Raw genomic sequence first — 57,671 nt, 5'->3', positions numbered from 1 at the left:
CGGCGAGGGCCTGGCGCTCCTGTTCGAAGCGCGCGACGACCTCGCGCGAATCCATGCCCGGCTTGATGACCTTGATCGCGACGCGCTGCACGATCGGTTCGCGGCGCTCGGCGAGCCAGACGACCCCGAAGCCGCCTTCGCCAAGCACGCTGATCAATTTGAACGGGCCGACCGAGTCGCCGGGCTTCTCGCCGATCTCGAGCGTGCGGGTCGCGGGCTGCGCGAGAGTATCTCCCGCCCCAAACGAGGCGGTCCTGGTTTCGGGATCAGTCGGTCTCTCGGTCATTGAGAACCCCTGCGCTCTCGCAGCGCCCTGCCAACAGAATAGAGCGTCGACCGGGTCGAGATCGCGCGGATTTTCCGTGCGGGCGGGGTTCGCATCGACTTCTCTCGCATGGCGAGCCGATACCGTTCAAAGTGACGATCGATGCCGCAAGGTCGGATTTACAGCTCACAAACTCGCGCTTGCGCGAGCTCGGCGTGGCGCACGCATTCTCGACGCGGCGGGGCGGAATTTCAACCGGCATTTTCGATTCGCTGAATTTCGGGAACCCGTCGGACTTGCCGCGCGAGCGGCGCGACCCGCCCGCGAACATCGAACGCAATCTCGAGATCCTGCTCGAGTTGGCGGGCGTGACGGAAGTCTTTGAGAAGGAAATCGTGCAGGTGTATCAGGTGCACGGAGGGAAGACGCATGTCGTGCGTCCGGGGCTTGCGGCGCATACCGGATCGCCCGATCCCGTCACAGGTGAGACGCGCGACACCAAGGCCGATGCGCTCGTGACGGATGACCCGGCGCGCGTGCTCTGTGTGCGCACTGCGGACTGCACACCGATCCTACTTGCGAGCGGGGACGGACGGATTGTCGGCGCGGTGCACGCGGGATGGCGCGGCGTGATCGCGGGGGTTGCGGCGAGTGCGGTGGGTGCGATGCGCGCGCTCGGAGCGCGCGGGATCCTCGCCGCGATCGGGCCGTGTATCTCGCAGAAACACTTTGAGGTCGGTCCGGAGGTTGTGCGCGAATTCGCGCGGGTGTTCGGACAGCGATCGCCCTGCCGCGTTGTGGAAGCTGCGAATCCGGAATCGAAGGGATATGTCGATCTTCAGGCGGCGCTGGCGATGCAGCTTTCGGCGGCGGGCGTTGAACAGATCGAAACGATCGCGCTCTGCACGTTCGGCCGGAAGGACCTGTTCTTCAGCCACCGGCGCGACAACGGCCACACCGGACGCATGGCGGCGGTCATCGCACCGCGTGCATGATCGGCGTCGGCAACGAGAAACTCGGGTGTGCGAGCCCGTCCGCGCTCAACCGAGACGGATGACGTGCAGCAACCGGAAGATGCCCTGGAAGACGTAATCGATCGCGAAGATCAGCGCCGCGATCAGGAAGAAGGCGACGATGACCACCTGCGTCTGCATGGTGATCTCGCGCCGGGTCGACCAGTTCACCTTCTTCATTTCCGCATCGGTCGCGATGAGGAAATCCACGGTGCGGTGCTTGAGACCGACGATCCAGAAAATGAGAATGGCGCCGCCGATCAGGAACAAGCCGGCGCCGCCCGCCTGGAGGTAGACGCGCTGGAAGATCGGGATGCCGCCGGCTCTTCCTTCGAGCAGCAGGACGCGCTCGGGCTTCGCGGTGTTGCGGATTCCCTGCGTGTCGGACGGGGATTGAGTCCCGTCCATCGTGATGTCGCCGGCGACGAGCTGATGCTGAGACTTGGTCAGAGTCTCCCAAGTCTTGGCGGTGGCGGAACCGATTTTGATGTAGTCGCCTTCGTGAGCGCCCTTGGTCAATAGTTCGATCTGCTGCCCGGGTTGGATTTCCAATCCGGCGTCGCGGACGGTCATCCGCCAAGTGGGCGTGGGCAGGCTGACGATCGCGAGCTGCTGCCAGAGCCAGCCGGCGCCCGCGGCGACGAGCAAACCGGAGAGGGCGGCGGTCATCCAGCGCACCCAGAAGCCCTGCCCGGACTTATAAAACGCTGAAGAACCGGCTTCGGATTCCATAACACGGCGGGAGGGACTTGAACCCGCAACCTGCGGATTTGGAATCCGCTGCTCTACCAGTTGAGCTACCGCCGTACTGCCCGAGACATCGCCGTTGCGTTGCGCGCCCGGTGTCCCGTTCTGATTGTTCGCGTTCGTTGCCACAAGCTTCCTGAGATGAGCGATCAAGAATTGAACGAGGAACGGGTCGCACCCGCTCGGCGCGGCCGGTTGGCGGTCGCCAAACGACTTACTTCCTCTTGACCTTGTGCATCGTGTGCTTGCGCAGACGGGGCGAGTACTTCATGAGGCCTTCCTTGAGGCCTTCGGGCATGCCGCCCTTGGTGTTCACGCTGGTGCGGTAGTTGAGGTCGCCCGTCTCCTTGCACTGAAGCCAAAGGAACTCGCGGGCCATCGATTTCTTCTTCGCCATGACAACTTCTGCCTTTCTTTTCCGATCAAGCCGCGGCAGAGGTTTTCGCCTCTGCCGCAGGGGGTTACTTTAGGTTCGCATCAGCCTGCTTTTTGGCTGACGGCTGCTTACTCGATGATCTCGGTGACGACGCCGGAGCCGATCGTCTTGCCGCCTTCACGAACGGCGAAGCGAACGCCTTTTTCCATGGCGACGGGCTTGCCCATCAGGTCGATTTCCATGGTGATGTTGTCGCCGGGCATGCACATTTCGGCGCCGCCGAGCAGCTTGGTCGTGCCGGTGACGTCGGTCGTGCGGAAGTAGAACTGCGGGCGGTAGCCGCTGAAGAACGGGGTGTGGCGTCCGCCCTCTTCCTTGGTGAGGACGTAAACCTCGCCCTTGAACTTGGTGTGGGGCTTGATCGAGCCGGGCTTGCAGAGCACCTGGCCGCGCTCGATGTCGTTCTTTTCGACGCCGCGGAGCAGGGCGCCGACGTTGTCGCCGGCCTGGCCGCTGTCGAGGGTCTTGTTGAACATTTCGACGCCGGTGACGACGGTGCTCTTGGTCTCGGGGCGGAGACCGACGATCTCGCAGGTGTCGCCGACCTTGACGATGCCGCGCTCGATACGACCGGTGGCGACGGTGCCGCGGCCCTTGATCGAGAAGACGTCTTCGACGCTCATGAGGAAGGGCTTGTCGACTTCGCGCTGCGGCTCGGGGATGAAGCTGTCGATCGCATCGAAGAGATCATCGATGGGCTTGCAGGCCTTGTCGTCCTTGGGGTTCTCGACGGCGAGCTTCGACTGGCCGCGGATCACCGGGGTGGTGTCGCCGGGGAATCCGTACTTTTTCAGGAGTTCGCGCACTTCGAGCTCGACGAGGTCGAGGAGTTCGGCATCGTCAACGAGATCGACCTTGTTGAGGAAGACGACGATGTGCGGCACGCCGACCTGACGCGCGAGCAGAACGTGCTCGCGGGTCTGCGGCATCGGGCCGTCGGCGGCGGAGACGACGAGGATCGCGCCGTCCATCTGGGCGGCGCCGGTGATCATGTTCTTGACGAAGTCGGCGTGGCCCGGGCAGTCGACGTGGGCGTAGTGCCGCTTGTTGGTCTCGTACTCGGTGTGAGACGAGGCGATGGTGACGGTCTTGTTCGCGTCGCGAACGGTGCCGCCCTTGGTGATGTCGGCGTACGACTTGATTTCGCCGCCGAACTTGGCCGCGGAGCGGGCCGAGAGGGCAGCGGTGAGAGTCGACTTTCCGTGGTCGATGTGACCGATGGTGCCGACGTTCACGTGGGGTTTGGTACGAGTAAAGACGCCCTTTGCCATGACAGAACTCCACCCACGGGCTGCACGTTTGCGCGTGTTCCGTGGACAATTCGCGAGCGTGCTCACGCCGCCGTTGTCGAACACTCTCCAGCCAGGGCCCTGAGCCGAGGCGAGCGTCAGACGGCGCACAACACACAGGCGATCTCACCGTCCCGCGCCGACCGGTCTCTTTCGAGAACCGATCTCCCAATGACGCGCTCCGGCACGAATCCAGTCGAGTCACCCTTTCGAGCGACCGCCGCTTTTCACTAGGGCCCAGTGCCTAGTGCCTGCTTCCAAAGCCACCAATGGGACTTGAACCCATGACCTCTCCCTTACCAAGGGAGTGCTCTACCACTGAGCTACGGTGGCGCACCAGCCGCCGACGCCCGTACACCCTGGAAGGATGGATGAGCCACCGACGCCTTCACCCGGTGTGGCCGGAATGAAGGGGGGAATGATAGCCGCGACCGGCGGGCGCGCGGGGGTTCGCAAACACCCGGGTAGGTCCGAGCCGACTCACAGTATACCAAACAGACATCTAAAATTCAAGCGCTATCCGAGCGCGCTCCCAAGTCCAATCTCCCGGCGGAGATAGGCGATTTGTCCGTTGTGGATTCCGACGTGATAAATCGCCCGTGCCGCCAGGAGATAAGGCGGGGTCATCTTTCCGCCGAACATCGGCACAGGCGCGACCAATTCGGCGTCGCTCAATTGCTCGACCCCTGCGGCCAGCCGTTCGGTCGCGGCTTCGAAGATCTGCACGCACCTCGCGAACGTTGGAAAAACGACTCCCGGCGAATTCGGATCGCTCCCGAAGCAAATGCTCTCGGTGCCGAATCGATTCTCATCGCCGGACTTGGCATCGACGATGAAATCTGAAACCGGCAACGCGCCGCCATTCTGATTTCCGCGCGGCAGCCACTCCGCAAACCGCGAAGCCGTCAGAGCGAGATGTCCAAGGCACCACGCCAAATGATTCGGACAGCCTGGCGCCGTCCGCGTGTGATTCGAGTCGTCGAATTTGACGAGGTAACGCTTGAGCAGGTCTTTGGAGTGGCGTACCGACGACGCCACAAATTCTTGGGAGCGCATCACGACAATTTAGCATGCGGATACCGAACGATCGGAGTCGCCGAAGGAAGCCCCGTTCCAAACCAAGCCGAGCGACTGTCCCAAGAACTCGATCACTCGCACACCATCTGGCTGTAACCCTGGACAAACACCTGGAAATCGAGATCATCGACAACGCCGTCGCGGTTGAAGTCGGCGAAGCAGGGCGGCTGGATTTCAGCGCAGAGCATTGCGTTGTATGACGAGGCGAACATCGCGAGATCGCCGTCGTCCACGAAGCCATCGCTCGTCAGGTCTGCGGGGCAGCAATTCGGCGTGACCTCGGCGACGTCGCTGATGATCGACCCGCACGAGTTTGTAACCTCGACGTCGTACGAACCGGCATCGGCTGCACCGATGTCTTCGATCGTGAGCGACGGGGTGCCCGTTCCGACAAGATTCGAACCCGTTCCGGTCGGACCGTCGAAGATCGGCGTGCTGCCGCGGCGCCAGCGATAGGAAGGCGTGTTATCGCCGACGTTGTCCACAATCACCGACATGCTCGCCGGCGCACCGCAGTACGCGAGCGGATCCTGCGGCTGAGTGGGGAGCACGGGAGAACCGCTCACGTAGCGCGGGAGCACATGCGGCCGGATCAATTGGCCGCCGACAAGATTCGCGGCGGCGATCTCTCCTCCCATCACGCCGATCGCGGTCCCCGCCGGATCAAACGGAAAATCTTCCCATCCGCTCCCGTTCCATTTCTTGAGCAGAGATTGGCCGCTCACCTGCGCCAACAAGTCGCCTTGGTAGACGATCAGTTTCGAGACCGTCGAACTTTGATTCATGGGAGTCCACGTCGTGCCTGTTCCGTCCCATGCCGCGGCGTTGACGACCGGTGTATCGCCAGCGAACGTGAACTGGCCGCCGACGATTAGCTTTCCATTCCAAACAACCATGGAATTCACGAAACCAACGACGCCGCCACCCGCGTGCGACCATGTTGATCCGTCCCACGCCGCCATGTTGTTAACAGGCACGCCGCCTGCCACCGTGAACTTGCCCGCGACGATGAGCCGGCTTGAAAACGACTGGGCAGCGCGAATGTAGTCGGAGGTCCCGACCGAGACTCCAGAGCCTAGCCCGCTCCATGCAGACCCATTCCAAGCAGTAACGCCTTGAGAAACGCCGCCGGCGCCGATCAGTTGACCGTTGTATTCGGTGAATACCTGCGGAGTGCCCGCGCTGAATTTTCCGACCGATTGCCATGAGTTGCCGTTCCAGGCTGAGACAGATCCGGAATTGGCGGGCAACTCGCGCGGCACGCCGCCGCTGACGACCAATTGACCGTTGTACTCGGTTGCGGCGGACACCGAGCCCCGAAGTCCCGCACCAAGTCCTTCCCATCCGGCGCCGGTCCACGACATAATGTAGTTTGTGCGCTCGCCGCCGATGCGAATGAAATCGCCCGCAGCTACGAAACGACCGTTGTAACCCATGATCGTGCGGACGTTGCCAAAAAGAGCGTCCGAGACCGGAACCCATTCCGATCCTGTGAATCGTGTGATGTGCCCTGCATACGACGGGACGAAGAGTCCGCCAGCAACAATCTGTCCGTCGAGTTCGCTCAGACAGGAAGCTCCGTATGCGGCGGAACCGTCGTCGCCGAGACCGGTTTCTCCGCCGCCGACAGGCGACCATCCGACGCCGTCCCACACGACAACTCCGTCCACCGGTTCCGTGGAGTGGTACAGCGAAAGACGACTTCCCCCCGCATAGAGCAGCCCGCCCATCACGTGCAGCGCGTTCACCTGACCTGTCAGGAACGAACTTTCCGGAATCATCCAAGAGGTTCCGTCCCACATTCGCACTGCCGGTGCAGGCCCTCCACCGGACAAGCCGCCCACGACGAGCTTTCCAGCAAATTCGCCGAGCGCCCGCACGTCACCAGACACTCCGGCGCCGAGGGGCTTCCAGCTCGTTCCGTCAAATGCCGCGACATTTCGGGCACTCACGCCATCGATCGACGTGAAACTTCCGCCGGCGATGAGCAGCTGGCCGAAAGGACGCAAGCTGTTGATGATTGCCGAGCCGGTGTTCGGTGCGAGCGAGCGCCACTCGCTTCCGTTCCATGCCGCAACTCGCCTCACGGCCATCGAGCCGGAATTGGCAAAAGCGCCCGCGGCCACAAGTTCGCCCCGAAATTCTGTCAAGGCATAGACGTTCCCGTCGAACCCCGCTCCAATCCCGACCCACGCCGCGCCATCCCAGCGCGCGATACGCAAAATATCCTGGCCGCCCACTTTGGTGAAAGAGCCCGCCGCGTAGAGCGAGCCATTGATCTCCGAAAGCGCAAAGACGCTTCCATTAAAGCTCTGGCCGATGGTTTCCCATCGCTGCCCGTTCCACCGGAATACTCCCTTGTCTCCGGTGTAGCCAAAGCTTGCCGCGACACAGAGCTGTGCGGGCAGAGGACCGGCGCCATCCGAGTCCCAATACGCGAAGGCATAAGGGGAAACAGGTTCCGGAGAAGCTTCGCCCGCGACAACCTGGGAACATTGGCCCGCCGCAAAGTGAGAGACTGCACCGAAGCAAACCCCGAACACGGCAAGGCGCACGCAAACCATCAGCTCCATAGAGCCCCCTTCGCCGCTTTCTCGCCGTGTCACGTTCTCCCGCACCCGCAAGAGATCCATCGACGGCCGCCCCTCCGGTCGCGACGGAGATTATTCGCCGATTCGCGCTCGGGGTTCCTGCCGACATTCGAAATTGCGTGGTTCGGTTATCAGCGGGCTACTCGCAGACGAGCTGGTCGTATGCAACGACGAATATCTGGAAATCAAGATCGTCCACGAGGTCGTCGCCGTTGAGGTCCGCCGGGCACCACTCTGGCATCGCCTGGTCTTCGCAGACAAGCAGGTTGTACGCGCCGGCGAAGAGCGAGAAGTCTTCGTCATTCACAAAGCCATCGGCGTTGAGATCGCCCGGACAGCTATTAACCGAGATGTCCGCCGCGGCACTCGTTGCCGAGTTGCAGGTGTTGTCGAACTCGACTGTGTAGCTGCCCGAATCCGAAGCCTGCACGTTCGTGATCGTGAGCGTGACGTTTGAACCGTTGCTCGGAGAAACGAGCGACCCCGATGCACCGCTGACCGCGCCGCCGCCGGACGATGCGCCGCCGGAGCCGTCAGCGATGTCCGCGCCGTTGCGCTGCCACTTGTAGGTGACGCTCGAGTACCCGCTCGCCGCGGCTGCTTTGAGAGTCACTGTCAGACCCTGATTCACCGGGCGCGATTGCGGATCGACCGCGACCCACGGCGTCGGGTTGTCGGTCCAGCGCGCGAAGTAAGCGGAGGGCCGGCCATCGGCGCGGACAAACGTTCCGATGGCAACAAGTTCATCTTGAAACTCTTGAACGTCGACAACGGGACCGCCGCTCAGCCCGGTGCCCATCGATCGCCACTCAACGCCATTCCATCGAGCGATGTTGCTCACCACAACGCTTCCGGCAAGATTGAACGTGCCGGCAATAACTAGATCTCCCTTGTAGTGTTTCAGCACACGAACGCCTGCGTTGCTCAAACCGACGCCCGAGACACCGCCTCCGACGCTTGCCCAGTGGTCACCTTCCCACTGCGCGAGTGCGCCGTAGCTCACACCATCGATGCTCCGAACATTGCTTGAGCCGACCATGAGCTTTCCGTTGTAAACGGCCAGATAGCCGGTGAAGGAAAGACTGACCGGCCAAGCATGCCAGGCACTGCCGTCGTATCGAAAGATGCCGCGGGCTGTGGGATCAGAACTCAGTCTCATGAAGTTCGACTCAGTCACTACCAGATCGCCCTCGTACTGGACTGCGGACAAAGCTTCCCCAGTCAAATCGGTCCCGAAAGTTTTCCACTGAGATCCGGTCCAGGCGGCAACGGGACCACCCGATCCTCCCGAAAGTTGCACCCGTCCGACCGCCAGCAGTTCTTCCTGATACTCCGACAGCCTGAGCACCGCGCCCAGGCTGTTCGCCAATCCCGAAACCGAAGCCCACGCGCTACCGTTCCACGCAGCAATTCCGCTAAATGGGCCGCTCGTGTAGAGGCTTCCGTTCACCGTTCGCATGCTTTGAACGGCGTAGGGTGCGTTCGATCCCACCGTCGTCCAAGCGGCCCCATCCCATTGTCCAAACCCGCGAATGACTGACCCGGCAACCTGATCAAACTGCCCCGCGAGCATCAGCTTGTCGTCGAATGACGCGATCGCACTCAAGCTGTCGTCGAACCCGATCGCGATCGCGCTCCACGCGCCATCGTCGTACCGGATGATTCCGCGCCCAAGTTCGGTTCGATAGCTTCCGTCGGTTCCCCCAAATAGCGAGCCGTTGAACGGTTGAAGGCAGAACACGACGCCTTCGGTCCACTGACCAAGCGTGCCCCAAGAAGCACCATCCCAGGCGTTGATGCGAGAATTAAGAGTATCTCCGCCCACGATCAGTTTGCCTTCAAACACTGCGAACGCATTCACACCAAGGGAGTTTCCGCCCACTGTGCTCACCGGCATTCCGGTGGCTTCCCAATGCGTTCCGTCCCACACTCCGAGAAACCTCGCGTCGGTACCGCCGAGGGCAGTGAAGTTTCCGCCGGCATAGAGCTCGGCGCCATAGACGACGAGCGCCCGAACCGCTTTTGTCGCGTTCACGCCGCTGCCGAGTGCGGTCCACGCACCGTCCCACGAAGCAATCCCACCTGCGGGGTTGCCTCCGGCAGTCGTGAATGAACCGCCTGCGATCAGCTTTCCTTCAAAGACGGTCAGCACGTTGATTCCGCTCCCGATGGCCGAATTCGCGCCAAGAAAACTCCAAGACGCACCATTCCACTTTGCGATCGGCGTTCCCGCGCCCGACAGCACGAATCCGCCTGCGGCAACAAGCTCGCCTTGAAATACCTGCAGCGCGTTGATCGTGGTCGTGGGTTCCGTTCCGCCTCCGGTCCATGTCGCGCCATCCCAGGCCGCGAGCCGACCCGTGGCGACCCCGCCCGCTGTCGTGAAGCTCCCGCCGACACACAGCTTGCCCTGATAGACGGCGAGCGCTTTTACCGTGCTTCCAACTCCGCCGCCGATCTCGGACCAGTGCTGGCCATCCCACATTGCGAGGTTTTTGGCGCTCGTGGCGCCGACCATTGAGAAACTGCCGCCAATGACGAGCACCTCGGGCAGCGGCCCAGCGCCATCCGGATCCCAAAGCGTCATTGCGTTGACTGAGCCATTGACACCCGCCACGCCGTATCCGGGAAGCCACTGTCCGCCGCAATCCGCGGCGAGGGCTTGTCCGCACATGCCGAACGCGAAAACGAGCACCGACCCCAATGTGCGCATTTGCATGAAACTACTCCGCTGTCCCCTTCGAGCAAAGCGCCCGGATGCCGCGAGGCGTCCGACGCACCGGTTTGGCTTTGTTGCCCGGCCCCGCTTTGCCGGGTCTTTGCGCTCCGCTCACACCCTTTTCCCAATGGCGAGCGCCCCAAGTCATCCGCACGATTGCGGACGAGAGTTCCCAAAATCTGCCGTGGGGTTCGCATGCGAAGGCCGCGGCAGCGGACGCCGCCGCGTTTTATTGGCTCCTGCGACCGTTGTGCGGATGTTCGAGAGCGGGTAGCATCAACGAAGATGGCGTACAAATCTTCACTCCGGTACGACTCCTCCCGCATACATGCCGCGGCGATGTACTGCTCCGACGGCCGCCTCGGCGAGCACTTCGACGACTTCTTGCAGAACGGGCTGAGCCTCCCGCGCTACGACCGCCTGTGTCTGCCCGGCGGTGCGGCGTGCATCGCGGGGCACCGGCAGGCGACCTTGGAAGAGCAGGGCGTTGTCGATGAGCTCCAGTTTCTGGTGCAGGTGCACAAGCTCAAGCGGATCGTGCTGATCGCGCACCAGGGGTGCGCGTTCTATGTGAACCGGCTCGAGTTGAAAGAGCCCCGGCTCGAGCTGGTGCAGAAGGCCGATCTGGTGCGTGCCGCGGCGTTTGTGCACCGGGTGACTTCGCTCGCCAACATCGAGGCGTACTTCGCGCGGTTCGATGGCGCGGATATTCATTTCGAGCCGGTGCAGGTGTGAGAGTCCGCGCGAGTGGGAGTGCTCCGGTGCCTTACGGGCAGAGCAGCGCGTTGTATGCGCCGACAAAGACAGTGAAATCGGTGTCGTCCACCAAGCCGTCGTGATTGAAGTCGGCCGGGCAGCCCGCGGGCATCGACGGATCGGCGCAGTCGAGAATGTTGTACGCGCCGACAAAGAGCGTGAAATCCGAATCTTCGACCAGCCCATCGCCGTTGAGGTCGCACGGGCAGGCGGCGCCGAGCGTGAACGAGAGATCGTCGGCGTAGCCGTCGTTGTATGTGCCCGCGGTGCGCGTCATGCGAACCTGAATCAGGACCTGGCGCGTCCCGATGGGAATCACGCCGCTGCTTGTGCGGAAGAGCATGCCCGTCTGCCCCGAACGCTGCGCCGCTAGCACGCCGCCGATCGACTGTTGTCCGAGAAGATCGCCGTGTTCGCTGTAGAACGTCGCGAACACATCGCAATGGTCGTCCTGCGATGAGAATCCACCAAGCCAGCCGGAGAGCGTGCAGCTCTGTGTTCCGGTGTCGATGGCAGGAGCAAATGCCGAAAGTACGATCGTCTGATACGCGCTGGCCTCCGGACTCGAAACCCCTCCGGCAAAGAACTTGCTGGCGCGGGTGGGCGAACCCGGATCGTTGATGGTGGGAAAACCGCCTCCTGCGCTGTATGAAACAACCTCGAATGTTCCGGTCGTGTTCCAGCCGGGAATCACCGTGCCGATTGATCCCGCTTCGGCGCCCGGGTTGTTGATGAGATTGGGATCGGCGCTCGCTTGCGACGCGACACCCGCGCTCGCCGCGGCAATCAACCCCGCCAACCGAAGTCCAGAAGCGCGCATAACAACCTCCGCAAAGTCGAATCCTGCTCGTTTACTTTACACCACAATCCGCCCGATGCACACGGATCGAGCCACGATCGGCTCGGCCGACAGCCGAGTCCGAGAATCTCGGTCAAAGTTCACCCGCCGATGCGATCTCGAAGAACTCGCGCCGATCTGATGCCTTCGTGAGCCGGCCTTTGCACGCGCGCTCGCTACCCCGCTCCCAGAAAAGAAACTGTCCCACCGTCCGCGGCAGGACATCTTAAAGCCCAGTTTCGGCCGGCTCAGGAGCAGAGCAGCGTGTCGTAGGCGTTGCTGAACGCGGTGAAGTCCGCGTCGTCCACGAGCGAATCGGCATTGAGATCGCCGAGCACGTTCGCCTGCGGCACAACAAGTTCGTTGTACGCGCCGGCGAAGAGCACGAAGTCGGAATCGTCGACGAACCCGTCTCCGTTGAAGTCCGACATCGAGCAGACGCTCGGGCAGCCCGCGCTGCCGCAGAAGATCGGGATGCGGATCACAGTCGAGAGCGCCTGTCCGCCAATTGCCGCGGCATCATCCACAAACCACTGCGCGAACAGCACCTGCCCCGCGCTCACTTTTCCGGCGAGCAATGGCCAGAACTGCGTCGCCACGCCCGATGTGGCGCCGCTCGCGCCCACCATGATGTCAGCAAAGAACGACTGCGGCGTGATGCGGCCGTTTTGTGGCCCGATGGTGGAGACTCCGAGGCGGGCCGTGGCGCCCGTCTTCGCGCCGTCGAGCCCCACTTTGAAATCGCGATTGCCGACCATCGGTGCTGCCTGCACAACGATGCGCGGCACGCCGTTCGTTCCGGCAACGCCCGTCCCCGGCTGCACTGTCGCCTGATTCGCGGCGCGTCCCGGGCTCGTGAAGATCGCCGGGCGATCGAACGGGAACGCCTGATCGCGCACGCGCGGATCGAGCAGGCCGTTTGCGATGAAATCAACGATCTGCGCCTGAACCGGCGCCGGGGGCGGCGGCAGGTTGATCTGGTTCAGCACCGGATCGCGGTTGTCGGGGTTCGGATTGACGATGCGGGCGCCGGCGTAGAAGCCCAGAACCTGATTCAGATTCGTGAACTGCCCGTTGTGCATGAAGGTCCGCTTCAGGCCGACGTTGCGCAGGCCGGGCACTTTGAACTTGCCGCGGTCGTTCACGTCGCCGGTCACGGACTGGCGGCCGTTGTCCTCGGCGATAGGGCGCAGGCCGAGGTTGCGGAAGGTGTTATTCGTGAACATCGGGGGCACGTGGCAAGCCGTGCAGTTGGTGCCGTTTGGACCGACACTCAAGAAGGCCTGAAGACCCTGCTGTTGATTGGGCGTGAGCGCATTGAGACTGCCCGCCTGAAAAGCATCCCACGGAGTCTGATCGGAAATGAGCGTGCGCTGATAGGTCGCGAGCGCGAACGCGATGCGCTTCGAGCTGATCGCTTCGTCGCCGTAAGCGCGCCGGAACAGCTCGCGATAGGAGCGCGTTGTATTCAGCACGGCCTGAACATCGGCCGGGATGTTTGTCGAGAGATCGAGCGCTTTCACGCGTTGCAGGCGCTTTTCGATTCCCGACCAGTCCATTGCGGAGTGCGCCATCTCGACGCTGCTCACCGGCGGATTCACGCACTGGCTTTCGAGCGCGCCGTTGGCCGCGATCGCGATTTGACCGGTCTCCGGATCGGTAAACGTCGTGCTGGCTCGCCCATCCCAAAAAAGATCCGGCGCGTAGACCGCGTTGATGTTGGAGTTCGCGGCGCGATTGGTCACTTGAGCGCGCAGAGCAAAGAGCGCATCCAACTCGAAGCTGTTGAAATCGTCGGCCTTGATGACGCCCGGTGAACCCTGGATGTCGTCGGGAGTCCCGATGATACCGTCGAGCCCCGGGTGTGCCGCGACGCGCGGGTCCGCTCCGCCGCTTGATGGCACATGGCAGGATGCGCACGAAACGACGGTGCTGGTCGAGATCTGTTCTTCAAAGAAGAGGATCTTGCCGAGGACGCGCTTGTTCTCGGTGATCGGGTTTTCGGGCGGAACGAGAACCGGCGGGAGCGCGGCCTGTGCGGCCGCCGCGAGCAGTCCGAGCGCGGCGAGTGTCGCGAAGCTGTTCGTGCGAACAAGTGAGATCGACGAGAATGCCCGCGCCCGATAGAAAGCTGTTCCGCCCATGCGTTTTCTCCGCGGTAATTGAGAGATTCACGCCGGCGGGGGACGTCGATTGCAGCAAAAGAACGAAATCTGTTCGGAAAGACGGTCAGCCGGCCGCCGCGACCCCGACCCTGCCCCGCCAAGCCCGGCGGTTTGTGCGGGCCAAGTACAGGCTGTACCACTGGATGACGGTCATAAAGACGACGCCGACCGGATGAAGCACGACTGCGGCGACGCCCTGCCGGAATCGAACGGACAGAATGAGTCTTTGCAACAGGTTCAATCCAACGCACACGGTCGCCAACGCTCCCGCGGCGCGCCAATCGGGTGTCAACGAGCCCGACAACCAGCGGTCGATCGCGACGAGACCGATGAACCAGGGCAGCACGTGCGCGACCAGGTGAACGATCGTGAAAAAGAGCAGAAGCCCGATTGACCCGATGCCCTCGTAAGCGTTCTTCGTAAAGCCTCGCCAAGTCTGACTCAGGCCGCGATACATCCTGACACTGACGAGTTCGGTTCCGTCGAACAGATCGGTGTGGAATCCGGCCTTGCGCACTTCACGCGGCATTTTGACGCCGTCGTGCATGGAGTCCTTGAACGCAGAGTGACCGCCGGACTTTTCGTACGCGTCGCGCCTGACCATCAGGAACTGGCCGCAACCGGCGGATGCCGCGGGCGAATTTCCCATTCGCATCATGGGCATCGGAAGGTACGAAAAAAGCATGAAGAAGATCATCGGGACGGCGAGATCTTCGGAAAGAGAGCCGGTGATCTGGCGCGGGAATGTCGAAAGGAGGGCGGCCTTTCTCTGGTTCGCGGAAGCGAGCGCGCGGCCGATGCACGAGGGCTCGAAGCGCACGTCGGCGTCGGTGAAGATCATCCACTCGCCGCGTGCCTGTTGCCCCATCCGCCAGCACGCGTGCTGTTTGCCGTTCCACCCCGCCGGGAGTGAAGTCGTCTCGGCCGCACGAACTCTCGGATCGGATGCGATCAGCTCGCGCAGGATTGCGGGTGTTCGATCGGTGCTCTGATCGTCGTAGACGAGCACGTCGATGTTTTCGTACTCGCTGGCGAGTACGGACTTCGCACACGCGGCGATGTTTTCCTCTTCATTGCGTGCCGGGATGCACACCGTAACCAATGGGCCGGAAGAAACGGCGCTCGGAGGCTTCGCGTAGATAGTCATGTTGACAAGAGTCAGCCCGAGGGCGAGGGCGGCGAACGCAAAGGAGACGCAAAGGATAATCGCGAGGATGCTCATGGCTGAGGAGAAGAAGCGCCTTTGGGAACTGCCTCGCCGGCAGAGACTCGGGAATGGGCAAAGTGCCGGTCTTCCACTCTGGAAGAACGGCCACGCAAACGAAGCCACCTGTCGTACCACCAGTTCGTCGACGGAGCGGGCCCGGAGTCAAAGACCGGCAAGAATTTTGCCGGGTCGCGCGAAATGACCGCTTCCGACAGCAACCGGTTGTTTTCCTTCATGGAATCAAGAATCGCCCGGTGCCACGCAGGCGTCGAGTTTTCGCGGCCGGGAGGCACATGGACCGGCCTCCATCCGACGAAGACCTCAGGCTTCTGATCGGTCCAGAAGGCGTATTCGATCGCGAGCGCCAGCACCACGATCCCCGCGGTCTTTGCCGCGATGGCGGCGCCGCCGGGGCGAATCTCGATCGGCGCACGCACATCGGTGAACCGGCCTTGGGGCGTGATCCAGAGCGTGCAGAGCGGATTGGTAGCGAATCGAGCCGCGACGTACGCACTCATCTTCTCGAGGCTTTTGGGCTCATCCGGGTCGATGCCGAAAATTCCGATGCGCTTGAAGATGCCGAATTTTCGCAGTTGCGAGGCATCCATCGGAGCCATGGGTTCGCGCGCGGGTGTGAAATGAGAATGGAGCGCCAAACTGAGAAGAGGATCCCACCAGGAGCAATGACTGAGCAACACGAGGACCGGACCCACTTGCTGATTCAAGTCCGCGAGCGCCGAGGCATGCTCGGGCAGAATCCGCACGGCGTAGAACTTCTTGCGGACCATGCGCCGGACGTACTTGGCGAAAAAGTGCGTAAACCGCGCGGAATACGCCGCGGGGATGAAGTCGGAATTGCCGGATGCCCTCGCGTTCATCGGAGAACCGAATCGTTGGGCGCGCGGGCGGCTCACGCGCAGAGACACCGGCGGAGCCGGCGGTAGCGTATGTTTGCACAGGGACGCGCCTCGGCGATCAAGAGGGCAGCATGAGCGATGCGGCTTTGATTCAAGCGCAGGCCCACGCTCGGGCGGGCAGGCCGGAGCAGGCGCTCCAATTGGTCAAGCGACTGCTCGAAAAGCAACCGGCGAACCACGATTGCCTCAACCTCGCGATCGAAGTCCTGTGCAAGCTCAAGCGGCACGATCAGGCGATCTTTCTCGTGCAGAAAGCGATCGCCGCCAGTCCGTTCGACGCGGAACTCCACCGGATGGGCGCGGACACCGAACTGCATCGCGGCAGATACAAGGAAGCCGAGGCCGGCTACCGCGCGTCGCTCGCGATCGAGCCGAGCCACTTCAAGACACAGGTGGATGTCGGTCAGATGCTCTACCACCAGGGCAGTGTGGACGAGGCGAAGCGGTACTTCCGCGCCATGCATGAATCCGCGCCCGGCAGCACGAACGTGCTGCTGGCGTACGCCGCGCTGCTCGATACGCTCGGAGATCTCGACGAGGCGGTTCAGCTGCTGAAGAACGCCCTGGCGCATTCGCCGGCGAACGACGCGGTGCTCGAAAGGCTGATGATTCCGCTGGCACGCATGCACGATGCGGACCCGCGCGAGATCTTCAATTACCATGTCAAACTCGGGCGGCTCTTCACTGAAAAGATGTCGCATCTTGCCGCGGGCTTCGCGAACGCCCGCGACCCCGAACGCTCGCTGCGCATCGGCTACTGCAGCCAGGACTTCCGCAATCGATCGGTGGGTCACTTCATTGAGCCGATACTCACCCACCACGACAAGTCGAAGTTCCAGGTTGTGTTGTACCACGACGTCATCAACGAAGACGAGATGACCGCTTGGCTCCGCGCCCGCTCGGCGATGTATGTGCCGACGCATCGAATGACATCGGAGCAATTTGTCGCGACCGTGCGAAGTCACGGCATCGACATTCTGATCGATCTCAGCGGCTACACCGGCTCGCGTCACGCGATTGCGCTCGCCGCCAAACCGGCCCCTTTGATGTACACGTACTTGGGCTACCCCAACACGACGGGGCTTCCGGCGATGGACTTCCGCATCGTCGACGCGCACACCGATCCGCCCGGTTCGGAGCATCTCGCCACGGAGAGTCTGGTCCGGATGGACGGGAGTTTCCTGTGTTACGCGCCCCCGCCGCACGCGGGCGATGTCGCGCCGCCGCCCAGGCAGAAAAACGGGTTTGTGACGTTCGGCTCTTTCAACACCATCACCAAAGTGGGGAATCCGGTCCTCGAGGTATGGGCGGAGATTCTGAATCGCGTGCCGCGCTCACGGCTGGTGCTCAAAGCAGCCGGTCTTTCCTCCGTCCAAACGCAAGGGCGGATTCTGGCTTTCCTCCGAAGCCGAGGGATCGAGCAGGAACGGGTGAGTCTCTTTCCCGAGACCAAGAGCAAAGCCGAGCACCTTCAGATGTATAGCCAAATTGACATCGCGCTCGACACGTGGCCGTACAACGGAACGACAACAACCGTTGAAGCTCTCTATATGGGAACGCCGGTCGTCGGGCTCGCGGGCAACTCGCACGTCTCGCGGGTGGGGGTGAGCATCCTGAACAACGTGGGATTGGCGGACCTCGTAGCAACCGACAAAGACGCCTATCTCGAGCGTGCCGTGGCACTGGCCGCCGATGCGGATCGCTGCGCCGAGCTGCGGGCGCGCTTGCGCTCCATGGTGCTGGCGAGCTCGCTGTGCGATCATGCGGGATTCACGAAGCGGCTCGAAGCCCACTACCGGCAAGCCTGGCGGGGATGGTGTCAACGGACCTCGTGAGGGAAGGTGCTTCGTGTTCTCGTTTCCGTCGCGAGATCCGACACTTTCAACGTCCGAGATCTGTCGCACAAGCGATTCTTCGATGGGGTGCTTGCGTTCTGCTGTATGATCGCTGTCGACGGACGCGCTTCGAGTTGAGGAGAAACTATTTATGCGTACCGGTATGTGTTCGATGATTCTCACGACCGCGATGAGCGCGAGCGCTTCGGCCTTTGGGCAGTGCGGCGCGGTCTTTCAGTTCAGCGATTTTTCGGATACCAACGAGCTTTCGCTCAACGGAACCGCCGACACAGTTGACAATGTACTTCGACTGACGCGCAGCGGTGACGAAGGAGCCGGTGCCGCGTGGTTCAGGACCACGCAGGCCGCACTCAGCGGCGGCTTTGTTACCACATTCCGCTTCTCGATCACCAACGGACTCGCCGACGGGTTTGCGTTCGTGATTCAGGCCGACAGCGATGAAGCGCTCGGAGGTAGCGGCTCGGATTTGGGCTACGGCGGCATTCCTCGATCTGTCGCGATCGAATTCGACACGTTTGTCTTTTCGGACGAGTTCGAAGGACCGCACATCAGCGTCCAAACGAACGGGTTCGACTCGAACTCGCCGGAAGATCAGTATTCGCTCGGGCATGCGCTACTCCCGCCGTGGTTTCTCTACGCCGGGCCGCTCGACGTGAAGATCGAGTACACACCCGGAGTGCTGTTCGTCTACGTGTACGACGAGCCGATCTTCTTTTGCGCGCTCGACTTGAATACCCTCGACGGAGGCTGGCCGCTCTTCGACAACGAAGGCTGCGCGTGGGTCGGATTCACCGCGGGTGCGGGCGCCGCGACGGCGGATCAGGACATCGAATCGTGGGCGTTCAACGACTGGAGCGCGACCGAATGCGGTCCGTTGTCGCCGGCGGAATTCTCAGTTCCATATCAGCCGCGCACGGGCGATCGCGTGATCTTCCACTGTCTCGTCGATGGCCCCGGGCCGCGGACATACCAGTGGCAAAAAGACGAGGTCAACGTCGAAGAAGGCGGCCGCGTGCTCGGAGCGCTCTCTGAAATTATGGTCATCGACCCGTTCATCCCGGTCGACGCGGGCGCGTATTCATTCGACACCGGCAATCCTTGCGGCGGATTCGGCATCGGAACCCTGCACGTTGATGCATACTGCCCTGGCGACCTCAACGAAGACGGACTGGTGGACGACGCGGACTTTGTCGAGTTTCTTCCTTCGTACAACGCGCTGGTCGTGCCCGATGCGGACAAACGCTGCGACTGGAACGGCGACCGATTCGTGGACGACGCCGACTTTCTCTATTTCGTGCAGTACTACAACAATCTGCTCTGCGAATAGCGGCGCGAGTTGCTGCCGCGCTCCGGACGTCGCTACACGTTCGCGTGAACGACAATGCGGTTCCGATTGAACGAAGTGATCGGATTGGCCCCGTACCGAACAAGCCGGTATGCGGCTCGGCCGATGGCCCTGGACAAACTCAGTTGCCAGTGGAGCCTCGCTTCGCGGAAACCCGCGGCGCGGCACATGCCAACGAGAGCCTTGGCATTGGGCGCGAACCAATTGGTGTCGTCGCTCGCGAGTTCCGAGCCGGAGTAGAAGCCGAGCGCCGGCCCATTCGCCAGGCGCATGTCGGACGCGGTTTCGACAATCAATGTTTTCTTCGTGACGGCGCGCAGTCGCTGCAGCGCCTCGAACGGATTCGTCAGGTGGTAGAGCACGCCGAGGAAAAGCACGAGATCGAATTTCCCGTGCACCGCCGGGTCGAGATCGTGCACCGAAACGCGGATCGGCTTTGCCTTCGACCTGAGCACACGGTGCGCGACCGCGTAGCCCTCGCTCGTGACGAAATGTTCGGGGTTCCAGGTGTCCGCCGATGTGACCTGGGCACCTCGCCGCTCGCACTCGAACGTGTAGAACCCGTCCCACGCGCCGACATCGAGCACGGTCATGCCGTCCAGTCGCTCAGGAAGACCGATGCGGTGAAGCCTGTCGGCGGGGCGGAATGGCCCCTTTGTCCAGACGCCGCCGGGGAGTTCATACTGGTGATGCCAGAGCGGAATCCGATCGATGCGGGCCTGAAGCACACGCGAATCGTCCAGGTTCTCAAGGTCGGGCCAATCAAGAGGCGACGCGGGCTGGCGCAGAACCAGATCGCCGACGCGGTGTTCCGAGGCGCTCAAGGCTGGCCTTTCCTGCAATTCGACCATGCATCGATGATACAAGGGCGAACGAGAAGAACGCGGCGATCACACCGCCACCGGCTCGGCTTTCGCCTCGACCATCGATGTCACCGACCGCCCATTCTCGCTCGGCAGCGGGATCTTCCAGTCTTCGAGCACGCAGTTTGCCGCGGTCACGCCGCTCATCATGACCATGGGCGTGCCCGGGCCGGGGTTGGCGCTGCCGCCGGCGAGATAGAGATTCTTGTACACGCGCGACCGGTTTTTGGGCTTAAAGCCGCCGTGCATCCGGCCGTGCGACGCCAGGCCGTAGATCGCGCCGCCCTCGGCGTTGTACATCTTTTCGATTCCGGCCGGGCTCAGCGTGCGCTCGACGATGATGTGCCGATCGATGTCGGTGAAGCCCATGCGGCGCATCTTTTCCATAATGACCGGCTTGTACTGCTCCATCAATCCGCCCGGGCCGTCCCAATTCTGATTGTCTCGGATGTACGCCGTGTGGACGAGGATGTAGAGCGCCTCGCCGCCGGGGGGTGCCTGCGTCGGATCGCTGCGGCTGGGCGCCGCGATGTACATGGTGGGGTCGCGCGCGGGGATGCCCTTGACATAGATGTCGTCGAATTCCTCGTGGCTGTTCTTGCTGAAGAAGAAGTTGTGATGGCTCAGGTGGTCGTACTGCTTGCTTAGCCCGAGGTAGAGCACGACGCCGCTGCACGCCGGGGTGTATTTCTTGGCGATCGAGCGCTGCTCGGCGCGTGCCGCGGGCGCCGCGAGCAGATCGCGGTTGGTGCGCTGCACATCGCAGTTGGAAACCACGGCATCGGCACCGATGAACTCTGCGGGCTTTCCGTTCGACTGACCGTTCGCGGGTTGGAGCTCGACGCCGATGACCTTGCCGTCGCGCTCGACAATGCGGCTCACACGCCGGCCGGTGATGTAGTTCACGCCCTGCTCGCGCCCGATTCTCTCGAGAGCCCGCGCGATCACGCGCGTGCCGCCGTCGAGCGGCTCGCCGTCTTTCTTCGGCGCCATCGAGTACCAGCAGCCGTGATCGACCTGCGCCGACGCAATGAGCGAGAGAATGCTCGGCGCCATGAAGGGGCTTGAACCGACATACTGAAGGAAGTGCTCCATGACCTGGCGCAGGTGCGGCTCGGGCACGTGCTTCTCGATCTGGCCCGCCACGGTCGAGTGCATCGTTGCGACCATTGTCATCAGATCGCCGCCGATTCCTTTGGCTTTGGGCGGGCTGAACATCAGGTCGGTCGCGGCGCCAAGATCTTTGTAGAAGAAAACCTTCTCGCTCAGGCGGTAGAGCTTGCGGCTGTACTCGATGAACTGCTTGTAGCCTTCACCCGGCCTGGTATTCGGAAACTGCTGATCGAGCTGCTTCGCAAAGGTCTCAACGTCCTTGCGGAGGTCGATCACCGTTCCGTCCTCAAAGTGGCAGCGCCACTGCGGATCGAGATCGACGAAATCGATGTAGTCCTCGACGCGCCGGCCGCTGCGCCGGATGATGCCCTTGATCACCTGCGGCATTGTGAGAATCGTCGGTCCCATGTCGAACTTGAAACCTTGCTCTTCGAGCAGGTTCATCTTGCCGCCGAGATGCTTGTTGGCCTCGACGAGCGTGACCTTGACGCCTGCGGTTGAGAGTTCGGCTGCAGCGGCAAGACCGGCGAGGCCGCCGCCGACGATGAGAACGTGTTGGTTGGGCATTTGAAAAGCTCGAGGCGGAAAGTGCAAGGGGCAATTGGGCGGAATGATATTTCGCGCCGGGAGGCAAAGCCGCTAGTTCGCGGCGGAAGTTGCAACGGACTGATCGGGTTGTCGAGACTGAGTCTCGGGCGCACTGACAGTTGTGGGCGTCTTAGGGGCTGGCTTGCTGCCCCCGTACCAGAAGCGAATGAACCTGGACATGCCGCGTTCGATGGCGGGTGTAACGGCCTCCATCGAGAAGCGGAAGAGTGGAGCTGTCTGGGTGGTGTAGATCGGGCGCGTCATCGCGAGCAGCCCCGCCTCGCCCTTGGTGATCCCCCACCCCGACTTGCCGTGACCGGCGAGGCCCACCGAGGGGTGAATCGTCGGGAGCAGACAGTCATTCACCGTGACAAGCGTGGAACGCAGGCGATCGCGGAAATCCTCCACGCGCGCCGGATTGCGAGTGAAAACGCTGGTCGCAAGAACCTGATCGATCCGGTCATGGCAGGCAAGCGCATCTTCCAAATCCTTCACCGGGATAACCGCGAGGAGCGGACCAAAGTGCCGGCCCTCGACCAGCGGCACATCGCGCGGGCAATCAGCAAAGACCATTGGGCGAAGGCAGCGCAGCCGACCATTCGCATCCGCCGATGGCGGCTCGATCACCCCGGCGAGCGATCGCCCACCGAGCCGCTGGCACTCGACCGCGAGGTCGTAGCACTGCTTCGCCGCGTGCTCGTTGATGAGCGGGCGCGGGCGGGCGGCGCCCGCGCGCGAGGCGATCCTGCGGACAAACTCGGCGTAAACCTTTTCGTCCACCAGCGCGCGGCGCGGCGCCATGCACGTCTGACCGGAATTCATGTCGATGCCCTGCCAGATCGCGCTCGCCGCGAGCTCCGGATCGGCATCATCGAGGACGAACGCGCTGTCGCGTCCGGAGAGTTCGAGCGTGCTCGAGGTCATCGAAGGCGCGAGCGTTTCGGCGATCGCTACTCCGACATTCGTCGAGCCGGTGAAGACCACGTGATCGAAGCGATTGTCCTTCAGCAGCGTGGCGCCGGCCTCGCGCGTCGGCGCGGTCCATGCGAGCTGATCCGGCGGCATGTTCGCGCCGCGTCCGGCTTCGCGCGCCAGTTCGAGCAGAAAAATCTGCGAGCGGGGCGAATTCTCGGATGGCTTGACCGTCACGCGATTCCCCGCGACGAGCGCCTGCAGCAGCTCGATCCCCAGGAGTTGAACCGGATAATTCCACGTCGCGATGATCGCGACATGTCCGAGCGGCGCGCGAGTGAGCGTGGCCTTGTTCGCCAGCAAAAAAACGCCTCCATGGCGCAGCCGGCGTAGCGAGAGCAGCGACCCCGCACGATTCTCGACCCACTTGCACGCGGAAAGCAGTGGCAGGACATCGCCCATCAGCGCCTCGAAAGAGGGCTTTTCCACATCACGGGCGATCAGTTCGATCAGTTCGTCTTGCCGAGTCGCCAGAGTCCGCCGGAATGCCGCGACCCAGGCGAGGCGGTCAGAAAGCGACCACCCTCTGGCTTTGGAATCGGATTGACTCGAACGGCTCTCACTCACGCAGGGAGTTTAGTGCCGAATCGAAGAGCGCGAACAGACGATAAGGTAGAGCGAAGTATGTGCAAAAGCCCGTCACCAGGCACTCCGCCGCGGCAGTCCGAATCCGACTCATGACCAAGAGCCATTTCATCGTTGACGGATTCCCGAAAGTCGCCGAGCAACTGCGCGGCAAGCACGCGCTCGTGACCGGCGGCGCGGGATTCATCGGGTCGCATTTGTCCGAGGCGCTCGTCGCCTGCGGCGCAAACGTTCGCGTGCTCGACGATCTCAGCGGCGGGTTCGAATCCAATCTGCCCAAGGTGCCCGCTCCAATAGAAGGATCGTCAAACGCCGGCACGCTCGCCTTTTTCAAGGCGAGCATTCTCGATGATGTCTCGCTGCGCCGCACCATCGCCGGCTGCGACTTCGTGTTTCATCAGGCCGCGCTCGTCAGCGTCCCCGAGAGCGTGGAGAAGCCGGAAAAGTGCCTGCAGGTGAATGTGGATGGCACGCAGCGGGTGCTGCTTGCCGCGAAGGATGCGGGCGTGAAGCGGGTGATGTTCGCCGCGAGTGCCGCGGCATACGGAAACTCGCCCAGCCTGCCGAGCAAAGAAACCGACGTGCCCGATGTGTGGTCTCCTTACGCGATGAGCAAGGTGAGCGGCGAGATGCTGCTCCGGACATTCGCACGCTGCTACGGGATGTCGTGCATCAGCCTGCGGTACTTCAACATCTTCGGCCCGCGTCAGGACCCCAAGAGCCCGTACGCGGCGGTGATCAGCGCGTTCGCGGACACGCTCAGCGCGAAGAAGCAGCCGCGCGTGCTGGGCGATGGCGAACAGACACGCGATTTCACGTACATCGACAATGTGGTGCTCGCAAACATGCTCGCGGCGACAATCGAGAAACCGCTGGCGGGCGAGGTTGTCAACATCGGAACCGGCGCACGCATCTCTCTGCTGCAGGTCTTGAAGCACATGGGCGAGGTGTTGAAAGTCGATTCGACGCCGACGTTTGGGCCGCCGCGGGCGGGAGATGTGCGGCATTCATCGGCCGACATCGGTGCCGCGCGGGCGCTCCTGGGGTATGAACCGATTGTTGATTTCGGGGAGGGGATCAAGAGGACGTTGGAGTGGGCGAAGCCACGGTGAGCCGTCCTTCGAAAGCCTGTACTATTGCTCGAGCGGCTTGTTGCGGACTTGGGAGATTATGAGATGAAACTGGCTGAAGCGCTCTTGCTACGGGCGGACCTACAAAAGAAACTCGCGAGACTTCGCGACCGAATTGTCGGTAACGTACTCACGCAACAGGGCGACAAGCCGCACGAATCGCCAGAAAAGCTTGTTCGCGAGGCGAGGTCCGTTATTGCCGAACTGGAACAGTTGGTTGTCCGCATCAACCGGACGAACGCAAAATACAAAATGCGTGGAGGCGGCACGCTAATGGAAAGCATCGCTGCACGCGACGGACTCAAACTCCAGCATGCACTGCTCGAATCAACGATCGCCGGAACAAAGAAGGAACCGGATCGATACAGCGCAAGGGAGATCAAGTGGGTGGTCCAAGTGGATATTGCGAAGCTTCAGAAAGAAGTAGAAAGCGCGGCGAAGAGAATCCGCGAGATCAACGCAGAAATTCAGGAAACGAATTGGAAGGCAGAACTGGAGGACTGAAGGAGGGGCCCGGGCGAGCACACGACCCCGTATACGGCGTACCGAGGGGTCTGACAAATATCGGTCGCCATGCAGCGCTGCGGACGGGCGCTAAGAACTCTCACAATCTTCGTCCAACACTTCGCACACTTCAACATTTACCAATGAACTCGTACTACCCGTGTGCTGACGGGCCCCTCCTTCGGTTCTCCAGAATTGGCCACTAGCATCTCCCCATGATCAGCGACCAACGCCGTGAATTGCATCGAAAGTGGCTGCTCGAAGTCACCCAGATTCCGACCGCCTCGGGAAAAGAGGGGCGTGTCATCGACTACATCCGCCGGTGGGTGAAGTCGCGCCCGGGGCTCCGCCTCAGCGAGGACAAGAGCGGCAATCTGACCGTCTCGATGAACGAGGCCAAGGGCACCGACCTGCCGCCGGTCTACATCACGGCCCACCTCGATCACCCGGCCTTCGTCGTCGAGCGGATCGTGTCACCCTCCTGCGTCGAGCTCTCGTTCCGCGGCGGGGTGATGGACGATTACTTCAAGGACGGCAAGGTCGCGCTCTGGAGTTCGACCGACACGCGACATGCCGCCACGCTCACCGGTGAGGCGAGCGCGCCGCCCGTGAACGGCAGCGAATCTCCGTTCAAGCATTACACCGCCGAACTGTGTGATTCGCACGACACGACCGAGGGCCTGAAAATCGGCGATGTTGCCGTGTGGGATCTGCCTCAGGCGGAGATTTCGAACGGCATCCTGCACACGCTGGGGTGCGACGATCTCGCCGCAGTCGCCGCGGGGCTGGCGGCGATGGACGTGATCGAGGAGTACAAGGAAACGGCGCGCGACGTGCGCCTGATCTTCACCCGCGCCGAAGAGATCGGTTTCATCGGCGCGATCGCGGCCTGCCGCGACGGAACGATGCCGAAGAACTCGATCGTCATCGCCCTCGAAAACAGCCGCAGCTTCCCGCACGATTCGCCGATCGGGGGAGGACCCATTGTCCGCGTGGGCGACCGCATCTCAATCTTCTCGCCAAATCTGACGGAGGCGATCGCAAAGTGCGCCGAAGCGCTCGCGGGCGGGCCGTCCATTCCGCACGCGCGCGACAAGGTCGACAAGTCACGCAAGTGGAAATGGCAGCGCAAGCTGATGGCGGGCGGGGCGTGCGAGGCTTCGGTGTTCTGTGCCGCGGGATACGACGCGACGTGCGTGTGCCTGCCGCTCGGCAACTACCACAACATGGGCGATCTCGCTGCGGTGCAGGACGGGACGAACACGCGCAAGGCAACGATCGAACGCGAGCAGATCGCGATCAGCGATTTCGAAGGTTTGGTCGATCTGCTGGTCGCCTGCGCGCAGGACCCGAGAGTCTCGGCAGGCGCGGGCGAAAACCCGCTCGGTCCGGGGCTGACGTCGTCCGGCACCGTCGCGCCGCTCGTCGAGAAACTGTGGCGCGAGCGAGCGTTCGTACTCGGAGCGTGATCAGCGTGTGCGTCGCACGTGTCCGGCAACTTCGCCGAGCCGTTTACTCGCACAAAAGTGCGTTGTAAGCCGCGGCGAAGAGCACAAAGTCCGAATCGTCCACGAAGCCGTCGCCGTTGAGGTCCGCCGGACAATTCTCGGGCATGATCGGGTCGGTGCACAGCAGCAGGTTGTATGCCGCGGCAAATTCGACGAAATCGGCGTCTTCCACGAAGCCGTCGTCGTTGAAGTCGCCGGCGCAGATATTGGCGACGACGATCGCCTGCTTGCCGTCGCTGAAGTCGGCAGCGAACGCGATGCGAAAGCCGCCCAGCATCGAGCGGCATGGGCGGAGATTAGAGACAGTCTTGCCGTTCACCTTCGTTCCGGGGCCGACCGCGCGGGAGAGCATGCCGTCGCGCCAGATGTAGATCGCCTGCAGACCCTGGAAGAAGTTGACCGTGTACGCGAAAGCGATCCGATCGCCCGATGCGGAAAGAATTGTCGAGTTTGCAGAGATGTTGTCGTAGAGGAACGATCCGCCATCGGGCCGCGCGTCGCCGTTCTGGGCGATCTTGGTGATGAAATCATCCTGCCACATGTAGATGCCGCGTGTCACTGTCCCGTGGAGAGAGGATGCACCCGTGACGTGACAGACGATGCGCCCGCTTTCACTCAGCACCGGATTGGGCGCGATATCGACGAAGTTCTCGCCGACAAACGGAACAAGATCTTCGGAGCGAACCGGATAGTCGATCGTCCCGTTGCTCAGGCGGTAGCGCAGGATTCCCATCCAGTCCGGATTCGGAGCCGGCGCAATGACGCGTGTGATGGCGTATTCGTTGCGGATATCTCCCGTTGCATTGATCGGGCCGATGGTCGTTCCGAGAAACGGGACAACCGTGCTGCTGTTGCAGATGAAGCGGACATCGCCGGAGAGCACGCAATACGCCCCGCCCGTCGGAGTGACCGACGTGGATCCGGCAAAGATCACGTTGCGATTGTCCGAAGCGAAATCGAGACCGAACGCGATGTTGAGGTTGCCCCCGTCGGGAGCGATCATGAATTCGGCCGCGAGATTGTTGGGCTGATCGATGTCAGAGAAGATGCTCTGGATCGTGCCGATATTCGGGAACGGCGCCTGCCCGTGATAGGGAATTCCCTGGCGCTTCGGACGCAGGCAGTTGGACTTGCTGTAGATATCGAGCCACGAATACGCGCCGCCTCCGAATCCTGGTGCAAGCTGCCCGGTCTTCGCGACCAGTTCTGGCTCGCCATGCCCCACAGCCTTGTAAACCTCCAACACATCCTCGTCGCGAAAGCCGACTGTCTCGCCGTCGAAGATCGGCGGGAGGAAATCTTTGAACAAACCTCCCTGCGGCTTGGGATCATCCGTCTGCACCACAACTCGCAGCGAAGAAACGCCAGCAAGGGCCGATGATCCACAAGCCGCCAAACCAAACAAAGTGCTCGTCTTCATGTTGGAGCCCTCCGCAGAAGAACGGACCCCACGCCACCCCTCGCATCGTTCTGATGACCACTCCTCAGACTACCCGATGCTCCGATCCTGAACGCTGTGAAAAACGCCTTATTTGCGGCCGTTTCGCCGCCGAGCGCGGCCGACTGCATGGCGGGCTTTGGCCGAGAGATATCCGCTGAAGCAGCGCCGATTTCGTTCTACAATTTCGCCGGGAACTCAGGAAGATTTCCCACATCCTTCGGACGTCCTTCGGTCGGCCTAACACAACGAGTCGAGAACTTATGAACACGAATCAGGGGGCGGAGTCCTCCATCGAGCCCGGTCAAGGCTCCAATCCGGCATCGCATGCGGACGAACTCTTGGGTGATCAGCACGCAGCGAACGGAGCCCACGAAACCCCGGTCCAGGTGACGCACCAGCCGCACGGCGTCGTGACGCATCACGATTTCAAGCCGGTCGCACAGGACAATGTCTTTGACGATGGCGCCGACTTCGCCAAGCTCGGGCTGCGCAACAGCGTGCTCAAGGGCCTCGCCGAATTGGGCTTCAGCAAGCCGACGATGATCCAGGCGAAGCTGATCCCGATCGCGCTCACCGGGCGCGACGTGCTCGGCCAGGCAAAGACCGGAACAGGAAAAACTGCCGCGTTCGGATTGCCCCTGATCCACATGTGCGGCAAGGACACCCAGTTCCAGGCGCTCATCCTCGCGCCGACGCGCGAGCTGGCGATCCAGATCACCGACGAGATCAACGAACTCGCTAAGCACACGCCCATCCGCGCGGTCACGCTCTACGGCGGGCAATCGATCCAGGCGCAGACGAAGCAGCTTCAAAGCGGATCGCACATCGTGGTCGGAACGCCCGGGCGCGTGCTCGACATGCTGCAGCGTGGCTACTTCCACCTGAAGAACATCCGCTTCGCCGTGCTCGACGAAGTGGACCGGATGTTCGACATCGGTTTCCGCGACGACATCAAGCGGATCCTGAGCATGTGCCCCAAGCCGGGCACGCCTCCGGAAGGACGCCAGACGATTTTCGTCAGCGCCACGCTGAGCGAGGAAGTCGAGCGGCTCGCACGCCAGCACATGCACAATCCCGAAAAGATTGTGACAAGCGCCGGGTCGCTCACCGCCAGCCTCGTCAAGCAGTTTCACATTCCGGTTGCCCCTTGGGACAAAAAGCGCATGCTGCTGCACGTGCTCACGCACGAGGATCCGGCGCTCACGCTGATCTTCTGCCGCCTCAAGCGCACGGTGGATGAACTCGCCAAGGGACTGACCGCCCGCGGCATCGAGGCGCACGCGATGCACGGCGACATGAGCCAAGGCAAGCGCAACACCACCATGAAGCAGCTCAAGGACGGCAAGCTCGCGGTGGTGATCTGCTCCGATCTCGCCAGCCGCGGCATCGACGTCGAGGGTGTTTCGCACGTCATCAACTTCGATCTGCCCGATGACCCCGAGTTGTACATCCACCGCATCGGTCGGACCGCTCGCGCCGGCAAGGGCGGCCTCGCGTACTCGCTCGTTACTCCCCAGCAAGGCGACCTGCTCACCAGCATCGAGATGCTGATCAACGCCGAGATTCCCAAACTCGAATATCCGGATTTCGTCGGCAACGCTCCGCCGACGGGTTGGCGCGACGAGGCACCGGGCGGCCGGCCCCAGGGTGGATTGCAGATCGAGCGCCCGGAAGGAGCACCCGAGCCGGCAGCACCCGCACCAAAGGTGAGCCGCGTCGAACAGGCCTCAAAGCTCGAATTGCCTTCGGCCGCACCCGGACAGGTGGACCCGAACAAGTTCCCGGGAGGCATCGTTCCGACCAAGCTCCCGCCCAAGCGATTGTTCGGCAAGATGCCGGGACGCGGCCGCTGACTCCGCCAGTTTTTGTATTCGATCCAGCGACCTTTCGCAGCAAGCCTTTTCCGGGCTGCGGACATCTGCACGGAGCGTGGTGCGTTCCGCGAAGGGTGCAATTATGGAAAATCGGTTCCGTATCGGCGGGTTGACTTGCGGTGCATTTCTGGTTATTTCGGGCGCGGCGCAGGCGCACGTCGATCTCACGCACGCCGTCATCACCACCGTCAACATTGCTTCGAGCAGCCTGACGACGACAGGCGGATCGAATTCTCTGTTTCAGGAAGGCGCGAGCGGCTCGCTTCCCTCGTGGCAGGGTTTTTCCGATGCGAGTCAGGCAATCGGATCGAGCGGCGTGCTTTCGACCGCCAACTTCTTTCTCTTTGTGAATTCAACGAACGTCATATCGAACGGCTTTGCGAACGCTCGGGTGACGCCCGGCGTGGACCTGGTCACGGCGTTCGCCGGGGCGGAAGCGCGGGTTGAGATCGATTTTCATGTTCACGGCGCACACCACTTCGAGATCCATTCCGTCGATGTGAACGATCTCGACGGCGAAGGCTCGGCTGTCATGATGATGGGCGATGACGAGATGTTCCGCTTCGAGCGCACCCACGTGCACGAAGTCCGCGGCGACCTTCCCGAAGGCGACTACCTGCTCGTGCTCACCGCACGCACGCAGAGCGGCGCGGGAGGCTTCGATTCGGTCGGGATTTTCGATTTCGAGTTCGAAGTCTTCGAGGGATCGCTCTGCCTTGCTGATCTCAACGACGACCGGCTGGTCGATGACGCCGACTTCGTCGAGTTTGCCGCGGCGTACAACGAACTCGAATGCCCCTCCCTCCGCCACGAAGAGGGCTGCCCGGCGGATTTCAACGGCGACGAAATGGTCGATGACGCGGACTTTGTTTTCTTCGCGGCGGCATACAACGAATTGATTTGCCCTTAAGCGGCATTTCACCCCCGGCAGTCAGTTTTTCATGGTTTGACTTCGTGGTAGACTGCGTGAAGCACCTTTCCGGGGGGTCTCCATGGCGTGCGCAGGAAGAATCTCGGCCGGTCTTTGTGTGCTCGCGATCGGAATATGTGTGCCCACGACGTGGGCGCAACTGCAGAACGCTGTTGTCAGCGTTCGGGCGGAAACCAGCAGCCACCTCGAGACGATCTACGGAACAAACGACCGTTCGGAGTGGAGCGGCGATGGAGCGTTCCCGCAGTTTCTCGGATCGGCAAACTCCGACCAGACTTCGGGTCCGAGTGGCGTGCAGGCGCGCTCGCAATTGGGGCTCGAAATGTCCGAGAGTGGTCTGACCGCAACGGGCTTTTTCTTTATCAGCATCACTCCGGACGAAGGCTTTCTGAACGCGAGCGCGTCGGCACTCTCGAGGATCTGGATTGACTTCACCCTCCCCACCGCGCGCACCTGGCGCATCGATCCCGGAATGGCCGCTGGACCGGAAGGGAATACGCTCGTGTCGCTCTCCAGGGGCGCGACGCAGATCTTCGCTTACTCGGGCGAATTCAGCGGCGCGCACGGTCAGCTCGAACCCGGCGTCTATCGATTCGCGATCACTTCCTCCGCCGACATCGAGAGCAGCGGTGTTCCAAACGAGACCAGCGGGATGTACTCGGTCGGGCTGATGCTCGGCGATGTGAACCCGTGTCCTGCAGACTTCAATCATGACAGCGTGGTGGACGACTTTGATTTTCTGATTTTTCTCGCCGACTACGACCTGCTTCTATGCGACGATCCGGGCATGTTGCCGGGTTGTCCCTGCGACCTCAACCACGACAGCGACGTGAACGACGAGGATTTTTCGATATTCATCGTCGCTTACGACGCGCTCGAGTGCCCCTGATATCCGGTTGAGCACGCCAACGCGTAATCAATCCTTGAACTACCCTCCCGCTTCGAAAGCGGGAGGTTCCGGCCTTGAAGTCGAGCGGACATTCAGTAGCGATCATCGGAGCGGGGCCCGGCGGGCTTGCCGCGGCGGTTCTTCTGGCGGCAAGCGGCGCCGAGGTCACCGTGTTCGAGTCGCAGCCGCGCGTCGGCGGCCGCACGGCGCGGATCTCGGCCACCGGCACGGACGGCGGGGAATACCACTTCGATACCGGTCCGACGTTCTTCATGATGCCGTACGTGCTCGAAGAAGTCTTTGCCGCGGCGGAGCGCAGGCTCGGCGATTACGTCGAACTCAAAAGGCTCGATCCGATGTACCGGCTGCTGATGGTCGGTCGTGGAAAAGCCGGCGCGCCCCTCGTTATCGACACCACGCAGGACATCGCGGAAATGTCGCGCCGTCTCGCGAAGATCAACCCGAAAGACGGCGAGAACTTCCCGCGCTTCATCGCCGACAACCGCTACAAGCTCAGGCACAGCGAGAGCATCCTGCGGAACCCGATGCGCTCTCCGCTGGATTTGTTCGGAAAGAACACCTGGCTCGACACGCTGAAGGTGGGCCCGGTTCTGCGACCCGATCTTTCCGTGCATCAGTTGCTCGGGAAGTACTTTTCCGATCCGGCGACGAAACTCGCGGTGAGTTTTCAGAGCAAGTACCTGGGCATGAGTCCGTACGACTGCCCGAGCCTGTTCACGATCTTGCCGTTCATCGAGTACGAGTACGGCGTATGGCACCCGATCGGCGGGTGCAACGCGCTGATGGAGGCGATGTCGGTTGTGGCGCGGGAGCACGGCGCGCAGGTTCGGACATCGACCCCGGTCGAGCGCATCGAATTCCACGGTCAGCGCGCAACCGGAGTGATCGTGAGTGGACGCCCGGAAAAGTTCGACCACGTCGTGATCAACGCCGATGCGACGTGGGCGATGAAGAAACTGATCCCCGAGAATGTGCGTGCCGCGGCAGGAAATAGCTACTGCGACGGCACGCTCGACTCACGAAAGTACTCCTGCTCGACGTTCATGCTCTATCTGGGCATTGAAGGCAAGGTGAATCTGCCTCACCACACGATCTGCATCGCGGAGGACTATCAGAACAACCTCGAGCAGATCACCAAGACCGGAGAACTGCCGCAAGAGCCCAGCATCTATGTGTGCAACCCGAGCGCGATGGATCCGACGCTGGCTCCGCCGGGAAACAGCGCGTTGTACGTGCTCGTGCCGATCGCGAATCTGCAGCAGGCGAGTGCCGCGGGCGTGAACTGGGAGAAGGAGAAGGCGGCGTATCGCGAACTGGCGCTGAAGCGGATGGAAAAGGTGCTGGGCGATGCGCTCGGCCCCAACTTCCGGGAGCGGATCCGAGCTGAAGTGGTGTACACGCCCGACACATGGAAGGGGATGAACATCAACTTCGGAGCGACGTTCAACCTCGCGCACAATCTCGGACAAATGCTGCACAAACGGCCTCAGAACAAGCTGCCGTTCACGGAGAATGTGTACCTGGTCGGCGGCGGGACACACCCGGGGAGCGGGCTGCCGACAATCTTCCTCTCGTCGCAGATTTCGGCGCGGATGTTGTGCGAAGAGGCGGGTTTGAAGTATGCGGGGAATGTGGCGAGAGAGATGAGAGTGAAGTCGCTTCGCGCGATGGCACAGGTTTGATCCAGCATGGACTCTGCCCAGAAGGCCAACACCAAGCTTTGGCGGCGAGGCGCGTGGCTGCTGGTCGGTTACGTGCTGGGCCTTTGGACCATTCCCCTCGCCATATTCGCCCTTGGCAGACTTCTTCCGAGCCCGGATCCGATTCCACCCTCACGGGTCATTGTCCGCGAACTCATTTCAACGAGCCCATCCGATTTGCCCAAGGCGTATGTGAACGTCTGTGTCTGGCTTGACTCAAAGGACTGGTGGTCGCCCGGCCCGGTACGGATGCGCTTGTCCGACCAACTAGACGATCTCGGGCGATCTTGGGACATGGGCATCATCGGGCAAGCGGCGAACGGTAAAGACGCCATCGCGAGATTTGGCCGCATTCAAGTCGACAGAGGCACAGACACCATAGAGGTCACAGGCGAGAGTGGCGTTCAAAGACGCGTATCTCTGCGTGAAGCACGGAACTGAAAATTACTCGCGTTTGTACGAGGAAAAAACAAACGCCCACGGACTAATCAGTCATCCGCCGAAATGCTCTTGGGCCCTTCTTTCCCCGCTACGCGCTCCATGTAGCCTTTGCCCTTGCGCTCGTACTTGGTGAATCCGAGGCGCTCGAGGTTCTTGTTGCTCATCGCGCTCTTCTCTTTGATCGGGCTCCACTTGCCGGCGACGGCGGGGGCGACAATCGCGCGGCGCACGGGCCGCCCCTTCGAATCCTTCGTGAGCGCGTCGTCCTTCATGGGCTGGACGATCTCGAACGTCTCGCCGGTCGGCTTGCCTTTCTTGTCGAGAACTTCGTAGACGTAGGTGGGCATGAGAATCAGCTCTCGGTGATCATCGATTAGCCAAAGACTCGGCCGGTTTCGACGTCCATCATCTTCCATCCCGCCGCCTTGCACAGGCGGCTCAAGACCGGCCACGCAATGTCGTCGTCGATGACGGTCACAAGCGCCTGGGTCACTTCTTCCTGATTCACCGGCAATTCGACGACCAATCCCGGCCCGTGAAGCATCTCGGTTCCCAGCGACGCGCTCCGTGGCGAACCATCCGGCGCCGTGTTGTAGTGCGCGAGCACTTCTTTGACTTCTTTTACCGTCCCCATCGGGCCGTTCGAACCATCCTGACGCGCAGGGGTCGCGCGAGCGCCCGCGGCGAGCGCGGCCACTCCCGTCAAGCTGCCTTTCATGAGCACGATCTGTCGCTTCTTTGCCACGCCAAATTGTAGATCGCGGAGAATTGCCGCGCAACCGAAGCGCGAAAGCAGTTCAATCCTTTTCCGCCGCCTTCCCGTCCTCGCTCTGTTCTTCTTCGGATTCTTCGGCCTCGATCAACTCAACCGCCGCATCCAGCAGCTGCGCCAAAGGAACCGGCTTGACGAGATACCGATCGACGCCGAGACTCTCCGCATACGCCTGATGCCGCCGCCCCTCGTTCGCCGTCACCATGATCACGACCGGCGCATCCTCGTGTCCCTTGATCTTTTCGAGGACCAAGAAACCCGAACGCTTGGGCAGCATCATGTCGAGGATCACGATGTCGGGCGGGTCCTCGTGGCAGATCCGCACGGCCTCGTTACCATCCATCGCGATCTGCGTCAACGCCCCCTCGGACTGGAACGCCGCCTCGAACGAATCGAGCACGTCGCGATCGTCATCGACAATGAGCACGCGGATCTCTTCGAGCCGGGTCTTGCTTTCGGTCATGGAAAGGCCCTTTCCTCGTAAGAGGTAGCGTTCGGAGCGGCCGTCTGGTTGCCTTTCCGAATTGATTTTTCCGTGTTTCGGATCTGTTCAGCCTCAAATCCGGCGGTCCCGGGAGCCAAAGACGCTTCTCCCGGGGCGTTGGAGGGAGCCCCGCACCGGCCCGCACCCCGAGCGACGGTCTTCAAACCTGGCTGTAGGAGACGTCGCGCCGGATCCGCCTTCCCACCTCACTGGCGTATCGGCGTCCGAGCCGGTCGCGGTTCTCCTGAGCCCATTCGGTCAGCCGGGTGCCGCCCGTCCGCGGCGAATCGGAGAAGAGCAGACCCCGCATCAAGCCCTCAATCTCCTCTCGCGTGATGATGACGTCTCCGACCAGAGGATTGATCAACCGACTGATCGCGTAGCCAAGCCCGGGCCGAATCGAGACAATCGGTCGGCGCACGCCGATGATCTCGGCGATCGTCCGGACGAGTTCTCGAAACTCGAACGTCTCAGGCCCGACGGCATCCGCCGTGAAATCGTTCTCGCGATCAGCGCATTCAGTCGCGAGCGCCGCGAAATCATCGACGTGCATCGGTTGGACCTTGTAGTCGCCGCGGCCGAAAACCCCGAACACCGGAAGATGCCGCAGCGTCCACGCGATGTTGTTCACGAGGATGTCACCCCGCCCAAAGAGCACTCCCGGGCGGAGAATGGCGTGGCTGATGTCGAGTTCGCGGAGCGCTTTCTCGAGTTCCTGTTTTCCGTCGTAGTACGCGAGACCGCGCCCTTGCTCGGGCTTCAGGATGCTGACGTGCACGATGCGCCGGACACCCGCTTGCTTCGCCGCTGCAAAGAGGCGCCGGGTGTTGGCCGCCGCTTCGTTAAACGTAAACCGCTTGTGGTTGAATCGAACCCAATAGGTATTGAAGAGCGTGTCAACACCCTCGAGGGAACCAACAAGCGATTCCGGTTTCTCAAAGCTCAGCGGATAAATTTCAAGCCTGTCGCCGAACGGGTTCGGCCGCCGCGGCGAATTCGTCAGCGTGCGGACCCGATCTCCCCGATCGAGCAGGAGACGCGCGATCTGCTGACCCGAATATCCGAGCGCACCGGTGACACACTGAAGTCGGGCCATGCTATATTATACTTTCAGAATAAATTGAAAGTTCTGTTTTTGAAGCCTATTTTTGCGTATGGCCTCCGAAATCCGGCAAAGGCGAGTCATCGTCGCGGGCGGGAACGGCTTTCTTGGTTCGCTCCTGCGGCACGCGTTGTTGGGGAGGGGAATCGCCGTTGTCGTGCTCACCCGATCACCAAAGCCAGACAACCCCGCTGATGTCGGGTGGGACGCCCGATCGGTCGGTGAGTGGAAGCGGCATCTCGACGGAGCGGATGCAATCGTCAACCTGGTTGGTCGTTCGGTCGATTGCGTCAAGAACCCGCGGAATCGAAACGAGATCCTGCGCTCACGCGTCGATTCGACGCGCGCAATCGGAATGGCTTTACGCGAGATCGAGCAGCGCCCGCGCGTCTGGCTGCAGATGAGCACGGCGCACGCGTTCGGCGATCCGCCGGACACTTGGTGCGACGAGCGCTCGCCGCTCGGAGCCGGGTTCGCGCCGATCGTCGCGCAAGCGTGGGAAGATGAACATCGGAAATGGAGCTCGCCGGAAATCCGCAGCGTCGTACTACGCACGTCCTTTGTGATCAGCCGCCGCGGCGGCGCGCTCCCAACTCTCGCGTGCCTCGCCCGCTTCGGTCTGGGCGGCCGCATCGGAACGGGGCGCCAGGGCGTGAGCTGGATTCATGAAGTCGACATGACGCGGATCATGGAGCGGACAATTTTCGATTCGTCCATGTCCGGCATGTACGTCGCGACCGCCCCGACGCCGGTTTCGATGCAGGATTTCATGGCCGAACTCCGCCGAGCGTTGCACGTTCCGATCGGATTGCCCTCGCCGGCATGGATGGTCCGAGTTGGCTCGGCGATACTTCAAAAAGACCCGGACCTTGCACTACTCGGCAGGTACTGCGTATCGCACCGTCTCGGCGAAGAGGGCTTTCGCTTTCGATACCCGGGCTTGCGGGCGGCAATCGATTCGCTCTTCTCACCTCGGACAGAAAACGCAACTCTTCGTCGCGCGGTCAATCGCCTGTCTTGAGAGATTTGGTGGAATCAAAGCCCTTGAGCCTGTTGCGCTTCGGCGCGATCGCACTGCTCATTCCCCTTGACTTCCCGACGTTGATCGGGCCTTCCTTCATCCGCTCGAACGCGCTCCGTGCGTTCGCCGCGCTGAACTCACAGCCGATGAACCGCCGCTTGAGCGCGTGCGCAACGACTCCGGTCGTGCCGCTTCCGAGGAACGGATCCATCACGAGATCCCCCTCGTTGCTGCACGCCTCGATCACACGCTCCAGATACACCTCGGGTAACTGATTGTGATGGCGAGGGCGCCGCTCTTTGTTGTTGCCCTGGATGCGCCCCCAGTTCGGCCCGTACCAAACATCCATCGGCACACGCATCCCCGCGGGCATTCCGTCTTTCTTGTTCAGCGTGCGTTTGTCGCCGTACGTGCTCGCGCGATCCGACATCTCGAGCACGCGCTCTGGATTCCAGATCCGAACCTTCGCATCGTCCTGCTTCGCAAAGTAAAGCGCATGCACCTTGCTGTTGATGAATCTCGCCTTGTTGTTCTGGCCGAAGCGATAGTGCCAGATGCACCAGTTGACCATGTGCAAACCCAGACGCTTGAGATACACGACGATCTCCGCCGCCGTGTCGTCGGGAATGTTCACCCAAAGCGAACCGCGCGCCGAAAGCGAATCCGCGCACGCCTTCAGCCACGCATACGTGAAATCGAGATAGTCGCTCCGCGGCATGCCGTCGTGCCAGTGGTCATACGGCACGCTCCAGTTGAACGGCGGATCCGCGAAGATCAGATCCACTTGCTGGGCGGCACATTCCGGAATCGCCCGGATGATCTCGCGACAGTCGCCGATGTACACACGCGCTTCCGGGTCTTGAAGCGTCAACAGCGGCTTGAGGCTCGTCCGCTTGCGATACGTCTTGTCCTTCGACGCGGCGTGCGCCTTGGCAACGCGCTTTCGTTCAGCGACAGCGGGAGAAACAGGCTTGGTCTGAGCGACGGTCATTGGGCTGAGGGTACGCGAAAGCCCACGTTCGCGCTGCCCGCGCTCCAAAAACTCCCTGAAAAGCAGAGCCGGCACGCTCGCGATTACCCCACGCCGCTTTCCGCTCCGGAGGGGAGAGGACCGCTCAACGGGTCGTCCTTCGGCGTCGGGTCGCCGTGATGCCGCACGTACTGGTCGATCCGCCGGGCGGTCGAGCGGACGAGGGCCCGCAGCGCCTTGCGATCGCCCTTGTGCGAACCGAGGGGCCGTCCGAGCGTCCCTTCCAGCCACGCGGCACACGCATCGCGAAGCACCCGAAAGGCGATGGCGCCCCGCGGCGCAACCTTCACTCCGATCGACTCGATCAGCAACGTCGCCAGCATCCGGACCATTTCACCCGGGTTGGAGCGTCGGCGGATCGCGACCGTATCAATTAATGTGACAATCGGAACCCCGTCATCGAAAGATGCAACAAGATTCGAAGGCTTGTGATCGCGATTGCAAAGCCCGGCTCGGAGCATCGCACCTACCTGCACCCCCACCGCGCGCGCCAGCGCATGCTGGTCAACGATGCCGAGCGTCCGATCCGCCATGAACTTGAGCACCGTACTTCCGGGGACGTCCTCAAGCACAAGCCACTCGCGAGGATTGGCCGGGCCGCGAGCGGCAACGCCCGCCGCGGATTCGGCGGGTGAGCGCCCGTATTGAACAAGCAGCGCCACGGGCCGCGCCGCCGGAATTCCAGCCCTGGCAAGGAGCCGCGCCCCACGCCACTGCCGGAATAACCGCGACGCACCGAAGGCGCACTTCGCCCGATCGTTCAGCGTCGTCAATTCTCGCCACTTGACCACGACAGGCTGACCCTCGAGCCTGGCCCGGCCGACAAACGAATGCCCGGCGACTTTGAAGAGCTCGATCCGCGATTCCGGCTCAAGGCCGAACCCGGACGCGAAATCCTTCACGGCGGGCGCGCGGCTCCTCCAGTCCTTGACGATGCGGGCGACTCGAAATCCCGGGCGGATGTGCATGGCGGGCGGCTGCTCTCTGATCACTGTCGGTCCGGCGAACAGCCTAGCGAGGCTCGTAGGATTATGCGTTGGGCCGGTCATCGGCTCACCGACCGATGCCCCCGATTTCCATTTCCATTATCTGCAAGGACAGTGTCGACACGCTTCCGAGCGTGCTCGAGGCGGTGCGCCCGCTCGTCGCCGGAACCGGCGACGACGCGGGAGAAATCCTTGCGGTGGACAGCGGGTCGACGGACGGGACGATCGAGCTGCTCGAGCGAGCGGGCGCCAGAATCATCCGATCGGAATGGCTGGGTCACGTCAGAACCAAACAGTTGGCGATGCAGCAATGCGTCAAGCCATGGATTCTGTGCCTCGACAGCGACGAGCCGCCGGATTCCGAACTGAGCGATTCCATCGTCACCGCCGTCCGGGAGAACGACCCTCGCGTTTCCGGCTTCCTCGTCAATCGCAAAGTCTTCTTTGCCGGCAGATTCCTGGATCACTGCTGGCAACCCGAACCCAGACTCAGGCTAGTGCGGAAGGGCTTCGCGGGCTGGACCGGCATCGGTCCTCACGACCGGCTCGAATTACTTCCCGGGTCCGGTCTCCAAAGGGAACTGCGAGGGACGCTGCGACACGATTCTTTCCGCAGCTTCGCCGATCATCTCGAAAAGCAGGCCTCATATGCCAGGCTCTCCGCGCAGGCTTTGTTCGAGCGTGGCGAGCGCAGCGGAGTGCTGCAAATCGTGACCACGGCGCCCGCGGCATTCCTCAAGCAAGTCATCATCAAAAGCGCGTGGCGCGATGGATGGCGCGGGATTCTTGCCGCGGCATCAACAGCCGCAGGAACTTTGATGAAGCACATTGTGCTCACAGAATTGACGATGCGCGAGCGCGAACGTCTCAACACGGTCGCTAGCCGGGCACAAGACGTTGGGGCGAAACCCGTCCGCAGCGAAGGCTGATTACGCGGCAAGCGCCTGTTGCAACTGCAGCCCAAGACGAAAGCTTTTTCCGACGCGCACACATCCGACGACGCGGCCGGCGCGACGCATCTGTGAGGGATCATCCGGATAGAGCTGAAACGCGGTACCGGGCTTGACGTCGGCATCGCAGTACACACCGAGCCCGCCTGGCCCGCTGTCGGCAATTCGCACACTGGAAAGGAGGGGCGCCCGATTCGCTCGCTGGAACACGACGACCGCGGACCCCGTCGCGGCGCTGCGTTCGGCGCGCCGACGCTCGAAGCGGAGGGGTGCCGGTACTCTGTCGCTGTCCGTGGCTTGCATGCACTGCGTATCGGACGCCGCGGCACGCGACTTTCGCCGGGTCTTCGCCTTCAACGCCCGTTTTGCTGCCTTTCGGACCGCTTTGACAGACACCGTGACAGCAAAAACGCCATTTCCAGAGCCTGCTGGTAGTTCAGGCGGGGATCGCAGAGGCTGGCGTAGTTCGTGGTCAGGTCGGCTTCGGTAATGCCCGCTCCGCCCCCAATGCACTCCGTGACGTCCTCTCCGGTCAGCTCGAAATGGACTCCGCCCAGGATCGTGCCCATTCGCGCGTGCACTTCGCAAGTCTGATCGATTTCAGCGCAGATCGCATCGAACGAGCGCGTCTTGATGCCGCTTGGTGTCGTGATCTGATTGCCGTGCATCGGATCGCACATCCAGAGCACCCGCCGCCCTGCCTCCTTGACCGCCTTCACGATCGGCGGCAGCGCGCCGTTGACATTGGGCGCGCCCATGCGACAGATGAGCGCGAGTCGGCCGGGGATATCCCTCGGATTCAATCGCTCGCAGATCGTGACTACATCGGCCGGCGCGGCCTTGGGGCCGATCTTGACGCCCACCGGATTGCGGATGCCGCGGAACAGCTCGACGTGTGCGCCGTCAATCGCGCGCGTCCTTTCGCCGATCCAGGGCATGTGCGTCGAAAGGTTGTAGTGACCTTCACGGCGCGGCACGGTTCTGGTCTGCGCGCTCTCGTACTCGAGACTGAGCCCTTCGTGGCTCGTGAAGAACTCGACGCGCGTCAAATCGTCCACGGCCTTTTCGCCGAGCGCTTCCATGAAGCGGAGACCGTCGGCCAGATTGTCCGTCATGCGCCGATATTCGGATCGCACCTGCTCCGACAGACTCGCGTGATGAAAGAACGAAAGATCCCAGTATTCGGGGTGGTGCAGATCGGCAAACCCGCCGTCCACCAGTGCGCGGATGAAGTTCAGTGTCAGCGCCGCGTGCTTGTAGCCCCGCACCATCAGATGCGGGTCGGGCCGGCGCGCCGCCGCCGTGAACTCCGCGGAATTGAACAGATCACCGAAGTAGCTCGGCAGCGTGATTTTCGTGCCGCCAATCTCACGCGTCTCCGTCGGACTGCTGCGCGGCTTGGCGTACTGCCCCGCGAAGCGCCCGATCCGCACCACCGGCTTCTTGAGACCGTGCACAAGAACGAGCGACATCTGCAGAAGTATCTTCAGCTTGCTGGTGATCGTGCTGCTGCGGCAATCGGCGAGAGTCTCGGCGCAATCGCCCCCTTGCAGAACAAACCGCTTGCCCTCCTGCGCTTCAGCCAGGAACCCGAGCAGCCGCTCGATCTCCCAGCTCGTAACCAGAGGTGGCAGATCCCGGAGCTGCTTTTCGGCGAGAGCGAGCCCCGCCGGATCTTCGTACGCAACCGCATGGGCCTGCGGAAGCTTGCGCCAGGATTCGGGAGACCATTCGGTTGGTGCTGGTTCGTTCGTCACGGGGGCTGCAAGGTAGGAGTTTCGAAAAGCTTGGTCGGCAGGAACGAGGCCTTGCCGTGGTCTCGGACGCGGGACGGGGATTTTTCGCACAAATTTGTGTGAAGGCGAAAGTAGCGCGCCGATCTCGCCGATCGCCCATGTGATCGCGGTTATTAGGACACCGGCACAGCCGGTCGACCGCGAGGTTCGGAGGCGCCCCATTGGGACGGCCTCCACGCCCCCACCCTTTCCGGAAAGGGGGCACAACGGAGACCGAAGACATGGCGACCCGTAACAGCAGCCGAAAAGCCCGCCGCACGACCAAACGCGTTGTCCGTCGCACCGCGCGCCGCACGACCGCCCGCAAGAACCGCACCACCTCGAGCTGGTTCAACTACTCGTTCAACAAGTTCGCCAAGAAGAACAAGCGCACCGCCCGCAAGAGCACGGCCCGCAAAACCTCGGCCCGCAAGTCGTGGAACAAGGGCAACAAGGCGCGTCGCACGACCGCCAAGAAGTTCTCATACAAGTTCTCGACGGCCCGTCGCAGCTATCGCCGCGCCGCCTGAGTGAACATCCGGATTATTCGTGCAGCGACCTCCGCGCAAGCGGAGGTCGTTGTTTTTGGTCCGCGCGCTCATGCCTCGCAGGCCAGACGAACGCGTGCTCGCCGCTCGTTCGCCTCGGATTCCGAACGCCCGCTGGTTGTTTCGATCGTCCCTCTTGCATCGGACGCGAGCCCTTCCGCATTGATGCGCACGTTCCAGAGCGCGGCACGCACGGTCGCCTCGGCCAAATCCGCCGCGATTCCAAGATCACTCCGCAAATATCGATTCGTGATCGGCGCGAGCTGCTCGAAGAGCCGCAACAGATCGATAGCGGTCGCTGCCACGCTCTGCGGGATCTGAACAGCCATCGTCTGCGCCGCGGGCAATTCGCTCGCCCTCTTCGGATCGCTCGGCGGGAGCTTCTGCAGCGCGTTGAGCTGGCCGTACGCCGCGGCATCCTCATCCGCGAGCTCAAGGAACATCGCGCGCGCACGCTCGAGCTTCGTCAAGGCAAGGCGCAATTCCTCCTGCTGCTCCGCGAGATCCTTCTTCCCGATCGAGTAGTTGACCACCATCTGCGCCAATGCCGCCGAGAGAGCGCCCGTCGCAGAGGCGACCGCTCCGCCTCCGGGCGCTGGCGATTTCGCGGCAACCGCTCCGAGGAAATCGGCGAAACGCATATCGGCGAAAGATGAATCGCTCATGTCCGAGCGTACGCCCCGCCGCGGAGGTCGCGCCGATCCAGACTCCAATGCAAAACGCCCTGCAATTGCCCGATGCGCCGCCCCCGCTCGCAGAGCCGCTCGGCCTCGGCGTCCTTCTCTTCGAACAACCGTGGATCTTCATGGCCACCGTGCTCACGGTCGGCTTTTTTCTGTGCCTCTGGTTCAAACGCCGCGGAAACACTCCCAAGGGTTTGGCAATCCTCACCGGTGCAGCGGCGCTCGCGGGTTTGCTCTTTCTCGTTGCGAAGCTCGTCGTCACCGATCACGAGCGCGTGGCAGAGGGCATGCGCGAGTTGCTCCGCACAACGGCTCGTGTCGATACGGACGGGCTCGCAAAGTTGCTCGCCCCGCAGGCAAAGTTGTACTACTTCAAGTCTCCTGCCGGGCTTGATCGTGAAGGAATCCTTGCCGCTGTCCGGTCTGATCTGGGCCAGACCTACCGAGTCAAAGACTGGGGAATTCAGGAACTGCAGATCGCACCGGGTGCCGAGAACACCATGCACACGCAGATGCGTGTTCGCGTCACGCCCGAGGCGGGGAACTTCCCGCATGTCTCATGGTGGACGATCGAGTGGGCGAAAACGGGAGACGAGTGGAAGGTGACCAGAATCGAACCGATCGCGATCCAGTTCTTTCAGGGGAATCCCGGCGGGCGCTAAACGACACGACGGGCGAAAACCAATCAGATCGCGCTCCCGCCGCGCTCTCCCGTCCGGATCCGCACGCACTGCTCGAGCGGCAGCACAAAGATCTTGCCGTCGCCGATCTCTCCGCCGTTGGCCCCGCGCGCCGCCGAAACAATCGCATCGATCGCGCGCTCGACATACGCATCGTTCACGCCGATGGTGATCTGCGCCTTCTGCGCCATGCGTGTGCGCACCTGCTGCCCGCGGAAGTACTCGATTTCTCCCACGGCGCGCCCGTGGCCGTCGACCGAGGCGACCGTGAGCCGGTAGTTGTCGCCTTCATCCAGGGTCTTTTGCAGCGCGTCCTGCACTGCTTGCACGCGCTCGGGCCTGATGATCGCGATGATGAGTTTCACAGGTGATACCCCCGCTCGCCGTGGATGGTGATATCAAGACCGTCGCGCTCCTGCGCGTCGGTCACACGGAGCCCGACCAGAGCCTTCACGATAGAACCGATGATCAGTGTCATGACGCAAGCAAAGACGATCGTCACGACGACCCCGAGCAGCTGCAGCCCCACCTGCCCGAATCCACCGCCGTTCACAAGGCCGGCCACCGGAGTAAAGCAGAAGATGCCGGTCGCGATCGCCCCCCACATGCCGCCGATACCGTGCACACCGAACGCGTCCAGTGAATCGTCCCTTCGATGTCGGGCCTTGAGCTGGACGGCGAAGTAACAAAAGACCGAGCCGCCGGCGCCGATCACGATCGCCCACATCGGCGTCACATGTCCCGCCGCCGGCGTGATCGCGACAAGCCCCGCCACGATCCCCGACGCAACCCCCAGGCTGGTCGGTTTGCCCGTGTGGCGCCATTCGAGAAGCATCCAGACAAGCGCCGCCGCCGCCGCTGCGGTCTGCGTCGTCGTGAACGCGAGCACCGCCGTCGTTCCCGCGACCGGGCTTTCGACCGCCACCGCGCTGCCGGCGTTGAATCCGAACCAGCCGAACCAGAGCAACCCCGCGCCTGTCAGCGTCAGCACCAGGCTATTGGGCATGATCGCGCCATCCGGATAGTCGCGCCGATTTCCGACCAGAAAAACCAGCGCCAGCGCCGAAACGCCCGACGCGATGTGCACCACCGTTCCTCCCGCAAAGTCGAGCACGCCCTTCTCATAGAGCCAGCCGCCGCTCGCCCAGACCCAGTGCGCCAAAGGGCAATACACAAAAGTGGACCAGAGGATGATGAACAGGATGTATGCGCGAAAACTCATCCGCTCCGCCACAGCGCCGGCAATCAGCGCCGGCGTGATGATCGCAAACTTGCCCTGGAACATCGCAAAAACCAGTTCGGGCACGTGCTTGTCACCGTAGAGCGCGCCCGGCGAGATCCCATTAAGGGCGATGTACTCCGGGCTCCATCCGATGAACCCGCCGATCGACTTTCCAAACGCGAGGCAATAACCGATCAGCACCCACTGAAGCCCGATGATCGCCATCGCCACAAACGAATGCAGCATCGTCGTCAGCACATTCTTCCGGCGCACCATGCCGCCGTAGAAAAGCGCCAGACCCGGCACCATCAACAGCACCATCGCCGACGACATCAGCATCCAAGCCGTGCTGCCCGAATCGATTTCCGGCGCCGCCTGAACGACCGGCGCCGCGGCACGCACCACTCCGTCCGCAGCCGGCGGATCGGCGAGCGCGAGCAAGACTCCCCCGGCGAGCAGATCGAACATGAAGCCTCCCGGGCGGCACGGCGACCGCCAGCTATCCGGTCGCCCGTGAACTCACGGTGCAAGTGACATCGTCCGGATGACCGATGGTGACAACGCGCATAGGTTTCGTCAAGTCCATCAGGACCTGCACCGCCTGCTATTCTCCGCATGATGCGTTTCGGGAACGTTTCATTCTCGCTTTTACTGATCCCCGGCGCCGCGCTGCTGGTCGGATGCACCGCGCAGCCGTCCGACATCCGCGTGCAGGCATCCGAATACAACGAAGCGTTCACCGCCGCTCGGGACGTGCTCCACTCCTACCGGTTTCCCCTCGATCGCATCGATGCCCGCGCGGGAGTCCTGACCACCCGCACAAGCGCGAGCGCCGGTTTCCTGACGCCTTGGACCGGACGGGAAACCACCATGAGTCAAGCGTGGGAAGACACGATCCACAACCAGCAGCGCCGGGTCGAAGTCGTGTTCACGCCGACCGACGCGCCCGAAGCCGAACTCCGCACCGACCAAGCCCGAGAAGCGACCGCCGACTTTGTCGAGAAACCGCAAGAGACCAACGCGCACGTCAAAGTAGTCATCGAGCGGACGTATCAGTTCGGCTGGCGCCCCAACACCCGATCGACCTATCTCTCCTCGTTGACGGAAGATTCGCAGCCCGGCGTCCCCTCACGGGTGCAGGTCGATATTTCCGACGATCCCTACCTCGCGGGGCGCATCGCGGCCGACATCCGCAAACTCATCGCCAAGCGCGCGAATACCAAGCCCGCCGGCGCGGAAGAGCCGATGCCGCCAAACCCCTGAGCTTCATGCCTGCTTGATCTTGCGGCTCGACTCGCGGATCCGTGCGCCCTGCGAAACATGCCCGAGCGCCCGCGCGATGAGTTCGCCGCGGCTCGTCGCGTTCAGTTTCCGGTGCAGGTTCTTCACGTGATCGTGGATCGTGTGCGCGCTCCGGCCCGTTTCTTCCGCGATCTGACGCACGCTCTTTCCGAGCACCAGTTGATTCAGAATTTCCTGCTCGCGCGGGCTGATCCAATCCGAGCTCTCGTGCCCGGCGCTCGAAAGCGCCAGCCGCGCTCGCCTCAGCAGCGCCAACAGAATCACCGTCACAAACATCACGTCGCCGACAAACGGCACGCCGTCATCGACCGCGCCCAGCACCCACAGCACCCTCGTCGGGTCCGCATCCGCGATCAATCCCGCTCCGATCAGAACCGCCGTCATGCCGCGCGAAAGAAAAAACCTTCCCGCCGCCGACGACGCCCACGCCGTCGACTTGCGCAGATCCGATGTGGGAAGCAGCGCGAGCTTGGATTCGCCCGCTCCGACACGCACCGCCGCCGGCAGAGCGCCGATTCCCCGGAGTGTCTCACGAATCTCATGGATCCGGCTCTCGGCCGCCGCGCTCGCGCACGCGCCGACAGCTTCGATCCGCTCGATCGTGTCGTTGTGCAGTGTTCCAACACCGATCGCCAGTACGCCCGAGGCCCCCGCGGGCAGCAGCGCTCCGCCCGTCGCTATCGCGGCCTGATCGCACCAGTCATGGGTCGGGATGGCGGGAAGCCTTCCGATCCGCTCGATAGCTTCGATCATTCGTTCCGGGGTCACTGTTATGTCGCTCACGACGCGCCTCCGTCCGACGGGCTCGGACCCAATATCCTAATCCCTCTTTCCGGAGGGTAAAAACGCCGAGCTTCCCGTTCTCATGCACCCGCGCATTAAAGACCTTGCAAGCCGGTAGTTTGCCTTATCCGGTCCTTCCGATGATTCCGAATAATCCGTTTGCGCAACTTTCGCGGCACAAACCCTCTGGTCCGCTGGCCTATCCCCTGATTGTGATGCACATTACTGGTGGTCAGAGGCCGCGGCTTTAGCGTCCCCGTTGCGCGCAAATAGCGACGGGTTCGCCACAGTTGTGGCTTTGTTCGCACCCCGGTTCATGGGGGGTGATGTCGATCCGTCCCGCCGCCGGGTTTTTCCGGCCGTTTGGTGTGCGCCCGCAATTCTGCCTCGCGTCGTCCTTTCCGAACCCTTCGTCCGATTCGTGCCGTCTGTGCGATCAGTCAAGATGAGCGCTCTTTCCAGACAACCCGATTCACCCTTGCTGGTCGCCGACTGGCAGCCCGAGGTGACTCAGCACCTGGAAGAACACCATCTCGTCGCGTCATCCGATTTCCCCGGCCGGCGCCTCCAGTTCGCAACAAGTCTCGGCCAGTTCCTCGGAATGCAGCGCGACACCGAAGTTTGTCCCTTCTACGGACGCTTCATCACCGATCTCGAATCCTTCTGCTATCAACTCGAACGCGCCGTCCCCGGCCCGCTCCTCGATCGTCGCATCGACGGACCCGGCGGCATCGCCGCGCTCCTCCGCAACCGCATGATCGTCCGCGGCAAGCCCGCCACCAAGTTCCGCTACTACATCTGGCACGACGCCGATCTGCTCTTCACACTCCAGCCCGAACTCTTCGCCAAACTTGTCGATGCGCTCTGCGGCGTCGCGGCCGAAGCCGAATACGTCTCCGACGACCTGCTGCTCATCCACCGCTCCGTCTTCGTCGGCGGACCGTCACTCCACGAACTCTCCAAACACGAGAACGGCCCCTTCCGCTCATGGCTCGCCGATGAATTCGGCGAACCCTTCTGGCGCGTGGTCACCGGTCTCGAGCGTCCGCCGTTCATGTCCTACTCGATCGACACACTTGCGAAGTAGTTTTTCACGAGCCGGCGCGAGAGTGCCGCCGGACTCGATCTTCAACGCCACACCAGCGTCGCCACCGTCCATTCACGGGCGTGCCGGTTCGAAAGAGCCGCACAGCCCGCACGAGCATGGAGAGAGGCGCCGACGAGTGCCCCGTTTGGTTTCCGCCCCGGGGCGCTAGCCGAGAGCAGGTTCAACCTGCCTCGCGTCGGCGCGCGCAGAAATGGCCAAAGTTTCAAATCGCCAAATGGCCAAATCGATCCAGAACGTCCGCGCGAGAATTTTGGCGCTTTGGCCCTTTGGTTATTTCGCCATTTGATACCCTTCCCCATGCGCATCATCGCGGGCGAGTTCCGCTCTCGAAAACTCTTTACGCCCCCCGACGCCGAGGTCACGCGCCCCATCCCCGATCGCGTCAAGGAATCGCTCTTCGGTCTCCTCCGCGGCCACATCGAAGGCAGCGAAATCTTCGACGGCTTCGCCGGCACCGGCGCGATCGGCCTCGAAGCGCTCTCGCGCGGTGCAAAGCACGTCGTCTTCGTCGAGCAAAACCGCCAGATCGCCCGCGTCCTCAAGCAGAACATCGACATGCTCAACGTCGGCGATCGCGTCGGCCTCGTCCAGAGCGATGTCCTGGGCATGGGCGCGATCTCGCGCTGCCCGCGCGAGGCCCGCGTGATCTTTCTCGATCCTCCCTACCCGCTCGCCGAAGACCCGCTCGGCTGGCGCCGCATCACGAGCGCGATGCAGGAACTCGCCAAAAACCTCACGCCCGACGGCTTCATCATCGTGCGCACGCCCTGGCCCTTCTTCGAAACCGAGCAGGAGCCCGAGGCTTCGCAGCCCGCGCACAAGCCAAAGGGAAAATGGAAAAAAGAAGACAAAGACCGCTGGAACAAGTCCGACTGGCAGGATGAAGACCGCATCGATTCGCGCCGCTCCCCGCGCGTGGACAATTCCGCCAACAACAAATCAAGCCGCAACCCCTCCCGCGGCACGCTCCTCTCCGGCTCCGCGCAGGACGAAGACCCATTCGGCGACGAATGGGAAGAAATCGATCCGCTCGATGCCCAAGCGATGGCCCAGGGCATGACCGAGCCAATGACCGAGGAAAGCGAACTCTCCGAGTCGCCCGCCGCCACGCCGAAAACTCCACGCAAACACGCCGAACTCAAGATCCCCGGCTTGAAAGGCCCTGAAACCCACATCTACCGCCACACCGCGGTGCATTTCTACATGCGGCAATAGCCATTCCCGACGCGCGTGATCCAAAGCGCCACGCTACAAACGCGCCACCGATAAGCAACGCCCAACCCGCGATCATGAAAAGCATCCCGGCCACGCCTCCAGCCTACGAAATACGCCGCGGCCGGTGTTCGCATCCACAACGGCGAATTGCACCTGAACCCGCTCTCTCTCATCGGAGTCCTCGCCCGTTGCCCGGAGGTGTCATCGCGAAGGCTTCGCGGAGCGATGACGGAGGGGCAAGCGGCTCGCGGCAGCTCAAAAGCACCGAAATCTTCAATAGAGTTTCCACTGCGCTATTCTGAACCCGTGCCCACGTCCTTCCACATCCGCCCCGCAATCCCCGCCGACATGCCCGGCGTCGGCGCGATGCAGCACGCCTGCTGGATGCACGCGTACAAGGGACTTCTCGACGACGCCTTCCTCGCGCAGCTCACGCCCGAAGGAATCGCCGGTTACCACGCCAAGCATTTCGACGCCGCCGGCAATCACGCCGCGCCCGGCATGCCCTTCTTCGTCGCCGAACTCCTGCCGCGCGAACACCCCCGCGAAACCCCCCGTCGCGAAACCACCATTCGCGAAACGCCCGCACGCACCAACCCGATCCTCGGCATGGTCCGCGGCGGCCCCACCCGCGCCAAGTCCGCCTCGGGCGACACAGTCCCGCCCGAAGTCGTCACGCGCTACCCCTTCGAACTCTTCGGCATCCACGTCGCCCACGACCTGCACCGCAGCGGCATCGGCCGCGCTCTCTTTTCTGAATACGCCCGCGCCGCCCGCGCCCTCGGCCACAGCTCGCTCGTCCTCTGGGTGCTCAGCGACAACGCGCCCGCCATCGCCTTCTACAAATCACTCGGCGGCACACCGGTCGCCAATAGCCCGCTCACCCTCGGCACAAAGCAATACCCCCAAACCGCGTACGCCTGGAGCGACCTCCGCGCATTCTCAAAGTAGAGCCCCGCTCCGCGCGATCCGCGATCCGCGATTTGAGATTTGAGATTTGAGATTTGAGATTCGAAATCCGCAATCCCCATCCCCCCCTCACCCTCTCAGCGGCACCAGCAGCACCGGGCACGGGGCCGACTCCACCACCGACTTGCTGATCGATCCGAACACCAGCCGCTTCAGCACGCCCTGCGCGTGCGTCCCCATCACGATCAGGTCCGCGCCCTCGCGGACCGCCGCCTGCACGATCTCATGATCCGGCGAACCGACCGTCACGATCGTCCGAACCTCGACGCCCTCAAGGTTCTCTCTCACAAAGACATCGACTCCGTTCCGCGCGCTCTCGAGCAGCGCCGCCATGTCCGGCGCCGGCGCCGTCGCGGGGATCATCGCCGCGGTTTCCGCCGCCGGTGGCGGAAGCTCCGCCGCGTGCACGACGATCACGCTCGCCCCGAACACCGGCGCGATCGCCCTTGCATACCTCGCGGCATGCTTCGACAAGTCCGAAAAACCCGTCGGAACAAGGATCGTCCTGATCGGCGGGCTCGCCGCGGGCTGCGTTGACATGCGTCAGATCTCCTCGTGCCTCTCCATCGACTTCGACATGATCGAATACAGATCGGATCGCCGATCCGAAAACGGCCTCACCGTACCCTCGACGCGGTTGCGCCGGAGCAGTTCCACGTCCACATCGTGCACGATCACCGTCTCGATGTTCGGCATGCTCTCCGACGCCACCGCGTCGCGCGCAAACGGAAAGTCCGACGGCGTGAAAATGCCGAGCTGCGAGTAATGCAGGTCCGCGTTCGCCACGCCCGCCAGCAGCCCGGCGCACCCCGCGATCGCCACGTACACCTGGTTCTCGATCGCCCGCGCCTGCGCACAGTGCCGCACCCGCAGATACCCATACCGCTCGTCGGTGTTGAACGGCACAAACAAAATGTTCGCGCCCTTCGAAGCCAGGATCCGCGACAACTCCGGAAACTCCACGTCGTAGCAGATCAGGACGCCGATCTTGCCCCGATCCGTGTCGAACACCGCCAGCGGCCCCTCGCCCGGCGTCACGCCCCACCACTTCCGTTCGTGCGGCGTGATGTGGATCTTCTTCTGGTGCGACGCCGTGCCGTTCCGCCGGTACAGGCTCACGACGTTGTACAGATGCTCGCCGTCGATCCGGAAGTGCGAGCCGTCGATGATGTTGACGTTGTGCCGCACCGCCAGCCGCGTGAACATCTCGCGGAGCTTTGGGAAGAACCCTGCCAGCCGGCGCGCCCCGGCCCCCGGCCGCTGCGCCGGAAGAATCGAGAGAAGCTGCGTGCTGAACAGCTCTGGAAAGAGCACGAAGTCCGAGCGATAGTCCGACGCGAGATCCACAAAGTTCGCGACGATCGCCTCGAACTCCGCGAACGACTTCACCCGCCTCATCAGATACTGAACAAGGCACAGCCGCACCTGCGCCTTGCGGTGCGAGTATTCCGCATCGGGCGCCTTGAACGCCGGATTGGTCCACTCGAGAAACGTCGCGTACCCCGCCGATTCGAGATCGCTCGGCAGATAGTTCGGGAGCAGCCCGCGCAGGACAAAGCCGTTGGACATCTGGGGCGTCAGCACCGGGTCCACCAGTTGTTTCCGCCGCACGCGCTCGACATACTGCTCCGCCGTCATCCGGTGCGTGTGCTTGCCGTACCCGGGGATGCGCCCGCCGATGATGATGCGCCGAAGGTTGAGCTCGCGCACGAGATCCTTCCGCGCGTCGTACAGCCGCCGCGAGAGTTTCAGCCCGCGAAACTCCGGATCGATCATGATCTCCATGCCGTAGAGCGTGTCGCCCTTCGGATCGTGGTTGCGGATCATGCCGTGATCGGTGATCTCTTTCCAATCCGACCACGCGCTGTAGTGATCGAACGACACGATCAGGCTCGACGAACTCCCGATGATCTTCTTGCCCGCCTGCAGAACGATCTGCCCCTCGGGGAAGAGCCTGAGCTGGCTCTCGATCTGTTCTCGCTTCCACGGGATCATCCCCGGAAAGCACCGGTGCTGCAGCGCCACCAGCGCCTCGTAGTCCGATGCGCGGAGCCTCCGGATTCTGTACTCAACCGGCTTGGTATCGCGGACTCGTTTGGCCATATCGGGTGATGCTCCGCCTCGTGCGGGCGCATTGTTGCATATCCCCGCACTCCGGTGCACCAGCCTTGTCGAGCCTCCTCACCCCATCACCCACTCACCTCTTCACCTGTTCCCCTCTTCACCTGTTCACCTCTTCCAATCCGCAATCCGCCGTCCGCTATCCGCCATTTGCCATTTGCGATCTGCGATCTGCGATTTGAGATTTGAGATTTGAGATTTGAGATTTGAGATTTGAGATTCTCGATCTGACATCCCCCATTCGCCTTCCCGCTCACCTCTTCACCTGTTCCCCTCTTCTCCTCTTCCCATCCGCCATCCCACATCCGCCATCTCCTACTGCCCCCCCGCTTCCCACATCAACGTATTGAACGTGCCCGATGCCTGCGGCGAATCCGGCTCCGCGTCCTCGTTTGCCCGGCGCTGCACGTACGTCCCGTCCGGCTGCAGGTCCCACGCGTTCCGCTGATCGAGCAGCGCAACCTCAAAGATCCGATTCAGCTTCCGCCGCGCATCCCGATCGCGGATCGGCACCGCAACCTCCACGCGGTTCGAGAGGTTCCGGTACATCCAGTCGGCGCTGCTGATCAGCCACTCGCCGTCCAATGGATCCGCCACTCCGCTCTGGAAGTGGAAGATGCGCGAGTGCTCGAGGAACCGCCCGATCACGCTCACGACCTTGATGTTCTCAGACAAGCCCGGCACGCCCGGCCGCAGGCAGCAGAACCCGCGCACGATCAAAGTGATCGGCACGCCCGCCTGCGATGCCTTGTACAGCTTCTCCGCGACCTCGCGGTCTTCCATCGCATTGATCTTCGCCGTGATGCCGCAGGGCTGCCCGCGCCGCGCAAACTCCATCTCGCGATCGATCAGGTAGTTGAACCGCTGCCGCATCGTGAACGGCGCGACAAGCAAGTGCGAGTAGTTCTGCGGCGCCGAAATCCCGGTCAGGTAATTGAAAAGCGTGACCAGGTCGCCCGTGATCTCCGGGTCGCACGTGAACAACCCCACGTCGGTGTAGAGCTGCGCCGTCTTCGGGTGATAGTTTCCCGTGCCGAGGTGCGCATAGCAGCGCAGCCCCGTCCGCTCATGACGCACCACCAGCGACGTCTTGCAGTGCGTCTTCAGCCCCGCAACACCATACGCGACGTGCACGCCCGCCTTTTCGAGCTGCCTCGCAAACCGCACGTTGCGCCCCTCATCAAACCGCGCCCGCAGCTCGACGAGGCACGCCACCTGCTTCCCGCTTTCCGCAGCGCGGATCAGGTTCTCCACAAACGGTGAATCCGGCGTCGTTCGATAGAGCGTCTGCTTGATCGCCACCACGTCCGGGTCGCCCGCCGCCGCGGCAATAAACCGCTCCACCGAGTGCTTGAAGCTCTCGTACGGATGGTGCACCAGCACGTCCTGCTTGCGGATCGACGCGAAGAAGTTCGCCGCCGCCGAGGCGCTCGCCGCGATCCCCGGCGCGCTCAGCGCGCTCAAGGCGCCGGGAGCGCCCCCCTTCATCGACATCGCGAACCGCGCCGGAACCACCGGCCGGTACGGCCGCTCCTTCAGGTCCGGCCGATCCACCTCCGCGATCTCGAACAGCGATGCAAAGTCGATCGCAGGATGCTCGTACACGTCCTGCGGCACAAGACTCAGTTTGTCCAGCAGCCACTGCCGCAGGTCCTGGCTCGCCCGCGAATCGAGTTCCAGCCGCACCGCCCGCGCAAACCGGCGCTGCTTCAGGTCCTCTTCCACCGAACGCATGAGCGAACCTGTGCCCATCTCGATCATGTCGTCGCGCTGCACGCCCGCCGAACGCGTCACACGGAACGCCGCCTGCTCCAGGATCCGAACCCCCGGAAACAAGTCTCCCAGGTTGTGGCTGATCACTTCAAGCAGCGGCACGAATCTGTCCACCCGCTTCCCGGCCCGCGCCCCCGGCCGCGTCGGGATCGGAATAAACCGTCGCACGCCCGCGCCCACCGGAATCTTCACCCGCGCAAACCGCGGCTCATCGTCCTCAATCCCGTGCAGCGCCGCCTGATGACCAACCCGGGGCGGAGGCGACGTCAGCACGCTGATGTTGTCCGACAAGTTCGAGATAAATGGAAACTTGTGCCCCGAATCGACCGCGAGCGGCGTCAGCGACGCGAAGATGTGCGCGCGATACCACTCATCCACATACCGCTTGTCGCGCGCCGGCAGATCCTTGTAGCTGATGATGTGGATGTCCGCCGCCGTCAGCGCCGGCAGGACATCCGTTGTGTAGATCTGACCCTGTTCCGCAACCAGCTCGTTCACCACGGCGCGGATCGCCACCAGTTGCTGCCGGGGCGTCATCCCGTCATGGCTCAGCGAATCCGGCTCGCTCTGCATCAGCCGGCGCAGCAGGCCCACGCGCTTCATGAAAAACTCGTCGAGGTTGCTCGTGAAGATCGCAAGGAACTTCATCCGGTCCAGCAGCGGCACCCGCTGATCCGCCGCCTGCCGCAGCACCCGCCGATTGAACTCGAGCCACGAGAGGTCGCGATTGAAGAACCGCGGGCCTTCCCACGTCGGCTCGCTGCTCTCCGGCGTACCCGAGATCGATAAAGGCGGCGTCGCCCCGTTCGAAACAACGGAATCGGGCTTCACAAAGTTCGACTCGGCCTGTGTCACGTTTTCTCCACCCGGTACGTCGCGATGCACCCCGGCGCTTCCGTCACGCTCACACTCGCGACGTGCGCGTGCGGCTTGAGCGCCTCGTCCAGACGCGACGCCATCTCCGTCGCGATGTACCGCGCAACGTGCTCCGCCGACGGATTCAGCCCCTTCGCAAACGGCTCGCGGTCGTCCAGGTTTTCATTCTGAAACGGCTCGCAGATGTCGTGCAGCACTTCCTCGCAGGTGTGAAAATCGCAGAGCAACCCGTCCTCGTCGAGCGAACCGCCCGCGATCACCGCCTTCACCTTCCAGTTGTGCCCGTGCAGTTTCTCCCGCTGACCCCCGATGACCAGCGAATGCCCCGCGCAGAATTCGGTTTGAACCGTGATCTCGTACATCCGCGATCCTAGATGGAACATCCTCTCCCGTGCGATGCCCGAGCCGCCCGCGCCGCCCTGAAAACGACCGGCAGGGCCAAAATCACCGGTTCCGATCCCGAATGAGATCGACAACCACGGCGTGCCTCCGAACCCTACCCTCGTGGTTTTCGGAACATGAATGTTTCGTTTGCAGCGCGTTTGGTTCGGAAATTGCGCTTCCCAGCACCCGCCCGCCGCAACGATTCCGACTTTCGCCCACTTCGACGCACCCGCCATGACCAATCCCAACGCGCCGCTCATGCTTTCCGTCTCCGGCCTCCGCGGCATCGTGGGTCACTCGCTCACGCCCGAGGTCGCCGCACGATTCGCCGCATGCTTCGGCGCCTTTCTCCGCGAGCGCTCGCCCGGCGCACAGCCCACCGTCGTGCTCGGGCGCGACGGCCGCGCCGGCAACGCCATGCTCCATCACGCCGCGCTCGCCGGCTTGACCGGCGCCGGTGTCAATGTGGTCGATGTCGGCGTCGCCATGACCCCCACCGTCGCCATCGCGACCGATGCGCTCGCCGGCAAGTCCAAGGCCCCGGTCGCCGGCATGGTCCTCACCGCCAGCCACAACCCGCAGCAGTGGAATGGAATGAAGTGCCTGCTCGCCGACAACCGCGACGGTTTCGGCTCCGCCGCCTGCGCGCCCGAAGCCGCGATCGCGAGCAAGATCGTCGAGCGCTTCCGTGCCGGCACGCCCTCGTTTGTCGAATGGGACTCGATCGGTTCCGCCAGCGCCGACACCGAAGCCGACGCGCACCATGTCGCCCGCGTCCTGCAGGCCATCGAAGAAGTCGGCCTCACCGACGATGCGCCCGCGCTCGGTGAGGGTCTCAAGTTCGCCGCCGATTCCGTCAACGCCTCCGGCGTCCAGGGTTGCCAGCAACTGCTCGAAGCGCTCGGAGTCGATGAGTTCTGCCATCTCGGGAACCAGACCAGCGGCATCTTCCCCCACCCGCCCGAGCCCACCCTCGAAAACCTCTCGACGCCCGGCGGCCTCTGCGACGCCGTGCGCCAGAACGAATGCGCCGCGGGCTTCGCGCAGGACCCCGACGCCGATCGCCTCGCGCTCATCGACGACAAGGGACGCTACATCGGCGAAGAGTTCACGCTCGTTCTCGGCACGCTCGCGATCCTCGAATCGATGAAGCGCGCCGGCGAAAAGACGCAGGGGCGCACGCTCGCCGCGAACCTCTCGACCAGCCGCATGATCGACGACATCGCCGCCAGGTACGGCTGCACGGTCCTGCGCACCGCCGTCGGCGAGGCAAACGTCGTCACCGCGATGAAGAAGACTCAGTCGATCGTCGGGGGCGAAGGCAACGGCGGAGTCATCTGGCCCCGCGTCACCTACGTCCGCGATTCGCTCAGCGCCATCGCGCTCACCATCGGCCTCATCAGGATGCTCGACAAGCCGCTCTCGGTTATCGCCGACAGCATCCCCGCTTACTCGATCGTCAAGCGCAAGGTCGATCTCACAGACACCGCGCAGGCCAAGTCCGCCGCGGACAAAGTCGCGAAGCACTTCGCGAAAGAACGGCTTGATCTCCAGGACGGCGTGCGCGTCGATCTCGAATCCAAACGCGCCTGGCTCCATGTGCGAGGCAGCAACACCGAACCGATCATGCGCCTCATCGCCGAAGCGCCCACCGCGGCAGCCGCGAACGAACTCCTCGACGAAGCCGCCCGCGCAATCGCGGGCTGAGGCGGAATCCATCTCTTCACCGCGTTTTTCGGCCGCAGTCCTCGACGGCCGCCGGGAGGTGTCATCGCGCAGGCTCGGCGAAGCGATGACGGAGAGGGTTCTCAAGCATGCTGCGCTTTGCTGACGCGCACGTTCCGCAGTCCTCCCCCGTTGCCAACGGGGGAGGTGTCATCGCGCAGGCTCAGCGAAGCGATGACTGAGGGGGTTCTCACATCTTCCGCGAATCGTTCGCGCACGCACCCTTGTCAAGGAACCTCTTCCAATCCTCACCTCTGCGCCGGCGCGAAGCCCAATGTTTCCGGCGCCGCGATCGTTTTCGGCGCCGGTTCGGCAATCGCGATCGGGCTCTCCGTCGGCTTCGCGACCTCGATGCGCACCCGCACCAGCCGCGTCGGCTCC

At 62.7% G+C, this 57,671-nt stretch carries 53 protein-coding genes and 2 tRNA genes (2 of these 55 running past the window's edge); 21 read left to right on the top strand and 34 right to left on the bottom strand.

The genetic code is table 11. The features are described 5' to 3' along the window. Positions 1-286: the beginning of a serine/threonine protein kinase gene (locus tag KF691_02135; GenBank protein MBX3388235.1), read on the bottom strand. The gene continues 2,111 nt to the left of window position 1, outside the view; 286 of the gene's 2,397 nt are visible here — the first part of the coding sequence; it begins with the start codon at positions 284-286; its stop codon lies beyond the left edge, outside the window. Between the two features lie 131 nt (positions 287-417). On the opposite strand from KF691_02135, the gene pgeF reads away from it, so the two are divergent. Beyond that, positions 418-1,260, top strand: a complete 843-nt coding sequence (gene pgeF, locus KF691_02130; GenBank protein ID MBX3388234.1) for a peptidoglycan editing factor PgeF — start codon at positions 418-420, stop codon at positions 1,258-1,260. A 45-nt stretch (positions 1,261-1,305) separates the two neighbouring features. Here the strand turns inward: pgeF and secE are convergent, their stop codons facing one another. The 8 genes from secE to KF691_02090 all read right to left on the bottom strand — a co-directional run bounded on the left by secE (position 1,306) and on the right by KF691_02090 (position 10,137). After that, the gene (gene secE, locus KF691_02125) at positions 1,306-1,947 is read right to left on the bottom strand and encodes a preprotein translocase subunit SecE (GenBank protein MBX3388233.1); all 642 of its coding nucleotides are present in this window, start codon (positions 1,945-1,947) and stop codon (positions 1,306-1,308) included. A 65-nt stretch (positions 1,948-2,012) separates the two neighbouring features. Further along, positions 2,013-2,085, bottom strand: a tRNA-Trp gene (locus tag KF691_02120). Positions 2,086-2,239: 154 nt separating this feature from the next. Beyond that, positions 2,240-2,422, bottom strand: a complete 183-nt coding sequence (rpmG, locus tag KF691_02115; protein MBX3388232.1) for a 50S ribosomal protein L33 — start codon at positions 2,420-2,422, stop codon at positions 2,240-2,242. 107 nt (positions 2,423-2,529) lie between these two features. Further along, on the bottom strand, positions 2,530-3,732 hold the full coding sequence (gene tuf, locus KF691_02110; protein ID MBX3388231.1) for an elongation factor Tu: 1,203 nt from the start codon (positions 3,730-3,732) through the stop codon (positions 2,530-2,532). 279 nt (positions 3,733-4,011) lie between these two features. Then, positions 4,012-4,083: transfer RNA gene (locus tag KF691_02105), tRNA-Thr, on the bottom strand. A gap of 183 nt (positions 4,084-4,266) precedes the next feature. Next, positions 4,267-4,806 (bottom strand): DinB family protein, encoded by a 540-nt coding sequence (locus KF691_02100; protein ID MBX3388230.1) that lies wholly within the window; start codon positions 4,804-4,806, stop codon positions 4,267-4,269. 92 nt (positions 4,807-4,898) lie between these two features. Further along, on the bottom strand, positions 4,899-7,400 hold the full coding sequence (locus KF691_02095; GenBank protein MBX3388229.1) for a hypothetical protein: 2,502 nt from the start codon (positions 7,398-7,400) through the stop codon (positions 4,899-4,901). A 157-nt stretch (positions 7,401-7,557) separates the two neighbouring features. Further along, positions 7,558-10,137 carry an immunoglobulin domain-containing protein gene (locus tag KF691_02090; protein ID MBX3388228.1) on the bottom strand — a complete coding sequence of 860 codons (2,580 nt, stop codon included), beginning with the start codon at positions 10,135-10,137 and terminating at the stop codon, positions 7,558-7,560. 285 nt (positions 10,138-10,422) lie between these two features. On the opposite strand from KF691_02090, the gene KF691_02085 reads away from it, so the two are divergent. Continuing rightward, complete coding sequence (locus KF691_02085; protein MBX3388227.1) at positions 10,423-10,872, top strand: hypothetical protein; 450 nt, start codon at positions 10,423-10,425, stop codon at positions 10,870-10,872. A gap of 31 nt (positions 10,873-10,903) precedes the next feature. Here KF691_02085 and KF691_02080 read toward each other — a convergent pair whose 3' ends face one another. From KF691_02080 to KF691_02065, 4 genes are all read right to left on the bottom strand, one after another. Continuing rightward, complete coding sequence (locus KF691_02080; GenBank protein MBX3388226.1) at positions 10,904-11,713, bottom strand: hypothetical protein; 810 nt, start codon at positions 11,711-11,713, stop codon at positions 10,904-10,906. 266 nt (positions 11,714-11,979) lie between these two features. Next, on the bottom strand, positions 11,980-13,875 hold the full coding sequence (locus KF691_02075; GenBank protein MBX3388225.1) for a hypothetical protein: 1,896 nt from the start codon (positions 13,873-13,875) through the stop codon (positions 11,980-11,982). Positions 13,876-13,960: 85 nt separating this feature from the next. Next, entirely contained in the window at positions 13,961-15,118 is a 1,158-nt protein-coding gene (locus KF691_02070; protein ID MBX3388224.1) for a glycosyltransferase, read from the bottom strand. Beyond that, a complete protein-coding gene (locus KF691_02065) occupies positions 15,115-15,981 on the bottom strand; it encodes a lysophospholipid acyltransferase family protein (GenBank protein MBX3388223.1) in 867 nt (288 codons plus the stop codon). Before KF691_02065 ends, KF691_02070 begins: the two co-directional genes overlap by 4 nt. A gap of 110 nt (positions 15,982-16,091) precedes the next feature. Here KF691_02065 and KF691_02060 point away from each other — a divergent pair, with 110 nt between their 5' ends. Then, positions 16,092-17,855: a tetratricopeptide repeat protein gene (locus KF691_02060; GenBank protein MBX3388222.1), complete on the top strand. Its 1,764-nt coding sequence runs from the start codon at positions 16,092-16,094 to the stop codon at positions 17,853-17,855. A gap of 151 nt (positions 17,856-18,006) precedes the next feature. Further along, complete coding sequence (locus KF691_02055) at positions 18,007-19,203, top strand: hypothetical protein (protein ID MBX3388221.1); 1,197 nt, start codon at positions 18,007-18,009, stop codon at positions 19,201-19,203. A 32-nt stretch (positions 19,204-19,235) separates the two neighbouring features. Here the strand turns inward: KF691_02055 and KF691_02050 are convergent, their stop codons facing one another. From KF691_02050 to KF691_02040, 3 genes are all read right to left on the bottom strand, one after another. Next, positions 19,236-20,072, bottom strand: a complete 837-nt coding sequence (locus KF691_02050) for a DUF1698 domain-containing protein (GenBank protein MBX3388220.1) — start codon at positions 20,070-20,072, stop codon at positions 19,236-19,238. A gap of 39 nt (positions 20,073-20,111) precedes the next feature. Then, positions 20,112-21,764, bottom strand: a complete 1,653-nt coding sequence (crtI, locus tag KF691_02045) for a phytoene desaturase (GenBank protein ID MBX3388219.1) — start codon at positions 21,762-21,764, stop codon at positions 20,112-20,114. 72 nt (positions 21,765-21,836) lie between these two features. Then, positions 21,837-23,324 (bottom strand): aldehyde dehydrogenase family protein, encoded by a 1,488-nt coding sequence (locus KF691_02040; GenBank protein ID MBX3388218.1) that lies wholly within the window; start codon positions 23,322-23,324, stop codon positions 21,837-21,839. A gap of 110 nt (positions 23,325-23,434) precedes the next feature. Here KF691_02040 and KF691_02035 point away from each other — a divergent pair, with 110 nt between their 5' ends. The 3 genes from KF691_02035 (at position 23,435) to KF691_02025 (ending at position 26,445) form a co-directional block, all read left to right on the top strand. After that, positions 23,435-24,454 carry an NAD-dependent epimerase/dehydratase family protein gene (locus KF691_02035; GenBank protein MBX3388217.1) on the top strand — a complete coding sequence of 340 codons (1,020 nt, stop codon included), beginning with the start codon at positions 23,435-23,437 and terminating at the stop codon, positions 24,452-24,454. 24 nt (positions 24,455-24,478) lie between these two features. Next, positions 24,479-24,976 (top strand): DIP1984 family protein, encoded by a 498-nt coding sequence (locus KF691_02030; GenBank protein MBX3388216.1) that lies wholly within the window; start codon positions 24,479-24,481, stop codon positions 24,974-24,976. 215 nt (positions 24,977-25,191) lie between these two features. After that, positions 25,192-26,445: a hypothetical protein gene (locus tag KF691_02025; GenBank protein MBX3388215.1), complete on the top strand. Its 1,254-nt coding sequence runs from the start codon at positions 25,192-25,194 to the stop codon at positions 26,443-26,445. A gap of 43 nt (positions 26,446-26,488) precedes the next feature. On the opposite strand, the gene KF691_02020 is transcribed toward KF691_02025, so the two are convergent. Continuing rightward, a complete protein-coding gene (locus KF691_02020; GenBank protein MBX3388214.1) occupies positions 26,489-27,904 on the bottom strand; it encodes a hypothetical protein in 1,416 nt (471 codons plus the stop codon). 281 nt (positions 27,905-28,185) lie between these two features. Between KF691_02020 and KF691_02015 the strand changes: the two genes are divergently transcribed. From KF691_02015 to KF691_01995, 5 genes are all read left to right on the top strand, one after another. Next, positions 28,186-29,778, top strand: a complete 1,593-nt coding sequence (locus KF691_02015) for a DEAD/DEAH box helicase (GenBank protein MBX3388213.1) — start codon at positions 28,186-28,188, stop codon at positions 29,776-29,778. Positions 29,779-29,881: 103 nt separating this feature from the next. After that, positions 29,882-30,709 carry a hypothetical protein gene (locus KF691_02010; protein MBX3388212.1) on the top strand — a complete coding sequence of 276 codons (828 nt, stop codon included), beginning with the start codon at positions 29,882-29,884 and terminating at the stop codon, positions 30,707-30,709. A 139-nt stretch (positions 30,710-30,848) separates the two neighbouring features. Continuing rightward, a complete protein-coding gene (locus KF691_02005) occupies positions 30,849-31,619 on the top strand; it encodes a hypothetical protein (GenBank protein ID MBX3388211.1) in 771 nt (256 codons plus the stop codon). A gap of 74 nt (positions 31,620-31,693) precedes the next feature. After that, positions 31,694-33,322, top strand: a complete 1,629-nt coding sequence (crtI, locus tag KF691_02000; protein ID MBX3388210.1) for a phytoene desaturase — start codon at positions 31,694-31,696, stop codon at positions 33,320-33,322. Between the two features lie 6 nt (positions 33,323-33,328). Beyond that, complete coding sequence (locus tag KF691_01995) at positions 33,329-33,781, top strand: hypothetical protein (GenBank protein MBX3388209.1); 453 nt, start codon at positions 33,329-33,331, stop codon at positions 33,779-33,781. Between the two features lie 47 nt (positions 33,782-33,828). Here the strand turns inward: KF691_01995 and KF691_01990 are convergent, their stop codons facing one another. From KF691_01990 to KF691_01975, 4 genes are all read right to left on the bottom strand, one after another. Beyond that, the gene (locus KF691_01990; protein MBX3388208.1) at positions 33,829-34,128 is read right to left on the bottom strand and encodes a hypothetical protein; all 300 of its coding nucleotides are present in this window, start codon (positions 34,126-34,128) and stop codon (positions 33,829-33,831) included. Positions 34,129-34,154: 26 nt separating this feature from the next. Further along, the gene (locus KF691_01985; protein ID MBX3388207.1) at positions 34,155-34,526 is read right to left on the bottom strand and encodes a hypothetical protein; all 372 of its coding nucleotides are present in this window, start codon (positions 34,524-34,526) and stop codon (positions 34,155-34,157) included. 52 nt (positions 34,527-34,578) lie between these two features. Further along, on the bottom strand, positions 34,579-35,016 hold the full coding sequence (locus tag KF691_01980) for a response regulator (GenBank protein ID MBX3388206.1): 438 nt from the start codon (positions 35,014-35,016) through the stop codon (positions 34,579-34,581). Between the two features lie 181 nt (positions 35,017-35,197). Then, positions 35,198-36,133 (bottom strand): NAD(P)H-binding protein, encoded by a 936-nt coding sequence (locus tag KF691_01975; protein ID MBX3388205.1) that lies wholly within the window; start codon positions 36,131-36,133, stop codon positions 35,198-35,200. 58 nt (positions 36,134-36,191) lie between these two features. Between KF691_01975 and KF691_01970 the strand changes: the two genes are divergently transcribed. Continuing rightward, complete coding sequence (locus KF691_01970; GenBank protein ID MBX3388204.1) at positions 36,192-37,160, top strand: TIGR01777 family oxidoreductase; 969 nt, start codon at positions 36,192-36,194, stop codon at positions 37,158-37,160. On the opposite strand, the gene KF691_01965 is transcribed toward KF691_01970, so the two are convergent. Together KF691_01965 and KF691_01960 are read right to left on the bottom strand one after the other, a co-directional pair. Continuing rightward, positions 37,144-38,151, bottom strand: coding sequence for a site-specific DNA-methyltransferase (locus KF691_01965; GenBank protein ID MBX3388203.1), 1,008 nt, complete (start codon positions 38,149-38,151; stop codon positions 37,144-37,146). The two genes, KF691_01970 and KF691_01965, sit on opposite strands and share 17 nt — an antisense overlap. 83 nt (positions 38,152-38,234) lie before the next feature. Then, the gene (locus KF691_01960; GenBank protein MBX3388202.1) at positions 38,235-39,158 is read right to left on the bottom strand and encodes a hypothetical protein; all 924 of its coding nucleotides are present in this window, start codon (positions 39,156-39,158) and stop codon (positions 38,235-38,237) included. A 95-nt stretch (positions 39,159-39,253) separates the two neighbouring features. On the opposite strand from KF691_01960, the gene KF691_01955 reads away from it, so the two are divergent. Beyond that, entirely contained in the window at positions 39,254-40,105 is an 852-nt protein-coding gene (locus tag KF691_01955) for a glycosyltransferase family 2 protein (GenBank protein ID MBX3388201.1), read from the top strand. Here the strand turns inward: KF691_01955 and KF691_01950 are convergent, their stop codons facing one another. After that, the gene (locus tag KF691_01950) at positions 40,106-40,429 is read right to left on the bottom strand and encodes a hypothetical protein (GenBank protein ID MBX3388200.1); all 324 of its coding nucleotides are present in this window, start codon (positions 40,427-40,429) and stop codon (positions 40,106-40,108) included. 50 nt (positions 40,430-40,479) lie between these two features. Then, positions 40,480-41,883, bottom strand: a complete 1,404-nt coding sequence (locus KF691_01945) for a 3-deoxy-7-phosphoheptulonate synthase (protein ID MBX3388199.1) — start codon at positions 41,881-41,883, stop codon at positions 40,480-40,482. Positions 41,884-42,143: 260 nt separating this feature from the next. Here KF691_01945 and KF691_01940 point away from each other — a divergent pair, with 260 nt between their 5' ends. Then, positions 42,144-42,431: a hypothetical protein gene (locus KF691_01940; GenBank protein ID MBX3388198.1), complete on the top strand. Its 288-nt coding sequence runs from the start codon at positions 42,144-42,146 to the stop codon at positions 42,429-42,431. A 68-nt stretch (positions 42,432-42,499) separates the two neighbouring features. Here the strand turns inward: KF691_01940 and KF691_01935 are convergent, their stop codons facing one another. Beyond that, positions 42,500-43,114: a cyclodeaminase/cyclohydrolase family protein gene (locus KF691_01935; GenBank protein MBX3388197.1), complete on the bottom strand. Its 615-nt coding sequence runs from the start codon at positions 43,112-43,114 to the stop codon at positions 42,500-42,502. On the opposite strand from KF691_01935, the gene KF691_01930 reads away from it, so the two are divergent. Beyond that, the gene (locus KF691_01930) at positions 43,102-43,794 is read left to right on the top strand and encodes a nuclear transport factor 2 family protein (GenBank protein ID MBX3388196.1); all 693 of its coding nucleotides are present in this window, start codon (positions 43,102-43,104) and stop codon (positions 43,792-43,794) included. The genes KF691_01935 and KF691_01930 overlap by 13 nt on opposite strands. Positions 43,795-43,817: 23 nt before the next feature. Here KF691_01930 and KF691_01925 read toward each other — a convergent pair whose 3' ends face one another. Together KF691_01925 and KF691_01920 are read right to left on the bottom strand one after the other, a co-directional pair. After that, positions 43,818-44,177: a P-II family nitrogen regulator gene (locus tag KF691_01925; protein MBX3388195.1), complete on the bottom strand. Its 360-nt coding sequence runs from the start codon at positions 44,175-44,177 to the stop codon at positions 43,818-43,820. Further along, positions 44,174-45,502 carry an ammonium transporter gene (locus tag KF691_01920; GenBank protein ID MBX3388194.1) on the bottom strand — a complete coding sequence of 443 codons (1,329 nt, stop codon included), beginning with the start codon at positions 45,500-45,502 and terminating at the stop codon, positions 44,174-44,176. The genes KF691_01925 and KF691_01920 overlap by 4 nt, the downstream gene beginning before the upstream one ends. 147 nt (positions 45,503-45,649) lie before the next feature. Between KF691_01920 and KF691_01915 the strand changes: the two genes are divergently transcribed. After that, positions 45,650-46,297 (top strand): hypothetical protein, encoded by a 648-nt coding sequence (locus KF691_01915; protein ID MBX3388193.1) that lies wholly within the window; start codon positions 45,650-45,652, stop codon positions 46,295-46,297. Positions 46,298-46,300: 3 nt separating this feature from the next. Here the strand turns inward: KF691_01915 and KF691_01910 are convergent, their stop codons facing one another. Continuing rightward, on the bottom strand, positions 46,301-47,119 hold the full coding sequence (locus KF691_01910) for a hypothetical protein (GenBank protein MBX3388192.1): 819 nt from the start codon (positions 47,117-47,119) through the stop codon (positions 46,301-46,303). A gap of 445 nt (positions 47,120-47,564) precedes the next feature. Between KF691_01910 and KF691_01905 the strand changes: the two genes are divergently transcribed. The 3 genes from KF691_01905 (at position 47,565) to KF691_01895 (ending at position 50,393) form a co-directional block, all read left to right on the top strand. Continuing rightward, complete coding sequence (locus tag KF691_01905) at positions 47,565-48,206, top strand: hypothetical protein (protein MBX3388191.1); 642 nt, start codon at positions 47,565-47,567, stop codon at positions 48,204-48,206. Positions 48,207-48,524: 318 nt separating this feature from the next. Next, on the top strand, positions 48,525-49,442 hold the full coding sequence (gene rsmD / locus KF691_01900) for a 16S rRNA (guanine(966)-N(2))-methyltransferase RsmD (protein ID MBX3388190.1): 918 nt from the start codon (positions 48,525-48,527) through the stop codon (positions 49,440-49,442). 306 nt (positions 49,443-49,748) lie between these two features. Beyond that, positions 49,749-50,393, top strand: a complete 645-nt coding sequence (locus KF691_01895; protein ID MBX3388189.1) for a GNAT family N-acetyltransferase — start codon at positions 49,749-49,751, stop codon at positions 50,391-50,393. Positions 50,394-50,480: 87 nt separating this feature from the next. Here KF691_01895 and KF691_01890 read toward each other — a convergent pair whose 3' ends face one another. The 4 genes from KF691_01890 to KF691_01875 form a co-directional block, all read right to left on the bottom strand. Next, positions 50,481-50,951, bottom strand: coding sequence for a universal stress protein (locus tag KF691_01890; GenBank protein ID MBX3388188.1), 471 nt, complete (start codon positions 50,949-50,951; stop codon positions 50,481-50,483). A 3-nt stretch (positions 50,952-50,954) separates the two neighbouring features. Further along, the gene (locus KF691_01885; protein MBX3388187.1) at positions 50,955-52,514 is read right to left on the bottom strand and encodes a GNAT family N-acetyltransferase; all 1,560 of its coding nucleotides are present in this window, start codon (positions 52,512-52,514) and stop codon (positions 50,955-50,957) included. A 333-nt stretch (positions 52,515-52,847) separates the two neighbouring features. Continuing rightward, positions 52,848-55,160: a polyphosphate kinase 1 gene (gene ppk1, locus KF691_01880; GenBank protein MBX3388186.1), complete on the bottom strand. Its 2,313-nt coding sequence runs from the start codon at positions 55,158-55,160 to the stop codon at positions 52,848-52,850. Further along, positions 55,157-55,825: a 6-carboxytetrahydropterin synthase gene (locus KF691_01875; protein MBX3388185.1), complete on the bottom strand. Its 669-nt coding sequence runs from the start codon at positions 55,823-55,825 to the stop codon at positions 55,157-55,159. Before KF691_01875 ends, ppk1 begins: the two co-directional genes overlap by 4 nt. Between KF691_01875 and KF691_01870 the strand changes: the two genes are divergently transcribed. Beyond that, on the top strand, positions 55,800-57,272 hold the full coding sequence (locus KF691_01870) for a hypothetical protein (protein ID MBX3388184.1): 1,473 nt from the start codon (positions 55,800-55,802) through the stop codon (positions 57,270-57,272). The two genes, KF691_01875 and KF691_01870, sit on opposite strands and share 26 nt — an antisense overlap. Before the next feature lie 266 nt (positions 57,273-57,538). On the opposite strand, the gene KF691_01865 is transcribed toward KF691_01870, so the two are convergent. Further along, a protein-coding gene (locus KF691_01865; protein MBX3388183.1) for an HlyC/CorC family transporter crosses the window boundary here: on the bottom strand, positions 57,539-57,671 show its 3' portion. The gene runs 1,292 nt beyond the window's last position; the window shows 133 of its 1,425 coding nt (coding positions 1,293-1,425); its start codon lies beyond the right edge, outside the window; it ends in the stop codon at positions 57,539-57,541.

This window comes from Phycisphaeraceae bacterium (assembly GCA_019636555.1).
Lineage (GTDB): Bacteria > Planctomycetota > Phycisphaerae > Phycisphaerales > UBA1924 > JAFEBO01.
Note: the sequence above shows the minus strand (reverse complement) of the source record. Positions and strands in the feature narration are given on the sequence as shown.

Bases quoted from the DNA above. Each gene is read 5' to 3' on its own strand.
- secE (MBX3388233.1), bottom strand. From the start codon at position 1,947: ATGACCGCCGCCCTCTCCGGTTTGCTCGTCGCCGCGGGCGCCGGCTGG.
- rpmG (MBX3388232.1), bottom strand. From the start codon at position 2,422: ATGGCGAAGAAGAAATCGATGGCCCGCGAGTTCCTTTGGCTTCAGTGC.
- tuf (MBX3388231.1), bottom strand. From the start codon at position 3,732: ATGGCAAAGGGCGTCTTTACTCGTACCAAACCCCACGTGAACGTCGGC.
- KF691_02100 (MBX3388230.1), bottom strand. From the start codon at position 4,806: ATGCGCTCCCAAGAATTTGTGGCGTCGTCGGTACGCCACTCCAAAGAC.
- KF691_02095 (MBX3388229.1), bottom strand. From the start codon at position 7,400: ATGGAGCTGATGGTTTGCGTGCGCCTTGCCGTGTTCGGGGTTTGCTTC.
- KF691_02090 (MBX3388228.1), bottom strand. From the start codon at position 10,137: ATGCAAATGCGCACATTGGGGTCGGTGCTCGTTTTCGCGTTCGGCATG.
- KF691_02085 (MBX3388227.1), top strand. From the start codon at position 10,423: ATGGCGTACAAATCTTCACTCCGGTACGACTCCTCCCGCATACATGCC.
- KF691_02080 (MBX3388226.1), bottom strand. From the start codon at position 11,713: ATGCGCGCTTCTGGACTTCGGTTGGCGGGGTTGATTGCCGCGGCGAGC.
- KF691_02075 (MBX3388225.1), bottom strand. From the start codon at position 13,875: ATGGGCGGAACAGCTTTCTATCGGGCGCGGGCATTCTCGTCGATCTCA.
- KF691_02070 (MBX3388224.1), bottom strand. From the start codon at position 15,118: ATGAGCATCCTCGCGATTATCCTTTGCGTCTCCTTTGCGTTCGCCGCC.
- KF691_02065 (MBX3388223.1), bottom strand. From the start codon at position 15,981: ATGAACGCGAGGGCATCCGGCAATTCCGACTTCATCCCCGCGGCGTAT.
- KF691_02060 (MBX3388222.1), top strand. From the start codon at position 16,092: ATGAGCGATGCGGCTTTGATTCAAGCGCAGGCCCACGCTCGGGCGGGC.
- KF691_02055 (MBX3388221.1), top strand. From the start codon at position 18,007: ATGCGTACCGGTATGTGTTCGATGATTCTCACGACCGCGATGAGCGCG.
- KF691_02050 (MBX3388220.1), bottom strand. From the start codon at position 20,072: ATGGTCGAATTGCAGGAAAGGCCAGCCTTGAGCGCCTCGGAACACCGC.
- crtI (MBX3388219.1), bottom strand. From the start codon at position 21,764: ATGCCCAACCAACACGTTCTCATCGTCGGCGGCGGCCTCGCCGGTCTT.
- KF691_02035 (MBX3388217.1), top strand. From the start codon at position 23,435: ATGACCAAGAGCCATTTCATCGTTGACGGATTCCCGAAAGTCGCCGAG.
- KF691_02025 (MBX3388215.1), top strand. From the start codon at position 25,192: ATGATCAGCGACCAACGCCGTGAATTGCATCGAAAGTGGCTGCTCGAA.
- KF691_02020 (MBX3388214.1), bottom strand. From the start codon at position 27,904: ATGAAGACGAGCACTTTGTTTGGTTTGGCGGCTTGTGGATCATCGGCC.
- KF691_02015 (MBX3388213.1), top strand. From the start codon at position 28,186: ATGAACACGAATCAGGGGGCGGAGTCCTCCATCGAGCCCGGTCAAGGC.
- KF691_02010 (MBX3388212.1), top strand. From the start codon at position 29,882: ATGGAAAATCGGTTCCGTATCGGCGGGTTGACTTGCGGTGCATTTCTG.
- KF691_01995 (MBX3388209.1), top strand. From the start codon at position 33,329: ATGGACTCTGCCCAGAAGGCCAACACCAAGCTTTGGCGGCGAGGCGCG.
- KF691_01990 (MBX3388208.1), bottom strand. From the start codon at position 34,128: ATGCCCACCTACGTCTACGAAGTTCTCGACAAGAAAGGCAAGCCGACC.
- KF691_01980 (MBX3388206.1), bottom strand. From the start codon at position 35,016: ATGACCGAAAGCAAGACCCGGCTCGAAGAGATCCGCGTGCTCATTGTC.
- KF691_01975 (MBX3388205.1), bottom strand. From the start codon at position 36,133: ATGGCCCGACTTCAGTGTGTCACCGGTGCGCTCGGATATTCGGGTCAG.
- KF691_01970 (MBX3388204.1), top strand. From the start codon at position 36,192: ATGGCCTCCGAAATCCGGCAAAGGCGAGTCATCGTCGCGGGCGGGAAC.
- KF691_01965 (MBX3388203.1), bottom strand. From the start codon at position 38,151: ATGACCGTCGCTCAGACCAAGCCTGTTTCTCCCGCTGTCGCTGAACGA.
- KF691_01960 (MBX3388202.1), bottom strand. From the start codon at position 39,158: ATGCACATCCGCCCGGGATTTCGAGTCGCCCGCATCGTCAAGGACTGG.
- KF691_01955 (MBX3388201.1), top strand. From the start codon at position 39,254: ATGCCCCCGATTTCCATTTCCATTATCTGCAAGGACAGTGTCGACACG.
- KF691_01950 (MBX3388200.1), bottom strand. From the start codon at position 40,429: ATGCAAGCCACGGACAGCGACAGAGTACCGGCACCCCTCCGCTTCGAG.
- KF691_01940 (MBX3388198.1), top strand. From the start codon at position 42,144: ATGGCGACCCGTAACAGCAGCCGAAAAGCCCGCCGCACGACCAAACGC.
- KF691_01930 (MBX3388196.1), top strand. From the start codon at position 43,102: ATGAATCGCTCATGTCCGAGCGTACGCCCCGCCGCGGAGGTCGCGCCG.
- KF691_01935 (MBX3388197.1), bottom strand. From the start codon at position 43,114: ATGAGCGATTCATCTTTCGCCGATATGCGTTTCGCCGATTTCCTCGGA.
- KF691_01920 (MBX3388194.1), bottom strand. From the start codon at position 45,502: ATGTTCGATCTGCTCGCCGGGGGAGTCTTGCTCGCGCTCGCCGATCCG.
- KF691_01915 (MBX3388193.1), top strand. From the start codon at position 45,650: ATGATGCGTTTCGGGAACGTTTCATTCTCGCTTTTACTGATCCCCGGC.
- KF691_01905 (MBX3388191.1), top strand. From the start codon at position 47,565: ATGAGCGCTCTTTCCAGACAACCCGATTCACCCTTGCTGGTCGCCGAC.
- rsmD (MBX3388190.1), top strand. From the start codon at position 48,525: ATGCGCATCATCGCGGGCGAGTTCCGCTCTCGAAAACTCTTTACGCCC.
- KF691_01890 (MBX3388188.1), bottom strand. From the start codon at position 50,951: ATGTCAACGCAGCCCGCGGCGAGCCCGCCGATCAGGACGATCCTTGTT.
- KF691_01885 (MBX3388187.1), bottom strand. From the start codon at position 52,514: ATGGCCAAACGAGTCCGCGATACCAAGCCGGTTGAGTACAGAATCCGG.
- KF691_01870 (MBX3388184.1), top strand. From the start codon at position 55,800: ATGACCAATCCCAACGCGCCGCTCATGCTTTCCGTCTCCGGCCTCCGC.
- KF691_01875 (MBX3388185.1), bottom strand. From the start codon at position 55,825: ATGAGCGGCGCGTTGGGATTGGTCATGGCGGGTGCGTCGAAGTGGGCG.